Annotated in this window: 44 protein-coding genes (1 of these 44 running past the window's edge); 19 read left to right on the plus strand and 25 right to left on the minus strand. The window is 46.1% G+C overall.

All coding sequences use genetic code 11. The features are described from left to right. Positions 1–121: 121 nt before the first annotated feature. A complete protein-coding gene (locus NDI48_20475) occupies positions 122–1,636 on the minus strand; it encodes a phospholipid carrier-dependent glycosyltransferase (protein ID MEP0833544.1) in 1,515 nt (504 codons plus the stop codon). 108 nt (positions 1,637–1,744) lie between these two features. Between NDI48_20475 and NDI48_20480 the strand changes: the two genes are divergently transcribed. The 3 genes from NDI48_20480 to NDI48_20490 all read left to right on the plus strand — a co-directional run bounded on the left by NDI48_20480 (position 1,745) and on the right by NDI48_20490 (position 5,332). Next, positions 1,745–3,199, plus strand: a complete 1,455-nt coding sequence (locus NDI48_20480; GenBank protein ID MEP0833545.1) for an NCS2 family permease — start codon at positions 1,745–1,747, stop codon at positions 3,197–3,199. Positions 3,200–3,289: 90 nt separating this feature from the next. Continuing rightward, the gene (locus NDI48_20485) at positions 3,290–4,123 is read left to right on the plus strand and encodes an endonuclease/exonuclease/phosphatase family protein (GenBank protein MEP0833546.1); all 834 of its coding nucleotides are present in this window, start codon (positions 3,290–3,292) and stop codon (positions 4,121–4,123) included. 90 nt (positions 4,124–4,213) lie between these two features. Continuing rightward, entirely contained in the window at positions 4,214–5,332 is a 1,119-nt protein-coding gene (locus NDI48_20490) for an AI-2E family transporter (protein MEP0833547.1), read from the plus strand. 399 nt (positions 5,333–5,731) lie between these two features. Here NDI48_20490 and NDI48_20495 read toward each other — a convergent pair whose 3' ends face one another. The 3 genes from NDI48_20495 to NDI48_20505 form a co-directional block, all read right to left on the minus strand. After that, positions 5,732–6,355, minus strand: coding sequence for a hypothetical protein (locus tag NDI48_20495; GenBank protein MEP0833548.1), 624 nt, complete (start codon positions 6,353–6,355; stop codon positions 5,732–5,734). Positions 6,356–6,484: 129 nt separating this feature from the next. After that, positions 6,485–7,213, minus strand: a complete 729-nt coding sequence (locus NDI48_20500) for a cadmium resistance transporter (GenBank protein MEP0833549.1) — start codon at positions 7,211–7,213, stop codon at positions 6,485–6,487. Positions 7,214–7,455: 242 nt separating this feature from the next. Beyond that, entirely contained in the window at positions 7,456–8,049 is a 594-nt protein-coding gene (locus tag NDI48_20505) for a DUF1003 domain-containing protein (GenBank protein ID MEP0833550.1), read from the minus strand. Positions 8,050–8,491: 442 nt separating this feature from the next. On the opposite strand from NDI48_20505, the gene NDI48_20510 reads away from it, so the two are divergent. The 9 genes from NDI48_20510 (at position 8,492) to NDI48_20550 (ending at position 21,191) form a co-directional block, all read left to right on the plus strand. Next, complete coding sequence (locus tag NDI48_20510; GenBank protein MEP0833551.1) at positions 8,492–9,103, plus strand: hypothetical protein; 612 nt, start codon at positions 8,492–8,494, stop codon at positions 9,101–9,103. 258 nt (positions 9,104–9,361) lie between these two features. Further along, positions 9,362–9,634: a hypothetical protein gene (locus NDI48_20515; GenBank protein MEP0833552.1), complete on the plus strand. Its 273-nt coding sequence runs from the start codon at positions 9,362–9,364 to the stop codon at positions 9,632–9,634. Positions 9,635–9,757: 123 nt separating this feature from the next. Further along, positions 9,758–10,192, plus strand: a complete 435-nt coding sequence (locus NDI48_20520) for a DUF202 domain-containing protein (GenBank protein ID MEP0833553.1) — start codon at positions 9,758–9,760, stop codon at positions 10,190–10,192. A gap of 157 nt (positions 10,193–10,349) precedes the next feature. Beyond that, a complete protein-coding gene (locus NDI48_20525) occupies positions 10,350–12,989 on the plus strand; it encodes a U32 family peptidase (protein ID MEP0833554.1) in 2,640 nt (879 codons plus the stop codon). Positions 12,990–13,293: 304 nt separating this feature from the next. Continuing rightward, the gene (locus tag NDI48_20530) at positions 13,294–14,034 is read left to right on the plus strand and encodes a peptidylprolyl isomerase (protein ID MEP0833555.1); all 741 of its coding nucleotides are present in this window, start codon (positions 13,294–13,296) and stop codon (positions 14,032–14,034) included. A 300-nt stretch (positions 14,035–14,334) separates the two neighbouring features. Next, on the plus strand, positions 14,335–17,316 hold the full coding sequence (locus NDI48_20535) for a peptidase domain-containing ABC transporter (GenBank protein MEP0833556.1): 2,982 nt from the start codon (positions 14,335–14,337) through the stop codon (positions 17,314–17,316). A gap of 45 nt (positions 17,317–17,361) precedes the next feature. Further along, positions 17,362–19,011 carry an HlyD family efflux transporter periplasmic adaptor subunit gene (locus NDI48_20540; GenBank protein ID MEP0833557.1) on the plus strand — a complete coding sequence of 550 codons (1,650 nt, stop codon included), beginning with the start codon at positions 17,362–17,364 and terminating at the stop codon, positions 19,009–19,011. Positions 19,012–19,296: 285 nt separating this feature from the next. Then, positions 19,297–20,295, plus strand: a complete 999-nt coding sequence (gene galE / locus NDI48_20545; protein ID MEP0833558.1) for a UDP-glucose 4-epimerase GalE — start codon at positions 19,297–19,299, stop codon at positions 20,293–20,295. A gap of 71 nt (positions 20,296–20,366) precedes the next feature. Next, a complete protein-coding gene (locus NDI48_20550; protein MEP0833559.1) occupies positions 20,367–21,191 on the plus strand; it encodes a WecB/TagA/CpsF family glycosyltransferase in 825 nt (274 codons plus the stop codon). A gap of 25 nt (positions 21,192–21,216) precedes the next feature. Here the strand turns inward: NDI48_20550 and NDI48_20555 are convergent, their stop codons facing one another. From NDI48_20555 to hisC, 12 genes are all read right to left on the minus strand, one after another. Next, positions 21,217–23,538: a carbohydrate-binding protein gene (locus tag NDI48_20555; protein MEP0833560.1), complete on the minus strand. Its 2,322-nt coding sequence runs from the start codon at positions 23,536–23,538 to the stop codon at positions 21,217–21,219. An 81-nt stretch (positions 23,539–23,619) separates the two neighbouring features. Beyond that, entirely contained in the window at positions 23,620–24,501 is an 882-nt protein-coding gene (locus NDI48_20560; protein MEP0833561.1) for a DUF6492 family protein, read from the minus strand. A 168-nt stretch (positions 24,502–24,669) separates the two neighbouring features. After that, positions 24,670–25,749 carry a glycosyltransferase gene (locus tag NDI48_20565; GenBank protein ID MEP0833562.1) on the minus strand — a complete coding sequence of 360 codons (1,080 nt, stop codon included), beginning with the start codon at positions 25,747–25,749 and terminating at the stop codon, positions 24,670–24,672. A gap of 159 nt (positions 25,750–25,908) precedes the next feature. After that, positions 25,909–26,502, minus strand: coding sequence for a serine O-acetyltransferase (locus NDI48_20570; GenBank protein ID MEP0833563.1), 594 nt, complete (start codon positions 26,500–26,502; stop codon positions 25,909–25,911). A 79-nt stretch (positions 26,503–26,581) separates the two neighbouring features. Then, on the minus strand, positions 26,582–27,751 hold the full coding sequence (locus NDI48_20575; protein MEP0833564.1) for an acyltransferase: 1,170 nt from the start codon (positions 27,749–27,751) through the stop codon (positions 26,582–26,584). Between the two features lie 63 nt (positions 27,752–27,814). Next, positions 27,815–28,909, minus strand: coding sequence for a glycosyltransferase (locus tag NDI48_20580; protein MEP0833565.1), 1,095 nt, complete (start codon positions 28,907–28,909; stop codon positions 27,815–27,817). A gap of 73 nt (positions 28,910–28,982) precedes the next feature. Further along, positions 28,983–30,272 carry an O-antigen ligase family protein gene (locus NDI48_20585; GenBank protein MEP0833566.1) on the minus strand — a complete coding sequence of 430 codons (1,290 nt, stop codon included), beginning with the start codon at positions 30,270–30,272 and terminating at the stop codon, positions 28,983–28,985. Further along, complete coding sequence (locus tag NDI48_20590) at positions 30,269–31,177, minus strand: glycosyltransferase (GenBank protein MEP0833567.1); 909 nt, start codon at positions 31,175–31,177, stop codon at positions 30,269–30,271. Before NDI48_20590 ends, NDI48_20585 begins: the two co-directional genes overlap by 4 nt. Before the next feature lie 135 nt (positions 31,178–31,312). Further along, positions 31,313–32,647, minus strand: a complete 1,335-nt coding sequence (locus NDI48_20595; protein ID MEP0833568.1) for a flippase — start codon at positions 32,645–32,647, stop codon at positions 31,313–31,315. 74 nt (positions 32,648–32,721) lie between these two features. Next, positions 32,722–34,932: a polysaccharide biosynthesis tyrosine autokinase gene (locus NDI48_20600; GenBank protein ID MEP0833569.1), complete on the minus strand. Its 2,211-nt coding sequence runs from the start codon at positions 34,930–34,932 to the stop codon at positions 32,722–32,724. 122 nt (positions 34,933–35,054) lie between these two features. Then, positions 35,055–36,146, minus strand: a complete 1,092-nt coding sequence (locus NDI48_20605) for a glycosyltransferase family 4 protein (GenBank protein ID MEP0833570.1) — start codon at positions 36,144–36,146, stop codon at positions 35,055–35,057. Between the two features lie 1,422 nt (positions 36,147–37,568). Beyond that, positions 37,569–38,654, minus strand: a complete 1,086-nt coding sequence (hisC, locus tag NDI48_20610) for a histidinol-phosphate transaminase (GenBank protein ID MEP0833571.1) — start codon at positions 38,652–38,654, stop codon at positions 37,569–37,571. A gap of 161 nt (positions 38,655–38,815) precedes the next feature. Between hisC and NDI48_20615 the strand changes: the two genes are divergently transcribed. Beyond that, positions 38,816–39,601: an SDR family oxidoreductase gene (locus tag NDI48_20615; GenBank protein MEP0833572.1), complete on the plus strand. Its 786-nt coding sequence runs from the start codon at positions 38,816–38,818 to the stop codon at positions 39,599–39,601. Positions 39,602–39,758: 157 nt separating this feature from the next. Here the strand turns inward: NDI48_20615 and NDI48_20620 are convergent, their stop codons facing one another. Next, positions 39,759–40,664 carry a CoB--CoM heterodisulfide reductase iron-sulfur subunit B family protein gene (locus NDI48_20620; GenBank protein ID MEP0833573.1) on the minus strand — a complete coding sequence of 302 codons (906 nt, stop codon included), beginning with the start codon at positions 40,662–40,664 and terminating at the stop codon, positions 39,759–39,761. A 434-nt stretch (positions 40,665–41,098) separates the two neighbouring features. Here NDI48_20620 and NDI48_20625 point away from each other — a divergent pair, with 434 nt between their 5' ends. The 4 genes from NDI48_20625 (at position 41,099) to NDI48_20640 (ending at position 45,210) form a co-directional block, all read left to right on the plus strand. Then, positions 41,099–41,692 (plus strand): protein tyrosine phosphatase family protein, encoded by a 594-nt coding sequence (locus NDI48_20625; GenBank protein ID MEP0833574.1) that lies wholly within the window; start codon positions 41,099–41,101, stop codon positions 41,690–41,692. Positions 41,693–42,013: 321 nt separating this feature from the next. Beyond that, positions 42,014–42,550, plus strand: a complete 537-nt coding sequence (infC, locus tag NDI48_20630) for a translation initiation factor IF-3 (GenBank protein MEP0833575.1) — start codon at positions 42,014–42,016, stop codon at positions 42,548–42,550. 935 nt (positions 42,551–43,485) lie between these two features. Then, positions 43,486–44,169, plus strand: coding sequence for a ribonuclease III (gene rnc, locus NDI48_20635; GenBank protein ID MEP0833576.1), 684 nt, complete (start codon positions 43,486–43,488; stop codon positions 44,167–44,169). Between the two features lie 492 nt (positions 44,170–44,661). Further along, positions 44,662–45,210, plus strand: a complete 549-nt coding sequence (locus NDI48_20640) for a pentapeptide repeat-containing protein (GenBank protein MEP0833577.1) — start codon at positions 44,662–44,664, stop codon at positions 45,208–45,210. Positions 45,211–45,396: 186 nt separating this feature from the next. Here NDI48_20640 and NDI48_20645 read toward each other — a convergent pair whose 3' ends face one another. Then, a complete protein-coding gene (locus NDI48_20645; GenBank protein ID MEP0833578.1) occupies positions 45,397–46,404 on the minus strand; it encodes a tetratricopeptide repeat protein in 1,008 nt (335 codons plus the stop codon). Positions 46,405–46,637: 233 nt separating this feature from the next. On the opposite strand from NDI48_20645, the gene NDI48_20650 reads away from it, so the two are divergent. Continuing rightward, the gene (locus tag NDI48_20650) at positions 46,638–47,852 is read left to right on the plus strand and encodes a DUF790 family protein (protein ID MEP0833579.1); all 1,215 of its coding nucleotides are present in this window, start codon (positions 46,638–46,640) and stop codon (positions 47,850–47,852) included. 118 nt (positions 47,853–47,970) lie between these two features. Here the strand turns inward: NDI48_20650 and NDI48_20655 are convergent, their stop codons facing one another. The 7 genes from NDI48_20655 to NDI48_20685 form a co-directional block, all read right to left on the minus strand. Beyond that, complete coding sequence (locus tag NDI48_20655) at positions 47,971–50,313, minus strand: response regulator (protein ID MEP0833580.1); 2,343 nt, start codon at positions 50,311–50,313, stop codon at positions 47,971–47,973. Next, on the minus strand, positions 50,306–52,468 hold the full coding sequence (locus NDI48_20660) for an ATP-binding protein (protein ID MEP0833581.1): 2,163 nt from the start codon (positions 52,466–52,468) through the stop codon (positions 50,306–50,308). The genes NDI48_20655 and NDI48_20660 overlap by 8 nt, the downstream gene beginning before the upstream one ends. A 95-nt stretch (positions 52,469–52,563) precedes the next feature. Continuing rightward, the gene (locus NDI48_20665) at positions 52,564–53,574 is read right to left on the minus strand and encodes a SpoIIE family protein phosphatase (protein MEP0833582.1); all 1,011 of its coding nucleotides are present in this window, start codon (positions 53,572–53,574) and stop codon (positions 52,564–52,566) included. A gap of 4 nt (positions 53,575–53,578) precedes the next feature. Further along, entirely contained in the window at positions 53,579–53,959 is a 381-nt protein-coding gene (locus NDI48_20670) for an anti-sigma regulatory factor (protein ID MEP0833583.1), read from the minus strand. 4 nt (positions 53,960–53,963) lie between these two features. After that, positions 53,964–54,359, minus strand: coding sequence for an STAS domain-containing protein (locus NDI48_20675; protein MEP0833584.1), 396 nt, complete (start codon positions 54,357–54,359; stop codon positions 53,964–53,966). A gap of 19 nt (positions 54,360–54,378) precedes the next feature. Next, positions 54,379–55,248, minus strand: a complete 870-nt coding sequence (locus NDI48_20680) for an STAS domain-containing protein (GenBank protein MEP0833585.1) — start codon at positions 55,246–55,248, stop codon at positions 54,379–54,381. Between the two features lie 456 nt (positions 55,249–55,704). After that, positions 55,705–55,911, minus strand: a complete 207-nt coding sequence (locus NDI48_20685) for a hypothetical protein (protein MEP0833586.1) — start codon at positions 55,909–55,911, stop codon at positions 55,705–55,707. A 314-nt stretch (positions 55,912–56,225) separates the two neighbouring features. Between NDI48_20685 and NDI48_20690 the strand changes: the two genes are divergently transcribed. Next, a protein-coding gene (locus NDI48_20690) for an acylase (GenBank protein MEP0833587.1) crosses the window boundary here: on the plus strand, positions 56,226–57,671 show its 5' portion. It continues 576 nt past the right edge of the window; only the first 1,446 of its 2,022 coding nucleotides appear in the window; the start codon lies at positions 56,226–56,228; the stop codon falls past the right edge of the window.

Raw genomic sequence — 57,671 nt, forward strand, 5'->3', positions numbered from 1 at the left:
CACCGCTAGAAATTGTGAAACAATATATTAACGGTCAACAAAAACCATCCTGACCGCCATTCATCCCCGCCCTAACTTCGCTTCGCTGCGTTTGAGGAAGGGGAATTCTGACGAAAGAAGGTTAAATCCAGGAGCGGAACCACATCCGGAGTTGATAATTGGGCATCGGTAGAGGAAGACCCAAATAGATAGGTAACCAGAAAACAAACGCCGCAACAACGACACACAGAATCGTTAGGCTTGCACTTTTATACTGAGTTTGGTCACTGCGTAGCCAGCGATCCACCAACCAAGCCAGTGCTAAGCCGGAAAAAACTGAGGCTCCCATGTAATGGTAGAGAAATGTGCAGCGCGTCACTTTCACCCAAGGCAATAAATTGGCCAGCCAACCCAGAACCAGGAAGAGTGCAATCCAGGTGGAGGACGTTAGAGAAAATTTCCACCCGTCTCCTGCGATAAAGCGTTGAGCCAAACGGCACAACAGCCATAAGATGGCCGCCGTTGAGAGCCACCACAAAAAAGGATTGCCAATCGCGTGAACATCATAAACATATTTCCCAGTTCCCGCCGGTAAGGGGGGATAGGCGGGGACTTGCTCGATCGGGTTACGAGCGGTTTGATAAAAGTAGGCCACTGGACGCCACATCAACAGCCAACTGAACCATCGAGAACAGTAAGGATGAACTTTGGGGCCATCCCCAATTTTTTCGTGAAAGGTCAAAATATCATGCTGCGCTTGCCAGAACCCAGGCTCTGGATTCATTTGTAGATGCGGAATCCACAACAGGCTGTAAGTCAAAACGGGAATGATTGCCAAATTCCAGACAAACTGGACAAGCTTTAACTGGGTGAGGTTTTGCAGGGGAGTTCTCACTCCTTCTGAATCCTGTAAAGGCGATACTTCTGTGTCTTCCCGAAAGCCAGCGTGGGGGGGGAGAAACTTTTTAGATCGTTCCCTGGCTCGTTTTAACAGCCACCGCATCCACTGCATCACCCAAGCCGCCGCCCAAATCATATAAACGCCCATCAGGAACCATAATCCGTTCCACTTGATGCAAGCTGATGCCCCAAAAAACACACCCGATAGGGCAAGATTGAGCCAACGTCGCTGTTTTTGTGCCAAGGCTTTGAGAAAAAACAACTGACCCAATAACCCCAGGATGACTAAATAGACGTTGTTCAGGGCGTAGCGAGACTCAACCAGGAACAGGCCGTCGGTGGCTGCAAATAGCGCGGCAATCAAAGCAAAACTCTTACGTCGATTGAGTGCATAAGCCAGTGCCCCCACCACTAAGGGAATAAAGGAACCGGTTAAGGCATTCAGCCAACGGTAACTCCAAGAGGTACGTAGGGAACCCGTCAAACTGTTGAGGTTATCTTGCCCGATGGGAAGGTGAGTGCCAATCCACATGCCAATGGCGATAATGTACTGGCTCAAGGGGGGATGAGCATTAAAGAAATGCGTCCCTGTCAAGTAGTTGTTAGCAAACTTAGCGTAATAAACCTCATCAAACACCAGAGTATTAAATCGACCCAGTCCCCAAAAGCGCAGGGCAACTGAGCAGATAAAGATAGCGCTCATGCCGAGGCCAAACCAAGGGATAGACGAGTTGGATAGCTTTTTAGACCAAGTCATAAAACCCTGCTTTTTAGCTCAAAGCTGTTGAAGGAAATGTGTCGCCTCATTCCAAACGTTTCTTCCTGAGACCTTAATCTTAGGTTTAGAGTGTGTTGGGCTACAGCCATGAGTAATAGTGAAATCAATCAGTTGAGTCATCGCGAAGCCAATTCGAGTCCCGATCCGTCTGGTCAACCACCCCCTACTGGGTGGCAAGGTGCGATCGCCCGGTTCTTCAAATTTCAAGAATACCGGACAACGATCCGCACAGAAGTCTTGGCAGGTATTACCACCTTTATGACGATGGCATATATTTTGGCAGTTAATCCGAGCATTTTGTCGAATGCCATTTTTTTGCAACAGCCACAGGATTTGTTCGGGGAACTGGTCATTGCTACGGCCATATCGGCGGCGATCGCATCCCTACTAATGGGCGTGGTGTCTAATTACCCCTTTGCTATGGCTCCTGGAATGGGACTGAATGCCTTTTTTGCCTTCTCCATCGTCAAGGGACTGGGAATTAGTTGGCGCGTTGCCCTGACGGCGGTGTTACTGGAGGGACTCTTGACCATTGCTCTAACGGTATCCAATGTTCGCACCTACGTTGTCAATGCGGTTCCAGAATGCCTCAAACAAGCAACCGCTGCGGGAATTGGCTTGTTTCTGGCCTACATCGCCTTATCTGGCGATCCCAAGACGGGAGGTGCGGGTCTAATTGTTGCTAATCCAGCGACGAAAACCGCTTTGGGCGACTTGAGTCAACCACCAACTTGGATGGCAATGACAGGGATTCTCATTACCTGTGCATTAGTTGCTCGACGCATCAAAGGAGCGCTGCTATGGGGAATTTTAGCCACTGCCTTACTGGGATGGATTCTCGGCATCGCACCCTCGCCTCAGGCAATTATCGCTTTCCCCCAGTGGCCTGGGGATTTACTGGGACAATCTGTGATCGGACTCGGTCAACTCGGCTCAACGAATCTGTGGGATTTACTAGCCATCGTCTTTGTTTTGGCGTTTGTGGATTTATTCGATACGGTTGGCACCTTGTCGGGAATCGGTATCCAAGGGGGATATATTGACGAAAAGGGTGAACTCCCTCGTGTTGGTAAAACGCTGATTGCCGATGCCTGTGGTACCACAATTGGAGCTGTACTTGGAACTTCGCCCGTCACCACCTATATTGAGTCAGCCGCAGGAGTCGCCGAGGGGGGACGCACGGGATTTACCTCTGTCATTGTCGCGGCCTTATTCATGCTTTCGGTGTTTTTTATCCCCGTGCTAGCTGCCGTTCCTGCCTTTGCTACGGCACCAGCGCTGATTATTGTGGGTGTTTTGATGGCAGGGAATGTTCGGCTGATTCGTTGGGATGACCCGGCAGAGTCGATTCCCTCATTTTTGACCATCCTGATGATGCCATTGACGTACTCGATCGCGGAAGGTTTAGCGATCGGGTTTATTACTTACCCTTTAATTAAGACTTTTCAGGGCAAAACCCATGAAACCTCTGTTGCCGTATGGGTTCTGGCTGGAATTTTTGTCTTGCGATTTGTGATGATGGCGTTGAAATTTGGCGGCTAATTCGATTTTGGATTTTGGATATTGGATTTTGGATTCTAAGCTTGAGAGTGTTGGCAAAGCTTGGAGATTCAGGCCATGGAAATTAGGGTAATGAGCTTCAATTTGCGCTATGACAAGCCTGATCCCGGTGACCATGCCTGGAAGGTGCGGAAACAGGCCGTGGCAGCATTGATTACCCATTATTCACCGGATATTATTGGCACCCAAGAAGGACAAGCCCACCAGTTGCTGGACTTACATCGGTTGCTGCCGGATTACCAGAGTGTTGGGAGCGATCGCACGGGAACCGATACGGGTGAGTATTGTGCTATCTTCTACCGAACTGAGCGGCTCAGGTGCCTAAGGATGCAGGATTTTGTTTTGAGCGATACCCCGGAAATCCCAGGGAGTATTAGCCCAGCTTGGGGCAATCCCATCCCGCGCATGGCTAGCTGGGCTGAATTTGCCGTTGCGGGGGAAGCCAGAACGATAACTCTTTTAAATACTCATCTCGACTACAAAAGTGTTCAGGCACGAGAATTAGGGGTAAAGCTGATCCGCGATCGGCTTTGCCGGTGCGCGGAGCGCAATCGCATCAGGCGTTCAGAGTTGGCTGAGTCTTATCTGTTCCTCACGGGTGACTTTAACGCTGATCCGGGCACGGTTCCCAGGGAGATGTTGAAATCTCCTTTATCCAATGGTGTCACCCTGCACGACGCCTTGACGGGTATTGAATTAGAGCATCAACTCAGCTTTCACGACTTCACGGGTAAAGCAAGCGCTGCTATTGATACGATTTATTATGACAGCCGCATTAGTTTGCAAAATGTATGCATCGACGCTGAGCAATGGCTGGGACTTTGGCCTTCCGATCACTTTCCGGTCGTTGCCAATTTTGTCTCTACAGAACTCAACCCTGACATACAGAGGAATAATAAGGATTAAAAGGATTGGAGCAGATGCCAAAAACGGTTCTCCCACCCTTGCAGTGCATAACCCCTATTTTCAGGTTAGTGAGGTCATCGACGTAGTCCCATGAAGGAATCCATCAGCAAGCTTCCTCGCCAGCTCAGTATTGGGTTAATCTTCCCGCTCCTTTTTCTCAATGGCTGGCTTCTGCTTCTGTTGGTTCAGATGCTACAGCCTTTGCCCAGCATTTTAATTACAGCTACCCTGATTGCATTTTTGCTCGATTACCCCATTCGCTTCCTCCACGAACGTGGAGTCAATCGAGGCATAGCGATGGGAGTAGTAGTCCTATTATTTTTGATGATTTTAGTCACTTTAGGACTGTTCTTGGTGCCAATCATTCTGCAACAGGCCAATGAATTGTTGACTCGCCTACCCGATTGGCTGAAGTCGGGTCAACAGCAACTGCAAAGCCTAGAAACTTGGGCGATCGCTCAACAGTTACCGATTGATTTGAGTGGCACTTATAGTCAGATCATTGAACGAATAACGAGTCTACTGCGCTCTCTAACCAGTCAAGTCTTCAGTTTGATCTTTAATACCATTGGCAGTATCGTCAATGTTTTCTTGACACTGGTGTTTTCTTTCTTCCTGGTTTGGAGAGGGGAACGATTGTGGAATGGCATCCTCAGCTGGTTTCCGGATCAGTGGGATCAGCTCATCCGTCAATCCCTGCCCTACAATTTCGAGCGGTTTATTGCCGGTCAAGTCATTCTGGCGGTAATCATCAGTATTGCTCAGACAACAGCTCAGTTGATTTTGGGTGTGCCTTTAGCTCAACTCTTTGGCTTCGGTATCGGAGCCGCGAGTCTGATTCCCTTTGGTGGCACTACAGCTATTGTGATCGTGAGCTTGCTCCTAGCACTGAATAACTTTTGGTTAGGGGTTAAAGTTTTGGTAATAGCAGTCGTGATTAATCAAATCGTCGAGAATGTTTTGGGCCCGCGTATTGTTGGCGAACTAACCGGATTGAATCCCGTATGGATGCTAATTTCTCTGGATATTGGAGTTAAAACTGGAGGCGTTTTAGGATTGCTGGTAGCCGTGCCAATTGCGAGTTTTATCAAAGTAACCTTTGATACGATTCGCTCTTCCACACTCACGATCCAAATTGTATCGAGTACAGCAGAAATTCCTCCGACTCCTCAAGAGAATGAGCAATCCCCATATTCAGCCCGTAAATAAGAAGTTTGGCGGCGGCATTGGTCGGTTTCAAAACTATCTTCTACTCAGCGGGTCGCCATCCATTGCATCACATTAAACTGTTCGGTAAAAATTGATGAAAGGGAGCGATCGCTTCCCTTTCCTTTCAAACTATGCAAATCACAAAACAGCCATACTACATTGCAGAGGCATAGCTTGCACTAGAAGAGGCGGCTGATACCCTCCGTTTCGATAACCCTCTTATTCCACAAAGAAGGGGGGTTGAATCAGAGGGGAATTCGATTAATTTTGAGGATGTTGGTTGAAGCTGATATCTATCTTGAATATGGGCAATCGATAATGGGAAAAATGTTCCAATTACCGATTACCATCCTTTGTCGTTTTCACGAATTCAGGCGAGACTCAACCCCCCTATGAGAACTAGTCAATAATTTGTGGGCTGGGAGGTTGGGCATTGACATCTGCCTGAGACAAGTTAGGAATTGTCCAATTGGTTTCACCCGCTTTAAACACATGAGCAGGAGCCACATTCAATTCAATTGCACCCGTCGCAGGATTTGTTCTGACAATCGACTGAGTTCCGTCTACAAACTTGACGGCAAGGGGTTCCGTCAACGCTTGTGCTTCCGCAGTGGGGCCGAGCACAACCTGAGTTCCCGCAGGTAGATAATATCCATCGCAATCCCAATCATCATCCGTTTCCTCACCCGCCGCCAGGTAGTAGAGTTGTGTCGGAGATTTCTTTGGCTTGTTGGCATACACAGCCAGTGTCCCGGTGGTTTCGTTATGGCACTGCGCCCGCTTTCGAGCCGTTTCGATCACGTATTTCTGCTGTTGCAACTGGCTGAGCCTTTGCTGATAAGCTTCGGGCGTGTAACCCGCTTGTTCTGGATTGTCCTTAGCTTGCACTAATTGATTGATGGCTTGCGTGACTTCTGCGTAATCCGTTCCTTTCGTGAAGTCCTTACCTGCCCAAGAGGGAGGGGCAATAATCAGGTTGACCAGAAGCACAATCGCGACGAGAGCAATTTTGAGAAATTTCATGGAATACTCCTTGTTTTGAGATTACTGGACATTCCAACTAAAAATGTGAGGCAAAAGTTGGAAATAAGCTTCAAACTTAAGTGAGATATGAGCGAAGGAAACATCGTTAGGGAACCCCATACCGCTTGTCTACTTCAGAACTTTGAAAACTGGTGTTTGGGCTTGTAGCGTTTGACTAATCGTTGTTACTAGCTTCAACAGGTAAAGACCACTGATTACGAGCGTCAGTACTGCCAATCCGGGATTTTCTAAAGTGCGGCTATCAACGAGAATTAACGTGCCCAAACTAATGAGTACAAAGGGCACCAGATAATTGCCGTAACGAGTGAGATTGTCTGCGATCGCAGGAACTTGAGTCAATCTGTAGGCGGCAAAACACCACACACCCACCAGTGAGAAAAACACAGCGAGAATGATTGCTAGATTTTGCCAATTGCAGCTTGCAAACAGCGGCATGTAGATTCCAATGTTATCACCGCCATTAGCAAAGGTTACCGCTGCCACACTATACGCTTGGGGTGAGATGAAGCTGCTAAACCAAGAAGGCTGCGCTGGTGTTTCGTCTGGTTCAGCATCATTTTCTTCAGCGGAATTCACTAAGCGGCTGAGGCCGATTGCAATGGGAACCAATCCTAACAGGCCAATATAGGGACGCGGCAACAACAAACTACCAAAGAAACTGGGAAGGCTGGCTGCAACTAGAGCGGCAAAGCCAAGATACTGTCCGGCAACGATGTGGCGTTTGCGAAAGATGGCATTGACCTGGGAAAAGAACAACATCAGAATCAAAATGTCATCCAGGTTGGTTGCCGTGAAGGCGGTAAAGCCCGTTGAAATTGCCGTCAGAAATCCATTCATTTCAGTTCATGCTCCAAATTCTGTTGTGCCTAAAGTCCGGACTTTTGGGCGACGCTGTAACAATCCTGTGTAGAGTGTGAGAAATGTCTTGAAGGGAATGCTTCTCACAACTTCCTCTTTGATTTACGTATAACTGAAGGATTGCTGATCAGTCACGAGACTACTAAAGGCGTTAAGAGTATTTTTAGTTGTTGACCGTTAATTCGACATCATCCAGATTCTTGCCAGATTCTTGACAAAATTCACGAAGCGTGTTTCTTAGAGTGGGTATTGAGAACAGGCATCGTTGCAATCTTGTGGGAGTGATGCTCAAACTCATTCATGGAGTGAGTGGGTACCAACACAACTTTAACTTCGCTGGTGGCTTGCTGTTGCTTAATTAACACAGTTAGTTCATCTAGTTTTTTGGCATACTGAGCATCCAACTTTTCGTGCAGCAATTCGAGGTTTTGAGCCGCTTGTAAAGTCACTTGGTAATTGTGATTGGCGCTTTCCCGGTCTTCTTCAGACTGGCGATTCTGGCTCATCAAGACAACCGGAGCCGTGTAGGCAGAGGCAAACGAGAACACCAAGTTTAGCAGAATAAAGGGAGACTCATCCCAGTGAGGCACTCCGGGCATCAGATTTAAGCCAACCCATCCAGTCAGAATCGTTGATTGTCCAATCAGAAACGCCCAAGAACCCACTTTAGTTGCCATTTTGTCTGCCACTTTTTGACCAAAGGTTAAGGGCTTCTTCTCAGGGGGTTTAATTTTTCCAGCTTGTGGCTGTTTCAGAACGACAGGGGCTTGTTGCGATTCGTTGATACCGGGTTGAGTAGATGGAGCTGAGTTCATGGGTTACCTCTTGGAATTTCAAATTCGTCTAATGCCTTTATCAGAGTGCGCTCCTGCATCTCTTCTATTGGTGCTGCACTCCTTATAGTTTCACAGTACGTGGCTTAACCAATAAGAGCAAATAGTTTTTATTGTCGAATTAATAACTTGAAGTGATTGATTAGGTCAAGCGTTATGCTCTGGACTTTTCAAAGCCTGCTACCCCTAACAGCATTGCTGGGATTTGCGGCTCCTTTCAATCCCAGTAAAGAACTGTTCCCTGTTCCCCCTTTAATAAACTGAGTTTATCCATTCGACAAAAAAGAGTATTTGCTCTGATAAGCCGTGATTAATAGGATGAACTAATGTTTCTGTAATGAATTCTTGTCAAGCCGGAACGGCACTCTGGAGGAAAGACAGAAGCCCATTCAAAAACCATTTGTGGTTATCACAGGAGAAAGATATGAAGAGTCTGTTCAAAATTGCGCTCGTTTTACTTGTATTTGTGGTGAATCTAGCGATCGCCCAACCCTCTCTAGCCGATCGACCCAAGGTATCCAAAAATCCTGACTATATTCAGGTGACAAAAACGCTGAACGGTTTATCAGCACTCCAGGAAACTCAGGATGTCACTCCAGAAGTGCAACAGCGAATTGACGAGTTGACCTTGCAAAAAGCCGCGATCGAGTCGGGTGTCACCTGGGGACAATGCAGTAATGAAACCGGGAACACTATCGCCATCTTGGGTCCCGCCTCTGAGGAATCGAAGACTGGTGATAACAGTCTCTACTTCCTGGCAGACGGTGAGACAACTCCTGAAGGCTGGGATTGCCAGGGAATTTACCTACCGAGTGGCATCAACGTTGCAGGCATTGAGTCAACACCTGCCACATTTACAATTCTGGATGGTACCCGTTTAATCGCCCGCCTTAATTCTGATACCTCTGCGATTGAGTTTAATGTTCCAGCACTCAAGTCTTCTCAGGAGAATAAGCTGACAATTCCCAACGTATCGCAGGCATTTATTGAATCTCGCATTCCCAGTACGTTCTCAGCCGTGGAAGTTGACGATTAATCGGATGGGTACAGGTGGGTTGACGCGATGATTTAACGAATTGACCTGCAAGCTCTTCGGGTCAACTCACCGTACAAAGAATGGAAAGCTATTGAATCGGACAATAACAATGATTGGAGTGCTGTTTGCTTGGGGATTCTCAAGACGAACAGAGGCTCAAATGTCAGCTCATTCGCCCACATTTTTAGTAGAGCCAGCCACGTTCAATCACTTTGATTAACTCCCTCATCGTTACTCACTCATTAGGCATTTTGGACTATGGATTCTTTAATTGGGTCAGTAGATTCGCAGACTGTGTTAGTAGTTGCGGCGATCGCCGTGTCCCTCTTGCTGGTTACGCTGCTGGTTAGAATCTTAAAAGCTGGTTTAGGGTTGATTTTGACGATTTTGGCGCTGGTGGTGGGATTGCAGTACGTTTTTGGCATCACCCCCGGACAGTTGTGGAGTGAGATCAGAAATTTACCCCAAGATGCACTCCAACTGGTGAACAGCCTCGACTTGAATTCTCTAATGTCTAGCTTCAATGGCTGAGTACAGGATTCAATCACTTCTAGTTATTCATTTAACAAAAAAGACTATTTGATTCTATGAGGTAAGCCTCATAAAGTGAAATTAAGCCAATTCCAGTTCATCTAAGCATCTAAGGCTATTTCAATGCAGCTAACGTTCAATCCTCCTACAAAGAGTGCCTCACCCTCCCAACAAACTGCCACAAAACGTCGTTCTGATCGCGTTCGAGATCATCTTGCGAATGAGCGCACGTATTTAGCCTGGATGCGGAGTGCAATCTCGTTAATGGGATTTGGCATCGTGATTGTGCGGATTCGGATGTTTCAACCGCCTCTGATGCCATCAACTGGAATGAGTTGGAAACTTGGGTTAGCTTTTGCAGTAGTAGGACTGTTGACCGTGTGGCTCTCCACGCAACACTATTTTGGAGTACGGCGTGATATTGACGAAGATACGTATGAACCGTCTGATCGCTGGGTAAAGCTATTCAGTTTGGCCGTCCTGCTCTTAGGCACAGGCATCATCTACTACGTTTTTGCGGCTCCTGGGCAACTGATAGCGGGTGCGATGTTTGAGTAATGTCTTGCTATGGCAATGATTGGCTAAGGGTATAGGTGATGATATCCTCTCCAGTCAACCAATGCCTCATCAGGAATATTACCAGCCATTGAGAGTTGGCGACGATATCATGACGAATGAACCTCTGCTTAGCGCCCTCTAACCCGTCGCAACTTCGATGAACGTCAATCGCACGCCCCTTCCCCAACCCACCTCACCCACCTTTGGGCGACCAGAACTCCTTGCCCCAGCAGGACATTGGGATTGTGCCAAAGCGGCTGTCGAAAATGGTGCAGATGCCATTTACTTCGGTTTGGAGCGGTTTAATGCGCGGATGCGGGCGCAAAATATTACGGAGGCAGAGTTACCGCGATTGATGGAATTCCTGCACCGTCGGGGTGTGAAAGGTTATGTCACCCTGAATACGTTGGTCTTTCCTCAGGAACTCGCAGAAGCAGAGCAATATCTCCATACCATTATTGCGGCGGGTGTGGATGCGGTCATTGTTCAGGATGTGGGAATTTGCCGCCTAATTCGTCATCTCTCACCCGATTTTCCCATTCATGCCTCCACGCAGATGACCATCACCAGTGCGGCTGGGGTGGAATTTGCCCAATCCCTGGGTTGTGAGTTGGTTGTCCTAGCGCGAGAATGCTCTCTGCCAGAAATCAACAAAATCAAGACGCAGATTGCACAACAAAATATCTCACTTCCCCTAGAAGTTTTTGTTCACGGTGCCTTGTGCGTGGCCTATTCCGGTCAATGTTTGACCAGTGAATCCCTAGGGGGACGTTCTGCCAACCGAGGAGAATGTGCCCAAGCTTGCCGGATGCCCTATGAGCTGATTAGTGATGGGAAAGAGGTCGATTTGGGGAATTGCAAATACCTACTGAGTCCCCAAGATTTGGCAGGGTTAGAGGTACTCCCAGATTTGGTCAAGGCGGGGGTAAGTTGTTTGAAAATCGAAGGTCGTCTCAAAACTCCAGAATACGTCGCTAATGTGACCCGTGTGTATCGCCAAGCGCTGGATCGGGTGATGATGGAGTTGGTGAAAGATGATACAACAACTTCGATCCCCCCGACGCCCCCTGCAAAAGGGGGGAACAGGAAAGCCCCCCTTGTTAAGGCAGGTTGGGGGGATCTATCCAACCCGCATCAAGTTACCGACCAAGAACGCTACAACCTAGAAATGGCCTTTTCGCGGGGACTCTATCCAGGCTGGTTTCGTGGGATTAATAATCAGGAATTGGTTCATGCCCGTTTTGGCAAAAAACGCGGGGTTTATCTGGGCGAAGTGACTCGCATCCATAAAGATCAAGTCACAGTGCAATGTAGGGGCATGGCAATGCCATGCCCTATCAAACCTGGGGATGGAGTGGTTTTCGACGGCGGTCACCCGGAAGCCAAGGAGGAAGGCGGTCGAGTCTATGCCGTAGAAAAACGCGGTCAGGAGGTTGTTTTGACCTTTGGACGACGTGACCTAAACCTGCGCCAGGTACATGTGGGGGATAAGCTGTGGAAAACCAGCGACCCAGAACTGGATCGGCAACTGCGCCAGAGTTTTGCTGGAGAGAATCCCCAATTTCAGCGTCCTATTCAGGTTGAAGTTTATGGTGAAGTGGGTCAGCCCCTAATTGCCATTGCTCGTGACGAACTGGGTCATGTTGTCCAAGTAGAGTCCTCTGTGCCCCTCGAAACGGCTCATACCAAACCCCTGACCACAGAACGCTTGCAGGAACAATTGGGTCGTCTCGGCAATACTCCTTTATGTTTGGGTAACTTGACAAATCACCTGAAATGTGAAGCAATGCTGCCCGTGAGTGAGTTGAACCGAATGCGGCGCGACCTGGTGACGCAGTTGGAAGCGTTGAGAGCGCAACCCAAGCGCTGGCAACTCAACTCAAGCGCTTCCCTTCAAGACTTACTTCCCTCCCCCTGTACTCAAAATTCCCTTTCCCCTTCTCTCATCGTGTTGGTGCGGAACCTGAAGCAATTGCAAGCCGCACTCCAAGCAGGCATTGAAACCCTCTACTGCGAATTTGAAGACCCTCGTGCCTACCGAAAAGCCGTACAGTTAGTGCGTGACGGGCAGAGTGTCCCGGATCAAACCATCTGGGTTGCACCCCCTCGCATTACGAAACCTGGAGAGAACTATATTTTGCAACAAGTCCGCTCTTGTGAAGCGGATGGCTATTTAGTGCGAAACTATGACCATCTTCAGTTCTTCGCCGCAGACCGTTGTATTGGGGATTTCTCTCTCAACGTTGCCAATCCCTTAACAGCCGATTATTTTAAGCAACAATTTGGACTGGAACGGCTCACGGCATCTTACGATTTGAACATCAACCAACTCGAAGACTTACTCACCCTTTGCCCTGCTCACTGGTTCGAGGTGACTATCCATCAACATATGCCGATGTTCCACATGGAGCATTGTGTGTTCTGCGCCTTCCTCTCGACGGGGACAGACTACACCAACTGTGGACGCCCTTGCGAGAAGCATGAGGTGAAATTGCGGGATCGGGTGGGTACGGAACATATCCTGCAAGCGGATGCAGGCTGTCGCAATACCGTGTTTAACGGTACCGCCCAAACTGGGGCAGAATATGTGCAACATCTGATAGAACTGGGTGTTCGCGACTTCCGGCTTGAATTCCTGAATGAAACACCACAGCAAGTAACTCAAACGATTCAGCGCTACCGCCAACTGCTGCAAGGGGAGATTACAGGTTCCCAACTCTGGCGACAACTCAAGCTACAAAATCAGCTTGGTGTTACTCGTGGGCCTTTGGGACGACCGACATCTGTGATCCACTGAGCCAGGAGATGGGTAGGAGGAGTAGGGCTCACCCCCACGATTCAAGCTTGGAAATATTTCTGATTTTTCGGAGTCGTGGTTCTTTAAAGCCTTCGCCTTCCCTTCGTCCCATGTTCTTGTCTGGAATTAGCTCCAGGGGTAAGGTGCGATCTGTTTCCTGCGTGCGTTGACATTTGACTCACGCCGCTCCTTATTTGAAAAATTTTTTAACAATCTTACGAAAGATAGTGGCACTTTCCTCATAATATGGGTTGTATTTGCTAGCGTGGATTGGCAATACTTGACATATAACAATATTTATAGTATGGATGCCATTTTGCGAATTGGCGATCGCACGATTACAGCAGAAGAAATTCTTCCCCTGTTGGCAGGATATCAACTGCTCGCCCCATTACTGCGCGAACTGATCATTGATCAGGCGATTAGGGAGATCGACTGCACACCTGAAGAGGCCGCCCAAGCCCGTAAGCAGTTCTTTGAGCAAAATCAAATTACGAGTGAAGAAGCTCATCAAGCATGGATGCAGCAGCGTAAAATGACGCCCGAACAACTCGAAACCTTAGCAATTCGGGGGGTAAAGATTGAAAAGTTCAAACAAACCACTTGGGGGAACAAACTAGAATCCTATTTCCTCAGCCGCAAGGGTCAATTGGATCGGGTGATATATTCTCTGATTCGCTCTCAAGATCAAGGGATTATCCAAGAACTCTTTTTCCGAGTCCAAGAAGGAGAACAGTCTTTTGCTGACTTAGCACGAGAGTATTCCCAAGGGCCTGAGGCAGAAACCGGCGGATTGATAGGCCCTGTTGAGCTCAGTACGCCACATCCTGCGATCGCCCAAATCCTGCGTTTAAGTAAACCCGGTCAACTTGCCCCACCCACACGGCTGGGAGAATGGTTAGTGATTGTACGCTTAGAAAAGTTTATTCCAGCTCAGCTCGATGCTCCCATGCGTCAGCGGTTGCTGAATGAGTGTTTTTCAACATGGCTGACTGAACAACTGAACCAGCAGTTAGCCGTTTTGAATGAGTCCTCAATGGTTTAATCTCCGTGAAAACTGGGGCGATCAATCAAGCTTACAGCCCAAAAATTTTGTCCTGAGATTAAGAAAAATTACGCCAATAAATCTTGATTTTAAATAGTCTAAGTTAACAGATAAGGATTGACTCCTGTTCGGAGCAAAAATCCTCTTGCATAAGTTGTCATACCCAGGGAGATATATAAGATAGCTAGTTAGTTTAAATCGCCCTGGACAAGAGATACCGATCTCCCAACTCAAAGACCCCGGAACATCGATTGCTGCACTCAACCTCCCTGCATCAGGACTAATTTCAAGTGAATTGAAATGACCTATACGACCTCACTACAAGAATTTCTAGCTGGTATCTATCCGTTTGATCAGTTATCCCCCTCAGCACGAGCCAAACTGTCAAGTCAGGGGCAGTTGCTGCGCTATCGCATGGGTCAACCCCTTGTGATCCGGGAGAAAATGCCCCCCCACATTTCCATTCTGTTTCAGGGGCAAGCCCGTCTCCTGGGATACGACCCTCGCGATAGTGCACCCATAACGTTGAAATTATTGCAGCCGGGAGAAGTTATAGGCTGGGTGAGTGTACTCAGGGGCATCCCCTGTGAAACGGCGATCGCCTCCACCGAATCCATTTGTTTCACCCTCAGCATCGCTGATTTTTTGCGCTGGTTGGACTCTGAACCGGTTCTGGCGTCCGCCTTCCGCTCTCGTTGTGCTCTGGTAGAAATTTTCGAGCTTTTAGGAACAGAACTGGCACGACGCGCCGAGACAGAAGCAAATCTCAAAGAACTGGCTCTTCAAACGTTGCCCAATGCCCTCATCCTGAATGTGGCTCAGGGTAAGCAGCTATCCAGCCAACTCGACACCAGTCGGCTATGGATCGTCAGTGGAGGAGCATCAGCAAATGTACCCGTTGGTTCATGCCTCAATTCGCAATCCGTAACAAGCCTCATCGTCAACGGTTCCGGTTCAACTCGCCTAGTGGGAATTCCCTCGGACTTACTCTCCCCTAGTACGCCAACCACACCCGAATTATCAACAAATCTAGGCGAGAGCAGTAGCGTCACGACTCTAGACGACATTCCTTATGCTGATGCTCAAATCGTTACGACCTCAGGCAGCTACCTGTCGGAAGAAAAAGCAGGCAAGCGAAACTATCCCTTTGTTCGCGGCAGAGGTTCCGTTGAGGCAACCTCAGCGTGCTTCCAGATGCTCTCGCAATATTTTGGAATGCCCTTCCGTCGGGATATTATCCGCCGGGTGATTACCACCCAAGAATCGCGTTCTGGCAACCTTTCCCTGATGCACTGTGGTGCGATCGCAGAATTAATGGGACTGAGCGTTCAACTGGTGAACGTCCCAGCAGTAGCGGTGAACCGCCTGCCAACCCCAGCATTGCTTAGTTGGCAAGACAACTTTGCCATCCTCTACGAAAGCAGCGAGCGGGAACTCGTGCTCGCAGTGCCCGAAAGTGGAATTAAGCGCATTAAACCCTCACGTTTCATTGAAGACTGGGGTGATGAAGGGCAAGCGCTCCTACTCAAAGCGACCAAATCAACGCCTCAAGAGCGGTTTGGGCTGAACTGGTTTATCCCGTCGATCATTCGCTATCGCCGAGTTTTGACGGAAGTTCTCATTGCTTCCTTCTTCGTGCAACTGTTTGGTCTGGCTAATCCCTTGATGATCCAGTTGATCATCGACAAGGTGATTGTGCAAAACAGTATCGATACCCTGCACGTCCTAGGGTTCTTGCTGTTTGTGCTGGCGGTTTTTGAAGCCCTGTTAACCAGTCTGCGTACCTACTTATTTGTGGATACAACGAACCGGATTGACATGGCGCTGGGTTCGGAAATTATTGACCACTTGTTGCGCCTGCCTTTGCGCTATTTTGAACGACGACCGGTTGGGGAATTAGCCACCCGGATTGGTGAGCTGGAAAATATTCGTCAGTTTCTGACAGGCACAGCGCTGACTGTGGTGCTAGATGCGGTTTTTTCCGTTGTCTACATCGTCGTTATGTTCATCTACAGTTGGCTGTTGACGTTGGTGACATTGGCGGTGATTCCCTTGTTTGTGGCGCTTACCGTTGTCTTTTCCCCAATTATGCGGCGACAGCTACGCACCAAGGCGGAACGTCAGGCAGAAACTCAATCCTATTTGGTGGAAGTTTTATCCGGAATTTCTACCGTGAAAGCCCAAAATATTGAGTTGCGCGCTCGTTGGAAATGGCAGGAACGCTATGGTCGTTATGTGAGTGATGGATTTAAGAATGTTCTGACTTCAACCGCCGCGAGTTCAGCTAGCAATTTCTTGAACAAACTCTCTGCTTTGCTGGTGCTTTGGGTGGGAGCCTATTTGGTGTTGGATGGGCAATTAAGTTTGGGTCAGTTGATTGCCTTTCGCATTATTTCAGGGTACGTGACTGGTCCCTTGTTGCGGTTAGCCCAAATTTGGCAAAACTTCCAGCAAACCGCACTATCTTTGGAACGCCTCAGTGATATCGTCGATTCTCCCCAAGAAGCGGACGAAACCGATCGCTATAATATAGCCCTCCCGCCAGTACAGGGAACGGTGAAGTATGAGAACCTCTCGTTTCGCTTTGGCACAACTGGCCCTTTGCAGTTGAACAATATCAATATAGAAATTCCTGCGGGTACGTTTGTTGGGATTGTCGGTCAAAGTGGTTCGGGTAAAAGTACTTTAACCAAGCTATTGCCTCGACTGTACGATCCCCTCTCAGGGCGGATTATTGTGGATGGTTACGATATCAATAAGGTAGAACTGTATTCTCTACGGCGTCAAATTGGTATTGTTCCTCAGGAAACCCTGCTGTTTGATGGCACTGTACAAGAAAATATTGCCTTAACCAATCCCGATGCGAGCTCTGAAGAGATTATCGAAGCGGCAAGGGTGGCGGTCGCCCACGACTTTATTATGGAGTTACCGAGTGGCTACAACACACGAGTTGGGGAGCGGGGTTCGGCTTTATCGGGGGGACAACGGCAGCGAATTGCGATCGCCCGGACGATTTTACAAAGCCCCCAACTGCTGATTCTAGATGAAGCAACCAGTGCTTTGGATTACAACACGGAACGGCAGGTGTGTTTGAATTTAGCCCAAGTCTATAAAGGACGCACAGTCTTTTTCATCACCCATCGCCTGACAACGATTCGCAACGCTGACCTGATTTTGATGATGGATCAAGGGGCTGTAGTGGAACAAGGCACTCATGAGCAATTAATGGCTCAAAAAGGTCGCTACTATTGCCTCTACCTCCAACAAGAAGCGCAACTATAACTTCTCCTTACTGAACCAGTGAACTAGCAGGAATTAATAAGAGCAATGAACACACATAACGGGTCTAAACTAGACCAAAACAACAAAATTGCACTCAAGCCTCCTTCCCCTCCCAGCCAATCCATTCCAGTAGCACTCACCCCCGCTAATGGTAATGGTGGAACCTCCAATGGGAATGGGAATGGTAACGGCAAAAGTAACGGCAATCACTCCAAGGGACAGGCCGAATTTGATCAACCTGTCATTCTACGACAACCTCACCATTGGTCACGGGGCATTCTGTGGGCGATTATGGGTGTAACGACCTTTGGAGTGATCTGGGCTAGTTTTGCCAAAATCGAGGAAGCTGTTCCCGCTCAAGGTAAACTGGAGCCACAAGACAAGGTTCAGGATATCCAAGCTCCTGTTGCCGGGGTGGTTAAAGAACTCTATGTGCAGGATGGGCAGTCGGTGAAAAAAGGGGATGTGTTGCTCAGACTTGATCCAACCGCTGATAAAGCTAAACTCGCTTCCCTCAATCAAATCCGTACTAAGTTAGTTCAAGAAAACCAATTTTATCGCTCAGCCCTCCGCAATCCGACTTTTCCGCTTAATCCACCGCCAGAAACCCAAGTGGAACTGTCCTCAGAACTTCCTTCTCTGATTAAAAGTCGAGATGCTTTAGTGGCTGAGAATCAGTTTTATCAAAATCGAATTAATGATAACCCTCAAGGCGCTAACCTCAACTCCGAGCAACGACAACGAATGCGGTTTGCCACAGCAGAACTCAATTCTCGTGTTGCGGCGGCTGAGTCAGAAATTGAACAACTCCAAAAACGGCTCGCTCAGAGCCAATCTCAACTGGCTAATGCTCAAGAGAGGTTGACAACTGAGCAAAAGATTCTTAATGATCTGGAGCCTCTTGTGCGTGTGGGGGGGTTTTCCCGTATTCAGTACACCAAGCAGCAAAGTGAGGTGGGAACAAGAAACGCTGAAGTTCAACAGTTAACGGCTGAAAAATTGCGCCTAGAATTAGATATTGCCCAGGCGAAAGAACAGCTAGAAAATACCAAAGCTCTGACTAAAAAAGAGTTAACCGATCTAATGGCTGGGAATTCCAAGCAAATTAACGACATTGATTCCAGGCTGGACTCCCTTAAACGTCAGTTGAGGGAAACCATTGTCGCTAATGATAAAAAAATTGCGGAAATTGATAGCCAGTTGAAGCAGGCGGAAGTCACTCTCAATTATCAAGAGCTACGTGCGCCTGTTGGCGGGACAGTGTTTGATTTGAAACCTGCTGCTCCCGGTTTTGTCACCAATTCAACAGAACCCATTCTGAAAATTGTTCCTGATGATGTCCTAGTGGCGAAGGTTGATATCACCAATAAAGATATTGGGTTTGTCAAAGTAGGAATGCCTGTTGATGTGAGGATCGACTCGTTTCCTTTTAGTGAGTTTGGGGATGTTAAAGGGGAGTTAGTCGGGATTGGTTCTGATGCTCTACCCCCTGATGAAATTCATCGCTTTTATCGGTTCCCAGCAAAAATCAAGTTAAAGAAACAGTCACTGTTCATTAAGAACCGTAAAGAACCTCTTAAATTGCAAACGGGGATGTCAGTCAGCGTCAATATTCGAGTGCGCGATCGCACAGTGTTGAGCATTTTCACGGATCTATTTTCTTCCAAAGCGGATAGCCTGAAAAACGTTCGTTAGGTTCTTTCCTTTTTGGGAAAAACCTGATAGTATTTTTTGCTACTCTCCTGAGAGTAGCATCTGCGTGTAGCGGGTCAGCAGAAGAAACCTCAGTCTTTCTGCGTAAAGCTTTCGGAAGGGCACTTAACTCCACATCTACGTCCCGTCATACTGTGCCAGTTCCAGGTTCAGGAACTTAAAGGGATCTACCAGGTACACCCAAGGTACCAGAGGAAACTAACCGACAAACAGGGGAAATCGAGTACTGATTACCCCCTTTTTTTGTAAAAACTCAACTTATCGGCAATGGCAAATCCTACAATTTTGGTAACGGGCGGCGCAGGTTACATTGGTTCCCATGCTGTTCTGGCTCTGCGAGAGACGGGCTATGAAGTCGTAATCTTAGACAATTTGGTTTATGGTCATCGCGACATCGTAGAGACGGTACTTAAGGTAGAACTGATCCAAGGTGATATTGCAGACCGGGCACTGCTAGACCAGATCTTTAAAACACGGGAATTTGCGGCTGTGATGCATTTTGCCGCCTATGCCTATGTGGGTGAGTCAGTGGGTCAGCCCGCCAAGTACTATCGCAATAATGTGACAGGTACTCTGACGCTGCTGGAAGCGATGTGTGATGCCGGAATCAAGAACTTTGTGTTTTCATCCACCTGTGCGACTTACGGTGTCCCCGAACAAATTCCGGTTTTGGAAGACCAGCCTCAGCAGCCGATTAATCCCTACGGCATGAGTAAGTTGATGGTGGAGCACATCCTCGATGATTTTGACCGTGCTTATGGTCTACGGTCTGTGCGCTTCCGGTATTTTAACGCGGCGGGTGCTGACCCCCAAGGACGTTTGGGAGAAGATCATAGTCCCGAAACTCACATTCTTCCTCTGGTGCTGTTGACGGCAATGGGCAAGCGGGAGAGTATTTCGATTTATGGCACTGACTACGACACCCCAGATGGGACTTGCCTGCGGGACTACATCCATGTCACTGACCTGGCACAGGCACACATTTTGGGTCTGGAGTACTTACTCAATGGGGGGAGTACGGAGGTGTTTAATTTGGGTAATGGACAAGGATTCTCCATTCGGGAGGTGATTGAAGCAGCCCGTGTTGTTACTAGTCGCCCCATTGCTGTGACTCTGGCTGACCGTCGTCCGGGAGACCCACCCATTCTTGTGGGTAGTGGGGAAAAGGCTAAGCAAGTCTTAGGTTGGAACCCCCAGTATGCCGAGTTAGAAACTATCCTCAAACATGCTTGGCAGTGGCATCAGAAGCGACATGGGGATGCTTAATCTGAGGCTAAGTAAGCTATAACAGATTTGGTTAGGGTTAATTAGATGCTTTGCAAGAGCCAGGTTACACAATGATGGATAGTCAATTAGATACTCTTCAAAAGCCAGGTCCGATCACAACGGACAAAGTCAGGATATTGAATGTAGACATTGATAATGTCACAGAGTTAGAGGTTCTAAAGCAGTTAGACCGGGGCGTGGTGTTCACCCCGAATGTTGATCACCTACTTTTGCTAGAAAACGACTCAGAGTTTTTGAGTATTTACGATACGGCTGACTATAAATTGTGTGATAGCAAAATTCTCTATTATGTCTCTCGATTTTTGGGGACACCCATAAAAGAGAAAATTTCTGGCTCTGATTTTTTCCCTTCTTTTTGTAACTATCACAAAGAGAATGAAACGATTAAAGTCTTCCTTTTAGGAGCCAAAGAAGGAGTGGCGAGCCAGGCTCAAGAAAATTTGAATACTAAATTAGGTAGAGAAATTGTGGTTGGGGCGCATTCCCCCTCTTTCGGATTTGAAAAGAATGAAGAAGAATGCCAAGAAATTATTGAAGAAATTAACAAATCCGGCGCAACAGTTTTAGCTATAGGGGTAGGTGCGCCCAAACAAGAAAAGTGGATAAATAAGTATAAAGAGCAGTTGCCCAATATTAAGATATTTTTGGCGATCGGAGCAACGATTGATTTTGAGGCGGGTAATAAAAAACGTGCTCCCAAGTGGGTAACTGAGATTGGTTTGGAATGGTTACATCGGTTGGTGTCTGAGCCTAAACGGTTATGGAAGAGGTACTTGATTGGGGGACCGATCTTCTGCTGGTTGATTTTCAAGCAGAAGCTCCATCTCAAGAGCGTTAACAGTCGTCGTGTACTACAGTCAATCCCTGATTTGTAACGTGCAAAGTTGGGGAATGGATTACTCAAAAACTAGCGAAAGTGAACCTTGATTTCTGCTGCGCTGCACTGGTCAATTGCCCATAAATAAATCCATTCCCACCTGTTCCGAGAAAAATCCGTCCAAATACATTCATGTCTCCAACTATGACACGGGGTTTTCCAAAATAACCTTTTGGATAGTCAGCAATCTTAACCCACTTCGCACCTAGATCAATCGAGCGGAAGACTCCGAGTTCACCTTTGACCTTACCCTGAATAAAGACAGTTGGATGGCTCACTCCTGATGCTGTTTTGCCAAATCCAAAGGCTTGAGCTTCGTCAACCATTGCCATTTTGACAAAGTCTTTTCCAAAGTTGCTGGAGCGGTATAACCCTTTCTCTTTTAGACTTAGCCAGACCTCGCCCGCCATAGCCGGAGCTGTTTTAAGATTAGCTCCATCCCACACTCCTGCGGGGAGTGCTTTGTTGACGATTTGCCAGGTTTCGCCTCCGTCGTCGGTTCGGAGCAACAGCCCTTTTTCATGGTGGTAAATGTAAAATGTGCCACCTTTAACAGTATCAGCGGCTAAAGCCTGCTGTCGATTCCATAAATCTGGATGTGCTCCCCTACCAATTTCCTTCTGTTCAAAAAAGGTAATTCGTTTCCAGGTGGTTCCACCATCTTTTGTGAAATAGGGTGGCGTACTATTGCTGGGTTGCCAGACGATATTTTGAGTGTTTGTGGCGGAGACTGCAACATTGCCAAATACTAGGTCGTTAGGATGGGTTTTCTTTTCAATGGAAGGAAAGATTTGCCAAGTTCTAGCATTGTCTCTGGAAAATCCCGCTCTCATGACTTTAGGGTCATGATGACTGGCTCCCACTGAAACTACAAAGTTAGGATTTCCACTACTATAGGCGAGACTTGTTGTTGTAACGAAAACTCCATTCCCATGGCTATGGCGAGGGAAGGCATCTAAGGAGTCATGTCTGAACCCGTCAAAATCTGCGATCGCACTAATCAAGCTTGCCCCATTGGGGGTGCTGATGGCATCAAAAGTAACGGTTTCCTCTATACCATTAACAGTTGGTGACCATTTAACCTCATTACCGTAGCCGTCTTCTGTCTTCCAGACACCAATGCCGTTGGTAAGCCAGACTTGCCCTGGATGGAAGGGAGACACGGCAATACCCCCGGTCAAACTCCAAAAACTCCAGTCGGGCCACCACGAAAGCTTGTCTACGATATTGTTTAACTTTATCCAGTTTGCGCCCCCATTATCGGAACGATAGATCCCAGCGGGACTCATGGGATAAGTAACGACAAAGATGGTGTCCGGTTTGTTTGGGTCAACGGCTACGGCGGAGTAATTCTTGCCGTTTTTTGGAGTAATATTATGCCAACCTGCTGAATTGAATTTCCAGACAGCACCTTGAGGGTCTTTTTCTTGTTTGTAGAATGTCGCGAACAGTTCCCCTTTACTTGTCACTACACCCTGTTGGGGAACCAGTTCAGTAGCAGGGCCACCGCTCAACAGTTGCCAGGTAGTACCTGCGTCGGTGGTGCGGTAAATCCCTTTTCCAGATACGCCAGCGTAAATAATTTTTGTGTTGCCATCAATAGTGCCTGATGATGAGTCAAAGACGACGTATGTCACTCCTGCACGCTGGGGGACTTCTGGGTGAGATTCTCCCACGGGAACGATTGATGGCTTAAATTGCGACCACTCTTTTCCGCCGTCAAAGCTTCTCCATAACCCATCCAAGCGAGAGCCAAAATACACGACATTACTATTGTTGGGGTCTACAGCAAGCCGTTCTCCTGCCCAACGCCAAGGTTCATTACCACCCATTGGGAGTTTGAGGTTGAGGGTTTGCCAGGTATTGCCGCGATCTGTGGATTTGAGTAAGGTTCCAGGGGTTACACCTTTTTCATCAATTTTGGTGTAGGCTCCTGTAGCGGTGTAGAGGATGTTGGGGTCACTGGGTGCGATCGCTACACTTTCAATGTTGATTGGCGTCTCATGAGGTACATTATCTGCTCGTAGCAACTGCTTCCACGTTTGGTTAGCTGGGTTCCAGCGAAACAATCCGCCTACGTCAGTGCGAGTATAAACAATGTCCTCAGCTTTAGGATGGATGACGATACCAGTTACAAAGCCACCTGCCCCCATCTTGACATCGCTCCATTCGTATAATTCGCCATTTGATGCAGTGAATCTAGTTTTGTCAGTCGGTAGAGCAGATATTGTTGTTTCAGCCGTTACAGTGAATAGGCTTTTGGCGTAAATAGCAATACAAAAGGTGATAATTGCTATTGCCAGGTAAGCCAAATTAGCTTTAGTTAGATATTGAATACGTCTCATTTTTGTAATAAACTTACGGCTTCGATTAAGATAAAATTCTAAATTTTATGCCTAGTTTCCGTAAGTCTTGGAATGCTCAGGTTAACTGTGCGAAAAAGTATTTTCCATCTCTTCCAAAATAGGCTTGTATCTTTCTAATGGCATATCCGATTTAGCCGATATGCTAACAGCGATATGTTCGGGACGAATTTCGTCCAGAAAGGTTTTTAACTGTTCATCAGAAAGAGGCTGGGGAAACCAGTAGTTATGACAAATATTGTGTTCTTCGTAGTAATGTCCTGAGTGTTCTTGCAAAATGCGATCAATAAAGATACCGTATAAAACGCATTCACCAAGATGCCAGGAATTGCCCAATGTTTCAATCCATGATCGTCCTGAACGCTGCTCGATATGTTGGCATAATTGCAAAACGTGTTCGCGCCTCCAAGTGATAATATGACCGACATAATCAGGAATGGTCATATCTACATCGGGTAGACCGAGTAAACGACTAGCTGATTGATGCCATTTAAAATGCATTTTTCGTTGAATATCGTTTCCCTTCGGATTACGGAACAGTCGAACCTGATCGTTGCGGACGAACTTATGAAGGTCAAAGTCACGTATAAATACTACATCCGAATCAATCAAGACGGAAACGTCTGCATCAATCTGTTGAGCTGCGGCAATTTTGATAATTTGCTGAATAATCCAGCCTCGTAAGGGAGGGGTTTTTAGGCTCAACCAAACCTGAGGGAAGGAATGTATACTTTTAATCCACCAGGGAAGGATTGATTGTTTGGTAATAATTTGCCGATTAGGTGATTCTAGTTGGCGAAATAGGGGTAAATCAATTTGATCTACAATTACGTAATGTTTGACTGGAGGTGAGATAAATTTTTCTATGCTCCGGCACAAGAGTTGACATCGTTCAAAATCTAGAGCATAGCTAGGAGTAATGAGACAAAAATCAGCATTTTTCATTAAAAAAAATTGGTAGTGACCTCGTTTTTTAGAAATGCCTGAAAAGTCAATCAGATAACCCCAGCTACAGGGATTAAATTAATGTATTCCTGCAAGAATGAGATGCACCAATTTGTTGAAATTCATCTTTTTCGGTTGTGCTATCACTCTTATGAAAATGACATTAACCTACTTAGCTTGTTTACCCCAATAACCAATTCCTGCTCCCTGGTGTAATTCAAGATTAGCCTGGAAGGATAGTACAAGGTCTGCTATAAATGAAATTGTGGCTAGTGGAAGTAGTGCAATTGCCTGCTGTGGAGCTTTATGCAGAAGACTTTGGAAACGGCGAATTAATACAAAGTGGGGAATTAACCACCAGCCCTTTTCCTTGACTGCCGCTTGGATGAGTTTATTCAGCCATAAGGGGTCTTGTTCATTTCTTTGCTTAATCAATAAACCAGCATCTTGCTGTTGATTAGCGTTGGCTAGAAGGTCGCTATAGATCAACTCGTTGAGCGTGCTGCCACGGATCAGCCACTTCTCGTGACGCAGTAGGCGACTGATGCTGGTGTAAGCTTCAAAAACGTGTGATGCCGATTTGGCAAGAATTACTCGATTAGGCTCTTTGGGTGACTTTAATCCATCTGTAACAATCATGGTGTACAGAAAAGCGTCTTGAGTGGGTAACTTAGTGGGTAACCAGATTCTGCGTAACACTTCGGCTTTAGCACAGTAAAGCTGACCACAAATCCAACCTGCACCCCCCTCAACTGCCTTACCCCCCGACAATCCGGACACAGAAGCAGAAAGCCGTTCCATAAGGTTCTTATTTTCTTTAATGGTCACGTCTTTGATGGGTTTATCCACAGCGACCCTAGCTTCAGGCATAGTTTCCAATATATGAAGCATGGAGCGAAGAGTTTGGGTATCAAGCAGTTGAATGTCAGAGTCCATCAGAAAAAGGTAGTCAGCTATGGGGTTGGATAACTGATGGACATATACGTTCCAAGCATTAGACTTTCCTTGTTGTTCAATCTCACACACCCGCCATTGGACATTGCTATGAAGAGAAGGTTTGACCAATTCCTTTAGTGTGTTTTCAGCAACAAGTGCCGTGTCATCGGTGCAGCCATTGGGTACCACCACAATCTCAATCACGGTGTTAGAGTCAGGTTCGTGGAATAGACTCTGCTGGAATAGAGAATGTAGCATTTTGCTAATTAAGGCTGATTCATTGTAGGCAACGATGCCAAGGCTGAGCTTCATTTTTTCTCTCGTTACAAGAAATATTAGGTAGGTGCTGGTGGCTAACCTGAAGATAGAAAAATGCATGTAAATTATTGCATTGAAGCTCCATCTTTTAAATCCCTCAAATATTCAATCAGAAGTTTTCCAAAAAATTCTCTTGTAAATACAATAGTTACCTTAGCTAATAAGAGCTTCATGTGAAGGAATTTTCCCCGGATCATCAATAAAATCTTGAGAGCCTTTATAGCTAATGATCTTAGCTGGAACACCTACTGCTACGGCATTATCTGGTAAATCTTTCGTAACAACAGCATTTGCACCAATAGCCACATTATTACCGATGGTAATAGCTCCAAATATGCAAGCTCCTGGACCTACATAAACTCGATTTCCAAGCTGAGGAGTTCCTCTGTTTTCTCCTCGTCCGCCCACCCCGATAGTAACATGTTGGCTTAAGTTACAGTTTTCACCGAGCTTTGCATCAATATGAATAGTAATTCCAACAGCATGAGGCATGAAAAGTCCTTTTCCAATTTCAGCTCTATTGGGAAATTCACAACCCGTGAGAATTTCAATTAGTTTTTGCCAGATAGCACAAAATATTTTTAAAATCTGTCTAATCACAGGAAAATGAACCTGATAGTGAACCCAGCGGCTAAATCTGTATTGAGTCATAATCCATAATCCTTGCTTCGTTAGGAAGGTAATGAACCAGAGATTTGTACCTGAAAATACATATCGCTTTATGTCAGCCCTCAATTCTTCTAACATCTTGTATAACCTCGTGTATAACTTAGTTGTCTTTCTGTCAAATTAAATGAATAAAAGATGATTTTTGAGTAGGGACATTTTATGAAGTTGATTTTTCAACTAATGCCCTTTTCTTATACTGCCCTCTGATAAAGTTCATGGCTGGTTGCTCAACAAAAAACGTCATTGTAGTAGCCAAAAGGATTGATATACAAATAGCAAGAAAAATACTAATATAGGGATTAAAGTTGTACTGGTATAGCATTCTAATAAGCGCGTAGCCAATATTCTGATGAGTAAGATAAAGACTATAAGAAATTGTTCCCATAAAAATCAGAGGTTTGAGATTAATAAAGCGGAGATAACCTTGTAAAGCTAAATAAAAGAGTAAAATACAGCCAGCTACAATCAGGGTTGTCTGCCATGAATTTTCCCAGGAATAAGCAACTCTCTGTTTTAAAACACAAGCCCCAATAAGAAGCCATCTATATGCGGAAAAACCTTGCTGCTTTTCTCTATATAACATCATGCCAGCTATAAAAAGATGGGCGAATTTAAGAACCAAAATAGTTACCAATAAATTCCCAAATATTTTAATCAAGCCTGAATAATGGTTTCCAAACCCTGTTGTCATTAATGGATAATCAACCGATACCTGCGAGATGCTTGCATAATGAACTTCGGGATTCATTCCTGAAAACCATCCCCAGTGAAACGCATAGCTTGTCAGAGAATAGCACAGAGCAATGACAAACCAACCGGTTGCAATCACCTCAATATATTTAAGAAGCTTAGCCCTATAGACAACAAACATAGTAATATAAAAACAAAGTTCAACTGTAAGTGTCCAGTAAACTCCATCTACATGGGGGATTTTAAAGAATCCCTGAAGCATTGTTAAGTTAAATAATGCTTCTCCAAAACTAACAGATGGCTTGATAGGTAATTGAGTAATTTTAACAACTGTAAATGTTAAAATTATAGCCGCCCAATAAGGTGGATAAAGTCGAGAAAAGCGGCCAACCATAAAATCAAGGCTTGTTTTTGTTCTTTCCAGCGTTAATAACATAACAAAACCGCTGATCAGAAAAAAGAGTTCGACTCCCTGGTGTCCTAATGGAAAATAAAAATGAAGTTCCGACGAGTGTTTATAGTTAACGTCATACCAAGTTGTGTAGTGATAGAGAACAACCGCAAAAGCAGCAATTCCTCGAAAAACATCAAGTTCAAAAAATCTATTTGAGGCTTTATGCATCTTCTCTAATCCCATCTTTAATTGGTTTAAATTCTGAATTCAGCCAAGTTGAAGTCAGAATTACTCTAATAGCCTGTATTACTTAATAGGCAATAACTGCTGATATTGTGTAAGAGCTTTGTCTAATGAAAATTCATCTGCTCTTTCTTGTAGCAACTTGGAGTCTGGAGCTTCCTCTAAGGTTTGGGCGATCGCTTTTGCCATCCCCTCGCTATCTCCCACAGCGACTAATTTCCCGTACTGCCCGTTTGCCAAAATTTCAGCCGGTCCACTTTCACAATCAGTAGAAACAACTGGAGTTCCTGCCGCCATAGCTTCCACCAGGACATTGCCAAAACCCTCCCAAGCCGAGGAGAGAACAAGTACAGTAGCTCGCGCCATGTAGGCATAGGGGTTAGCAACAAAGCCGCCGAAAACCACATCCTCCGTCAAACCCAGTTCCTGCACCAGAGATTCCAGATGAGAACGTTCACCTCCTTCACCCAAAATCATCAATCGGGCTTGGTGCTGTTGCCTTACTCTGGCAAAGGCATGGATTAGAGTCGGAAAATCCTTTTGTTTTTCCAGGCGTCCCACTCCTAAAATCACGGGAGGTTGACTCGGTGAAAACCACGGGTGAGCAATAGATTCCTGAAGTTTTTCACTTAACTCTGGGGTGACGATGGGATTGTAGATGGCTTTGATCTTTACTGAGGGCAAACCCATATCTACCAGGTTCTCAGCTACACCCTGCGACACAGCCACAATCGTATCGGCCCAAGGGTAAAACCACTTAACAAATTGGGGTGTGAATCGCCGCTTGAGCGTAGTAGCATTTTTGGCTTCACGGGAAAGATGATTGTGTACAGTCACAACCACTTGAGTAGAGATACCTGCCAATTTCTTTGCCCAAAGAGCCACCATATTTGTGTCTTCTAGAGCAGAAATTAGGACTGGAGGTTGCTCTTGTTTGAGATAGCGTGCTAGAGCAGGAAGGCTGAAAATCAGTCGGGAACTGTCCAACTTTACAACTCGCACGTTTGGGGGAAGCTGGGACAGATAGGGACCTTCTACCTTAACTAAAACTAGGTCTACTTTTAGCCCCTGTCCGCTAAAACCACGAGCTAAATTAATCATAACTCTCTCAGCTCCACCGCCGTCAAGATCCATCAAGAAAATTGCTACATCAGTCATTCGACTTGAGATTATCGATGGGGGATTTGGTATTGATCTTAAGGTTAAATTCATGGGCTAATAATGTAACTTTTTAAATAGGTTCAACGAGTCTTTTATATTCGGGATAGGTGGCACTTTCTTCGGGGTGAATCCGCCTTACACGCTTCATAGACAGAGCCACCGCGACCAATAAAGCCCAAAAGAGGGAGTTATGCTCAACTATTGTGTTCTCACTGTGGTTGTACATAAAAAAGAAGGTGACGTAAAAGATTGGCCATAGTTCTACAGTCGTTTTACCAGTTCTTAACCAAGCGATTGCTCGAAAATAGGTTACAGCAATAGTCAAGAGAAAAAGGAACAGCCCTATCAGACCTAAATCAAGCGTTATATTGACAAAACCGTTATGAGCATGAGGTGGCTTATACCCTTCTGCTTTCCAAATAATCTCAGCCCCTCCTCCTGTTTGCCAGAAGCCCTGATATCCATAACCTAGCGCAGGGCGTTCTGAAATCAATTCAATTGCCAATTCCCAAAGATCGGTACGACCGCTAAGGGTTGGATCTCGTCCCATACCGAGCAGTATGTTTTCCCAGTTACCTGTAACCAAGACCGCAAGACTTCCTGCTACCAAAATCAGGGTAATGATTAGAGGAATTACTTTTGTGTCTCTCCACCGCAAAGCCTTGTAGAGGGGCAGAAGAAGTACTATCAATAAAAAGAGCAGTAAAGCCGTTTTGGAGCCTGTCAAGAGAATAAGAAGAACACAAAGACCGAAGCCACCCAATAACCAGTAACGATGTCTGCGACTGTCTAAAGCAAGCAGTAAGAAAACGATTGCTCCAAGCACCACAATGCGGGCTAGGACATTTTTCTGCACAAATGGTCCCCGCCAAGCTCCTGCATTCGCCCCAGCTTCTACAGCAGCACCGTGAAACGCGAAGGTAAACAGTAGAGAAAATACAGCGATAATGCCCAAAGCCCATCCCAACATCTGTAGCTGCTGCTTCAAGGTGAAACGTGACGCCATGTACAGCCCAAAGTAGACTGTTTGCAATGTAGTGATGCCCTTGGCTAGTGACCAAGAGGAGAAATCAGACCAGAGGAATGACAGCATGGCAGTTCCCGTTAAGAGCCAAACGAGTGGGTCTCTTAAAGCCGTACGAATGGAACCCTGCCATCGAGCAAGAAGTAGGAGTAATGTAACTACATAAATTCCATGCTGGAACAGTGACATCACAGGATCTAAAGGATTAGATGCGCCAGTAGCATCAGCTTTGGGATCTGGGTCACTGAATAAGCTTTGGCAGCGCAAAACTCCTGATAAAAAGAGCAGGGCAAAAATTGTAAATCTCTTTTCCAGAAAATTTAACAGTGGGTTCATGGCTTTAGGCGGTAGTAGGAAGCCCTCCCATAAATCTCAAAGATTTCTAATGGGGTTGCTGATGATAGATAGCTTTTGACAAGCTTCTGGTCTTCGGCGTCAATACCTCCACTGCACCAATAAAGGTTAATTCCTGTTGCAAAGAGATTATTTGTAAATTTAGATAATATTGGAAAATTAACCTTCATCCAGTACGCTGTAAGGACGTGTATTTTAGCTCTGAGTTTTTGCTTATCACTTCTGAAGGTATAGGCATTGTTATCATGTATTCTCTGGAAAGCTAAGTCTTTCAATGCTATAAAACCTGGACTCACCCCGAAAGCAATGTATTTAATGTAATCATCGCTAGTGATTCTAATAACTTCTGGCATGGGAAGAATTTGATTTAATAGCGAACGATTAAAGCACATGCCCGAAGTTGCAAAATTGAATTGAGGAATTTTATTTTTTAATTTTCCTCGCTTCATATAAGTACTTAAATCGTATTTTCCAGATGTTCCTTTATAGGGGATTTGAGATATTTTTTGAGGGCTTGAATTAATAAATTCTATAGAATGAAAACACCATCCAATGTCTGAATGCTCGGCAAAAGCTTTAACAACTTCTGCCACTTTTTCAGGTTTCCAAATATCATCGGAGTCTAAAAAACAGATAATTTCTCCCCGACTAGCTGCAAATCCTGCATTGAAAGCCGAAGCCTGACCACCGTTTTGCTTTAGGATTGGTATAACTCGCTCTCCGTAACTTTTGATAATTTCTTGGGAATTATCAGTGGAGCCGTCATCAACTACAATAACCTCAACATTAGAGTAAGTCTGGTTCAAAGCACTATCAATGGCTTCAGGAAGAAAACGACCGTAGTTGTAATTGTTTATCAGAATGCTAACTAAAGGGTTATTAGGCAAAATTCGCTACCTCAACTTTTTGAGTTTGTCAGTTAACTTCTTGGTAGATGGCTACTCTGTTTTACTGTATTTTCTCAGGTATAAACTTTAGAGTTGCTTGAAAATTGATGAATTGGTAAACTTTACTGAATTACCTTAAGCTTTACCTTTCATCATCATAGTAATTCCATTTAATCCTATAGCTTTAGTCATTACCCAAGCAAACTTACGCGCTGGTGGATAGAGAAAACACATCACGTAATCCGCACATCCATAGGAAATAACTGTTGCGATCGCAGCACCTATTCCCTGATATCTAGGTATTAGCAATATATTAAGTACAATATTCATTGCAGCACCAAGAGTACTAGCAGCTACAGCAAATCCAGTTAACTCCTCTGTCGCTATCCAAATGTTTTTGACATAACCCAAAAAAACAAATAGTGATGACCATATATGGATTGACAATATTCCTCCGGCAGGAGCATACTCTTGACCAAAAATTAAGACTACTAGAGGGGTTGAAAAAAAAGTCATAGGGATAGCTATTGAATAGACTAGCAATTCTAGAAAATTACAAACTTTTTGAATTTTTTCGTAGTAAAGTGTTTCGCTAACCTGCTTTGCGGCAATGATAGAAGGAGCTGCTGAGGATACAATTGCCGTTGCCATAAAAGGCCAAGTTTCGGATAACCGCACCGCTGCTGCATACACACCAACAGCCTTATTATCTGCTAATTGCCCTAACATGATTTGGTCAATGTATAAATAAACCATGATGGCTAAGTTAGAAAATATTAGCGGCCAGCTTACCTTCATCAGGTTTTTGGCACGCAACCACTTGCCACGCCAAGCCTGAATTTTTTGTCCACTCACTTGATAAGCAATCACTAAACCAATAACAGTTAAAGCACTTTCTATCGAATATGCCAAAGCAAAGCCTATCAAGGGAGCTTTGCTTTGGATCAAGATAACCCTAACCAGCGTCATGATGATGAAAGCAGTGTTCCTTGCTGAAACTGCATATTTTGATTGAACCTGGGATTGAAACCAATCATCTATAACGTTAAATTCTTGAAACAGTAGAGTTGCTGCAACAATGACTACTACAATGCGACTCAATTGATCATCAGGGCGTAGGAAAAAAATGATTCCAGTTACTAATAAGAAAGCTGCTATTCCACTCATCAACCGCAATAAAAAAGCAGTCCCTAGGATTTCATCCTTCCTAGAGGGTTCACTCACAGAGTCACGCACCACAAAATGGTTTAAACCCAAATGAGCAATAGTGGCAAAAATTATGACAAAAGAAATCGCGTAGTTTAAAAGCCCAAACTCATCCACTCCCAAATAACGAGCCATCCAGGCAAGGATAAAAAAACCTACAGCCATACGTAAGACTCGCTCAGCGATTAACCAACTAGCGTTGCTGAGAATTTTACGTAAATTAGGGCTGAAATTTTGAATGGTTAGACTGATTTTTTTTTGCATACAATTAAATTTAAATCTCTTGCTCAATTGCCATTTTTTTTCTAAAATCCAGCCATCATTTTTTTTCTAAAGAATTAAGATTTAAATAGAGAGCTTAACTGCTGCTTAGTATCTCCATCAGAATATGCCTTTGCATGATGGAAATAACTATCAGGTTCATTCTCAACGATGACACCGTTAATCACTAAACCTAGAACATTTTGACTAGATTGATCCAAGGCTTCTTTAGCCGCTTTGGCACTGGCACTGTCAGTAACTCCTGGTCGAGCCACTAACAAAATCCCATCACTCATTTTGGATAAAGTTAGAGCATCGGCTACAAGCAACAGAGGAGACGTATCGACAATCACCAAATCATAAGTCTTGGAAAAATCCTCAATTAATGAGTTCATTCGCTTAGATCCAAGCAGAGCCAAAGAGTTAGGTGGAATGACTCCAGAAGGAAGGACATCCAGGTTAGGAATTACTTCTTTCACTGCTTTCTTTAAGTCAGCCTGACCAACAATGACTTCACTCAGTCCTACTTCATTAGTCAGCTCCCAAATATGATGTTGTTGTGGATGATGTAAATCAGCATCAATTAATAAAACTCGACTTCCCAGTTGAGCGAGTGCAACAGCCACATTGGTCGAGACTGTAGACTTACCTTCTTTCGGAACAGAACTTGTTACGACAATAACTTTCAATTGTCGGTCTGGGCTCAAAAATTTTAGATTTGCCTGAAGCATTCTGTAAGCTTCACTAATGATTGAAGTAGGTAGATTTCTAACCTGGCGTTCCGGTACAGCCTGTACGGTTTTTTGCCCACCAAGCTTAACTTTTTTCTTGGAAGCAGGAATCATACCTAGTAATGTATACCTAAATATATTTCGCAACTCTTTAGTCGTTTTGATAGATGGGTCAGTCAGTTCCACAATAAATGTAGTAACTACATAAAGTAGGCTACCCACTACAATACCTGCTATTAAAATTACCTTTTTACTGCTAGAAGCCGCAGATTTTGGAGCTACAGCAGGGCTAACGATTTGAGCATTACCCACATTTTGATTTTCAGCCAGTTGTACTTGTCCGCGATTTTTCAGAAGAAGCTCGTAGTTCGATTGAGCAATATCTAATTTTCGTTGCAGCTCCCGCTGAGTTTGTTCAAGTTGAGGCAATAAATTTAGGCGTTCTTTGTAAGCGTATCTGCTACGAATGAGAGAGGATAACTGATTGATTAAAGCTTTGCGTTCTGCTTCCGAACTGACTAAGGATTCAGTTAATGTTTCCTGAAGCTTTCCTCCTTGCTGCTTATCGCCTTTCTGAAGACTCTGATATGAAATTTGTGTCTGGTCACCAATAACTTGCTTTGTCCGTTCTTCTAAAATACTCTTAAGAGCCGCTTGCTTACTTTTCAAGCTAATAATAGTAGGATGTTCTTCCCAAAAGCGGGTGCGCTCAATAGCTAACTGATCTTCTACCTGTTTTAGCTTCTCAAATACCTGTTGGACTGCAACAGATTGATTTAGGGAATTCCTGGCTAAGGCTTCCTCAGAAGTCATTCCCATTTTTTTCTGTAGCTCTGTAGCTCGCCCTGTGAATTTTTCAATCTCAGCTTGATTGGTTGCAATTTGCTTATCTAAAGTATCAATAGCTGCTACAGCCGCTTTAGTTTCCTCCTCAAGGTTGGCGATATTATTTCGTTGCTTAAAGATACGTAATTCTGCGTCAGCTTGATGAACAGTTGCTTCAACTTTTGGTAACTGGTCATTGATAAATCTGCCAGCAGCAGCAGCCTCAGATCGGTTAGACAGAATGTTGGTTTTTATGTAGATCTCTATGAGCTTATTCACGACATTGACCGCCTCTTCGCGATCAGTGCTTTCGTAGGTAATGCCCAATACATCTGTGCCTCGCACCGTTCCTACCTTAAGCTTTTTGAGAAAACTGTCATAAGTTAGTGGTTCTCCTTTGGCATTTTTTAGCTTCAAATCTGCGATAGTTTGATTTACAATTGGTGAAGATTTAAGTACCTCAGCCTCCGTGTCGAGAGGAGTATCTTTGCTATTTAAAGCATCGAGCTGGCCAATTTTTTCTCCGGTTTGTGTGACTAAAGCAGAAGTGGTATTTTGTTTTTTAAACCGAAGCTTGCCCGCTGCTTCATAAGTAGGTTTTTGTGACAAGGCTATAGAGGTAGCTACCGCGACAATCGTGCCCCATACAACCGCACCTTGTAGCCAATGCCGTTTAAGAATCAGCCAGTATTTTTGTAAGTCAATGTCTTCTGGATACTCTTTGTATTCCATGAAACCTCAAAAGGAGTAGCGGTTTAGTACTGTAAGTCAGCCAAAAGTTCGGTCATCAGTAGTTGGTTTAGGTAGACGCGGAGACGACTTCTCCAGAACCCCCGCGCCTTTATGCCTCTATCCTATTGGCACCGACTGTTTGTAACTACACCCGTCAACGTCGGTTCAAAATTCCTATTTTGATTAGTTCTTAATGATGAGCAATATAGCTCAGACAGAGAGCGACTGTAGATTCTTATATCAAGGGGAGCTACTCGCTGCTTAGCAGCACTTCCTAGCTCTAATCTTAAAGATTTATTTTCAATCAAAGATTGCAACGCTTTTGCTAACTGCTGCACATCTCCTGGGTTTACTAACAAGCCCGTTTCATTGTGAGTAATTACCTCAGGAATCCCTCCCACTGGCGTAGTAATCACGGGTAATCCCCAACTCATTGCCTCAAGTAAGGCCATGGGTAGACCTTCATTATAGGAAGGCAGCAGGAATACATCAGCTTTGGCTAACAGCTCACTACGCTTGGCCGGCTCTACCCAACCAGCAAAAGTAACATGCTCCTTTAAAGATAGCTTTTCAGCTAAGTGATTGGCTTGCTCCACTTGCCCAATTCCTGCCAGAATTAATTCTGATTGTTCTCTCTGTTCGGGTGTAATCTTGGCAAAAGCTTCAAGTAAATCAAAGACTCCCTTCCGTTTGCCAATCCGTCCAAGAAAGACAATATTAATCTTCTGCTGAGAGTTAGTACGATCAGGAACATTTTCAGGAATTTCCACGGGATTAGGAAGCACCACGACCTGTTCTTCTGTCAAATCACAATTATTTATGTAGAACTCTTTCCAACTCTCTGACAAAGCGATCAGATAAGTACATTTTTGCAACATCCAATTCAGGATTTGCTTAATAGCTTGAGGTTGGCTGGCGTGAAATGTATGAAACTCACAGCCATGAGCGTGCATAATGACTGGCTTACGAAATGCCATACCTATGAGGGTTAAGATAGACAATCGCAACGTGCTCCCCCGTTCAGAGAAATGGATATGAAGGATATCAACTTGGCCTTTTAACAATTTTCCCAAAAAGATTATCAGCGCCCATGTAAACACTTTTAACCGATGTTTACTTGATTGTCTGCTTGGTTCCCCATCCCAAGTAGTAAGGTGTTGAATCTGAAGCTCAGCTGGAGAACTATCGAGAATAAGGCTTTCTACTGATCCCATTCCACCCTTCTCTTCTAAGCTAGGACCGAGCATCAGAACGTTTAGTTTTTTCATGGTCAATAATGGCTAGTGCAATGAAATAGATGGCCAATGCAGCGAAAAGGACAGCAAGGGCAACATTGAAGGTGTTTATAGTCTCCAGAACCTTGCTTGACCGACAACTTTGAGAAGCGACAGTGATTAAATTTTTAGCACTCCTGCCGGAGGAACAATTTCAGCAGCAAAATCGACATAATCTTAGAAGGCTCTCTAGACAATAGTTTTACGAAATTTTTAGGTCTTTAAGAGTTAGTGGCTGTAGGAAGACTTGCTGGTCAGTTCTGACTTGTTCCATCATCGTGCCAAGCAAAATTAGACGAACAGTAGATTACAGGAGCCTGCTTAAACTGCCACTTGCAAACTTGATGAGTAGGGGGAACTAGAGTCTTATCTCTTCTGGGATATCCCAATTTTGTAAATATATCCTCTGAGGTAAGCGCGGAATGAAGTTTATAGGTTTGCTTAACTGTATCCTTGGAACTTTGAAATGCACCGATCTCTTTTGTTACTCTAGCCAGCTCAACAGAGCATTTCGGAAAGAGCTTCGATGAAGCACAGCCTTTGCACAGCTTACTTTCTCAACCTTTTCCAGGTTTTTGGCTACGAATGCTTCACCTTGAAAAATAATCTCTAAGACATTCAGCCGTCAGTAGATTTTTTAGCCCCAGATGAAAAGTTTGGAGTACTCGCTAGCAGAACCGAAGTCTTCAGTTAGTAGATCGCAAATCCCTGGTACTGCACTTTCCTGAAATTCTAAGAGGACAGGCCAAAGGGAATACATTCTAGTATCTTTTTTTAGGTTTTGGCTTGTCTCTTGAGTATAAGCGTACTCAATGCTGGAAATCACACAGGACTCGATACACCCTTGAGTAACCTGTGGAGGTAAAAAAATACTGCTATCTATTCTAGAGCAACTCTGAGTGGGTTTGACGATTTGAATGAGATAACAGTTAATTTGGGCTAGTGTTTTATCTTTGTCTTTAGTAGATTTGCACATCCCACCATAAAAAATATCTTACGTAGGTAGGAGATTGCAATAAAGTTTACATGAAGATTTTGAGTTATTTTAGAGACTTCTTATAAGCTATCCTTAAAAAGCTTTATCAATAGCCATTAAAACAATTCTACCAGTGCAAAATTTAACTTAATCACTCCTCAGTAATGTTATGCACAGAGAATACCCTAATTGAGTACGCAACGCAGGCTAATGTATTCGCTTTTCTTTCAAGAGCTACCTATATAGCTGTCTAATAACCTGACTCTTTCAACTTAACTTGACAGTTTTTGCTTAAGTTGAAAGTTTATCAACTTAAGCTTAGGCTCTCGCATCTTTATACAACTCCCATTGCTGAGTTTGTTCTCTGAGTGGTAAAGGCCCGAAAGTCAGGACAGGCTAGGACTGACTGGTTTGGACATCTCCGATGTCAGCACTTCACCCAGCACCTTGATAAGAGCTTCATTCTGCTGGGGTGTCCCAACCGTAATCCGTAACTTATCCGTTAGCTGGGGCTGATTGAAGTATCGAACTAATATCCCCTGTTCCTTAAGACTTTTGTAAAGGCACTCTGCATTACCCCCAGGGGACTGCGCTAGCAGAAAATTCGCTTGTGATGGCAAGACATGAAACCCCAATTTCTGGAGTTCATCTGCCATCTGGGCACGCGAAACCTTAATCATATTTGCATTGGTATTTTTGTGGTCTTGATCTGCGATCGCCGCTGCACCCACTGCACCAGCCACCGCATCCACGTTATAACTATCTTTGACTTTAATCAATCCCTCCAGCAGTGCCGGGTTAGCCACACCAAATCCCAATCTCAATCCAGCTAATGAATACCCCTTCGAGAGTGTTCTCAAGATAATCACGTTGTCGTACTTCTTCACGACTTCTAGGGCGTCTGTTTCCGCAAAATCTACATACGCCTCATCAATCACCAGCACACCCGATAAATGTGTCGCCAGTTTCTCCAACTCCTCCACGGATGCCACCGTACCCGATGGGCTATTGGGAGAGGCAACAAAGGTTACGGCACCTTGAGTTTCAATTAACGGTTCAACGGGTAGAGTGTAGTTCTCCTGATAGGGAACTTCCACAAATTCGGCTCCCTGGATCTGCGTCAGAGTGCGGTATAGGACATAAGTCGGCATGGGATAGACAACGCGTTGCCCTGGCTCCGAACAGGCACGGATAATCATGGTTAAGAGATCATCGCTACCATTGCCCACCAAAATCCAGTCAGCAGGTACTCCCAACACCTGACTCGCCGCTGCACGGAAAGCACCCGCCATCGGATCGGGATAGCGGCGCAACAGTTCTCCATCAAGTTCCTGTAGCACCTTCAACGCCGCAGGTGATGGGGGATAGGGATTTTCATTCGTGTTTAACTTAATCACTTGGGTGCCTGGTAGCGGCTGCTCACCAGGCACATAACCAGACATGGCGTTGATATTGGGTCTAAAGAAAGTCATGGAACGACAAATTCACTGAGCGGTGGTTACAAATTGGTAGCGGATATTACATTTTTATTTAGATGTATGTCAACTCCATAATGGACTATTTTTGATCAAGTCACCACCCTTGCCGCCGTTTTGTTAAGATTAGTGAAGTCAAAGGAACAACACTTGCATTAATGGCTACTGCTCTGATTACTGGTGCTTCCTCAGGTATTGGTGCCGCCTTCGCCAAGGCACTAGCGGCAAGCCAAACGAATTTGATTTTAGTGGCTCGTTCCCAAGACAAACTTAACTCGCTCGCTAAACAATTGCAGCAGCAGTACCCGATTCAGGTAGAAGTCTGCGTGCAAGACTTGGCTATACCGGGGGCTGCCACGAGTGTATTTGAAGCCATCACTCAAAAGAACTTAGCCATCGACTTACTCATCAACAATGCGGGCTTTGGTGACTATGGCATGTTTAGCGAAAGCTCACTCGCTACGCAACTAGAGATGATACAAGTCAACATCTCAGCTTTAGTAGAGCTGACTTATCAATTTTTACCGCAGATACAGCAGCGACGTGGCACTATCATCAATATCTCTTCGATCGCGGGTTTCCAACCCCTGCCTTACATGTCTGTCTACGCCGCCACAAAAGCGTTTGTATTAAGTTTCAGCGAAGCCCTCTGGGCTGAGAATCGGGAAAAAGGCGTAAAAATTCTCGCTGTTTGCCCAGGCCCCACTAAGACTGACTTTTTTGAGCGGGCTGGATTCGCTCAACTCTCCACTGGCACTTCAGAAAATCAACGTTCCGCTTCCGCTGAAGACGTGGTGCAAGAAACGCTCAAAGCTTTGCAAATAGACACGTCCAACGTCGTTACGGGTGGATTAAGAAAGAAAATCATCGTTAATCTGCCGCGATTCTTTCCCAGAGATATGCTCTTGAAGCTTGTAGAACAGCAGTTTCGTCCCAGTCGGTAACATGCCCAGCCCAAAAATATTAGGATAAGTCCTTGGGAAGACGCTACATAAACCCAACGCAGCCACAGGCAATTACAGCAGTGCTATGACAAATTTTTGAGTCCTGAGTCGCTAAGAAAGAATTCCTCACAACTCAGGACTCTTTAGGTGGATTGACTTAAAACCCTAATTTTTCCAAAAGAGGTCGTGTCGAAACAATATGTTTGCTTAAACCCAACTGTTTTGGACTAATACCCAGCGCTAAAGCCACCAACTGAGGTAAGTGCAGCACTGGCAGACCCAGTTTTTGCCCGATCGCACTTTCGACTTCTGGTTGACGGGAATCCAGGTTAAGGTGACACAAGGGACAGGGGGTCACCATGCAATCGGCACCCGCCTCCATCGCTTCCTGAATATGCGTCCCTGCCATCTTAAAGGCTTGCTTGGTGGCATAGCTAGAAATCGGCCAACCACAACACTGAGTCCGACCTCGATAATAAACGGGTGTCGCCCCCACCGCCCGAAATAAATTCTCCATCGACTCTGGGTTAAAGGGGTCGTCAAAGGGAATCGTCGTTTGTCCCCTCAACAAATAACAGCCATAAAATGCGGCACACTTTAGCCCGCTCAGTTTACGGGTAACCCGTTCTTGAAGGGCTTCGAGTCCGTAATCCCCAACTAACGCCCACAGCAAATGCTTGACTTCGGTACTTCCTTTGTAAGGAGAACAGCCCTCTTTCTTGAGAAATCCATTAACCTCGTCAATATAGCCTGGGTCTTTTTGCTGAAATTCCTTTAATCGCTCATCCACATGACCAATCACGCCCTGACAGGTGCTGCAATGGGTGAGAAGCGGCAGATTCAGTTCCTCGGCTAGGGCAATGTTACGAGCATTAACAGTGTCTTCGAGTAACTGCGAATCTTCTTTAAAGGTGCCGGAACCACAACAGGACGCTTTTTTCAGTTCAATCAGTTCAATGCCAAGTGCCTGGGTGAGTACGGATGTAGAGAGATAAAGCTCCCGACAGGCTCCTTGAGCCACACATCCGGGAAAGTAAGCGTATTTGAGCGTGCTAGATGCCATAGCAATTGATGTATTAGGCTCTGTTAATCTGAGGTAATTCTTCGATCTTCAAGGATATTGGCTGATCACTGCCCGATAACTCCTATTTTTTTAAACTCTGGACATTCATGACCCGTTAAAAGGTATTGTCCTGGATGTCTACCTCAATCTCTGATAACTCAAATCAATTTAGAGCATGTTACTGTATCAGGTCTTATTATAACAAAGCTCTATAAATCTCCGGTTTGAGTAACTAATCTGTGCACTCGCATATTGAACAAATCGCTGCTTTTTTTAATGAACAATATGCTGTTCTGAAAGCTCAGTTAAACTCCTAGATAACCTATGCAGATAATGAGAGTTCTCCCAAAATTGTAGTTGTAAGATAATCTGAGTTTTGTTGGCTTTCCTCGAATTACAAACATGGACGCCTCTCAACACTGACGAAAGTGCCCGTGCCACTCGCTAACTCGCCCAAGATACAAGTGAATACAAATCAAATTGAACAGATTTACAACTATCTGAAACTATCAGACTCTGTAGCAACAGGGGGACAACCGACTGAAGCGCAATTCTCGCTCATTAAAGAAGCTGGTTACCAAGTGGTTGTTAATCTTGCACGTCCAGATTCCCCTAAGGCTATACCTAACGAGCAAGCCCTTGTCGAATCTCTGGGAATGGGATACGCTTCTATCCCTGTGGATTGGGAAAATCCCACTCTTGAGGACGTTGCTCGTTTTTTTAGCGTCATGGAAGCGATCTGCGCTTCTCCCAAGGGGAGACGCCAAAGGCGAACGCAGCAGCGCTTCGCTATCGCAACTCAACCTGTGTTCGTCCATTGTGCGGCTAATATGAGAGTCTCGGCGTTCATGTATCTTTATCGCCTGATTTACGAAGGCATAAGTGACGAGCAAGCCAAAAGCGATTTACAGAAAATTTGGACTCCCAATGATACCTGGCAGGCTTTTATCCAGCAGGTGATCGAGCATTACCAGCTCCTCTCCCAACATCAAGAGGTGGACGCTGCCCATCCTACCTCTGGTGATTAAGGGTTGGGTAGCACGGTTGTCTGGTTATGTGATCGCCCTTTTAGACTCTGATGGTATAAAAAGCCGTTGACTCAGGCGTTCCCAGGATTGCCCGGTCAGGTGCGGCCTCACAATTTTAAAAAATGTATGATGTGGACACAGGAGACTGGAAGAATATAATAAAATTAGTCATAAGCTGCTAACCCTTTAATTTGGCTACTTAAAGTCAGTACAGCTCAACTAGCAAAGCGTTTCGGATTCTCAAGTAGGCCAGTTAAATGCCAAGCCGCTTAGAACTTGCTCAATTCCTCAGTTCCTATACTTAAGTTCTTGCAGTCATTCATGCCTGTCGAACAAAAAACAGCCAATCGCAACCTACCCCTGATCAACGAACAAATCCGCTTTCCTCAAATTCGAGTGATCGATACTGACGGGACTCAACTGGGGATTATGTCCTCTAGGGATGCCTTGCAGATCGCACAAGATAAAGAAATGGATCTCGTGCTGGTGGGTGACAACAATGAGTTACCTGTTTGCCGAGTGATGGACTATGACAAGTGGAAGTATCAGCAGTCCAAAAAAATTGGCAAAGCGCGACCCACGGTTCTCAAAGAAGTGAAGATGAGTTATAACATCGCAGAACACGACTACCAAGTGCGTGTCGCTCAATCTGAACGTTTTCTCAAAGGCGGAGATAAAGTCAAGACCACCATTCTACTTAAAGGACGAGAAATTCAACACATTGACTTAGCTGAGGCGCGGCTCAAGCAGATGTCTGTAGATTTGCAGGAAGTCGCCGATCTTGAGCAACAACCTAAACGAGAAGGGAACAGAATGACGATGCTTCTTTCCCCGAAAACATCCAAGAAAAAACGATAGATTTTGTCAGGCTCTCAATCCCCTTAAGGGAGTCGGGTGTTTTTGGCAAATTACCCTAACTTATGGGTGCGTTACGCTACGGCTAGCGCACCCTACTCGTATTTAGAGATTTGCTCTCAGTCAATCTAGTTAAATTTACTTGACGCTGAATCAGTTTAGTGCTAGGTTATTTACGTATAGCTGAGGCATCAGTATCAAGCGCAAAACGTGGGCTGCTGTCTCATGTACAGTATATGTATATTCACTTATAGGTGGGTATCACGTATGTATACTTTGTTAGGCAACTAATCGATAGCCTAACTATTTGTTTAGCTAACTATATAGCTAGAGAGGTGTATGCAAACACATACTGTACGTGAGACATCAGCTCACACCTAATAACACATAAAAAGTGTTTGTAGAGTGTGAGTTGTTCTCATTGTATGGACTTCCAGGGAAAAGATTATCTCAAGCTAATGATCGAGTTGGGAGTAGCATTAATCGCTACTTCTGACTCATTTTCGTTTGGGAATCTTGACCTATTGGAACTCCCTTGAGCGACATTACGTGTGCGCTGGATGCTTGATGTTCCCGTGTTTTTGTAAATACTGAACAGAAAGGAACGAAAGCAGCATGAATCCAAGGCAGAAGCAAAGTAAGAAACGGAAACTCATTGAATTATATGGGCATTACTGTTGGTGGTGTGGTCAATGTCTACCACCAGAAAAACTAACCATTGAGCATCTGCTTCCTCGGAGTCATCGCGGGACTAACTCTTTTGAAAATCTACGAATCTCTTGTTTCCCATGCAACAATTCTCGTGGAAACAGTCTCTACCCTCCCGGTTGGAAAAAGGGTAACTGTTTCTAAGTAAAATCTCAAGTCAGAACCCGGTTGCTTAAATAAACCGGGTTCCTTCAATACAATTAATTTCCGTAACAAGTAAAAAGATAAAAATGCCTAAACTTCCAACTATTAAAGATGAAAAACTTCGGCTGCAAGCCCTCACCCACCGTTCCTATGTAAACGAACACCCTGACGCAGGTGAACATAACGAGCGTTTAGAATTCTTGGGTGATGCCGTGCTGGGGTTTCTGATTGGCGAACTTCTCTACAAACGCTATCCAGAAATGAGCGAAGCCCAATTGACACGTCTACGCTCTAACTTGGTGGATGAGAAGCAATTAGCCAAGTTTGCGACTCAGCTAGGTATAGGTGATTTGATTCAATTAGGGAAAGGTGCAATTAAAGAAGGAGGCCGTGAAAATCCATCGTTGCTCAGTGATACCTTTGAAGCTTATATTGCCGCCTATTTTATAGAGTCGGGGATTGAAGCTGTCCAGCAATTTGTTCAACCCCTATTTACTAAAGTTGCTGACAGCATCGTTTTTCCTCAATCCGACACTAACCCTAAAAACCTTGTAGACTCCAAGGGTCAGTTTCAGCAATGGGCGCTGGCGAAGTTTGTCCAAAATCCTGAATATTTCATTATCGATGAGTCTGGCCCAGACCATGCGAAGGAGTTTACGGCGGAAGTTCGTGTTAATGGCAAGGTTTATGGTGTTGGCATAGGTCGGCGCAAACAAGATGCTGAGAAATGTGCTGCTGAAGTCGCACTCAAAAAAGTTGGACTAGTTTAGACTAATCCAATTCTGTGAAAAGAATCTCAACGGTCAACAATACAATTTCCCTAAATGCGATCGCCTGACCATCCTCACATAACTTCACAAAAAGTCTCCCCTGTGATTACTGACATAAATTTCTGTTAAACCCTAGAACTAAAAACTCAGGGTTACTGTAAGCTTTGGTTAAGTTGAATACAACCAAGAGTCGCTATTACTGGTTAGCTCTACAGCATTCAAAGCTCTCTGCTCTGAGTATCAATTCCATGAATGCATTAATACTCTTAATCCTAATTCAGTAGCTATCTAGTCAAAGCGAACTCGACCGTCCAATCATTGCAAGTTGCTCGGGAAGTTTGACTCGGTGTTCGGTGTGAGGTGAGGCTTTTCCATTAATCAATAACGCGGCTGAGGGGATATTTATCTGACACAAAGCCATTAGATTCTGATACCAACAAAAATTTCCCCAATCAACGCCGCCTACAAGAAAAAAACAGGGGACTCAAAATTATGAAAGCACAAGACCTTTTAAATCAATATGCAGCTAGAGAATGGAATTTTCAAGAAGCGAACCTAGCTAGTATTGCTCTGAGTGGAGTCAATCTAAGCCGGGCTGATTTAAGTAAAGCTGATTTAAGTAGAGCTGATTTAAGTCGGGCTGAACTGAGTGGAACGTCTTTCCACTGCGCCAACTTAACAAATGCTGACTTGAGCGGAGCGGACTTAACAGGTGCGAACTTAACGCAAGTTAATTTTATTGGCACTGACTTGACTGGGGCAAACCTGAGTGGTGCAGACCTTAGTAGCGCTGATATGCGCTGTGCCAATCTTCATGGAGCCAATCTAACAGGTGCTAATCTAAGTGATGCAGACCTCAGTGGTGCCGATTTAAGTGGGGCTTGCTTGAAGAATGCTACTCTAGCTGGAGCTTGCCTAGTAGGTACTGATTTGATTGGTGTTGATGTAAGTGGAACCGATTTACAAGAAGAACAAATTAACGGAGAAATCACGCCCACTGGCATCTCTCACAAATGGGTTAGTTGGAACGGTAGTTGCTAAGCTTTCGCTCATTGAACATGCAATTTCATAGGTAGGCGTTTTCTGGTGGGATGGGCATCCTGCCCGTCCAGACTATGCTTACTTAGATGTACAGCAGCTTAAAAACGGATAGGCAAGTTGCATCAACCATAGATAAGGGCACGACATATCGTGCCCTTATCGGTTCTGTTTCACTCAATTAGTCTTCTAGGACTCACGTCCATTTCGCTGACCAAGGAATGGGTCAAAAACCAAGGCATTAAACTGTTCATTTCCCCGCAAGCTATTAAAATCTGAGTCAGTTTTAGCGAGTTCTTGATATTCTTCGGCATTCAGATCAATGGCTTCCCGCAAGCTAGCGATCGCTGGTTTCCCATTACCCAACAACGCATAACAACACGCTTGGTTGTACCAGGCATATTCATCATCTGGCGCATTGTCCAGCGCCCTGTCGTAGCTGGTAATCGCCTCCTGATATTGACCCAGTTGCCGCAGGATTTCCCCTCGCTGATACCAACCCCAGTAATCTTCTGGCTTAGCCTCCACCGCTTTGCCATAGCTGGTAAGCGCTTCTTCGAGTTTTCCCCAGTGGCGCAGGGCATCTCCCCGACGATACCATGCCCAATAGTCCCGTGGTCGTTGGTCAAGGGCTTGGTCGTAGCAGGCGATCGCTGCCTCATAATCTTCCAACTGACGCAGAGCATCCCCTTTACGGTACCAACTCCAGTACTCATCAGGGCGTTCCGCCAGCGCTTTGTCGAAACAGGCGATCGCCTCTTCGTACCAGTCCAAATCTTCCAAAGCGACACGCCCCTTGTTATACCAAGCCCAGTAGTCCCAAGGACGGGCTTCTAAGGCTTTGTCATAACTAGCGATCGCTTCCTCATAACGCTCCAGTTGTCGTAGCACTAGACCCCGCTTGCACCACGCCCAGTAGTCTTTCGGTTGAGTTTTTAACGCTTTGTCATAGCTAGCCAGCGCGTCTTCATAGCATCCCAAAGCATCTAGAACATCACCTCGTCCGTACCAAGCCCAATAATCTTCTGGCTTGTACTCTAAAGCTCTTTCATAGCTGGCGAGGGCTTCTTCGTAGCGCTCCTGGTCGAACAACGCATTCCCCTGCTGGTACCAATCCTCAAAGCTATCAGGTCGGCACTCCAGGGTTCTGTAGATAGCATGGGTTGAACCCCGTCGCCGATGCATCACTCTACTCATCGTCCATCACCCTCCTTCAATGACCTCTGTGTAAGCTTCCCCGCAAATTACAGCGACAGGGCTTTCAGTAGCCCTAATTTCCCAAAGTTGATAGAGCAACTCAAGGTTTCTAAACCTCGTTTGCGAAGCATGCGCGAAGCGCGTAGCAGGCTTACAACTGCTCCAATAGCCACGATATTCATCGACTTGCACTACTACTATGACTATTATTGGCTCAAAGAATAAAGTAATTCATGCTACCAACTGAGTTGTTAATTAATCGACAAAATGGGGAAACAATTATTCCCAAACGGTTGCCGATCAACTCCGAAATCTGTGCGATCGCCACAGAGTTAATCGCCTGCTTCCAAAACGCCGTAGGTAGCACCCAAGGTGACCTGGATCGACAGTTGTTGGAGTTTGAAGGCGATAGTCCTGATTATCGGATCAAACGGGGTCTTGCTCATATCCTCAAAAGCAGCTTCTGCACCTTTGAAGTCGTCAGTCCCCTCGAACCGAAAGAACTGCGGCAGCGCGTCTTCACCCTTGCCGCCCAAGCTGTGCCCAGTTATCAGGCGTCCGAGGCAACTCTGGAAACCCTCAGCATTGCCCTCAGCAAAGAGTTAAACCACGAAGTCTTGCCCCAGCAAATTCGTGTTGGTCTTTATGCAGATTTACAGGAAAATCGGATTCTGACCGAGTTTGATGACCCCGCACCGGAGGCGCTCATACATCGCTACAACTTATCTCAAGTGCAGGGAATCTTTTACCGAGCAAGTCAGATGGCGCTCAATGCTCATCGGAATGTCCCTGGTGAGTACAAGCTGTTATTCCGCTATTTGAAGCTATTTCAGTTGATGACTTACGTTGAAGGGGATGCCGATCATGGCTTCACCATTACGATTGATGGCCCGACCAGTTTATTTAAACCCAGTACCCGTTATGGTTTAGCGATCGCCAAACTTTTGCCCGCTTTACTCCACGTTACCAAATGGAGTCTCACGGCAACCTTACAAAGCCGCGACCCTTATAGCGGCACTCCGAAAACCGGGCGTTTCAGCCTAAATGATCATTGTGGTTTAGTGACCCACTATCCCCCCGGTAAGACCTATGACAGTATGTTAGAAGCCGCCTTTGCTAACCGTTGGGAAGCCCTAAAAACGGAATGGATACTAGAGCGAGAAGTGGATCTAATTCCTATTCCTGGAAGTGTGATGATTCCTGATTTCCGCCTTGTCCATCCCGATGGGCGTATCTTCTTACTAGAAATTATCGGCTTCTGGCGTCCAGAATACTTACAAAAGAAATTTGCCCAGGTGCGTCGCGCTGAATGCGATAACTTAATTATTGCTATTTCTGAGCGGCTGAATTTGGAGAAAGCAGGGGTCAAAGTGGCGAATGTACCGGCTAAAGTGATTTGGTTTAAGGATAAGCTTTCGCCTAAAGCAGTGCTGGAAGTTTTAGAATGATATCGAATCTGTTTGCATTGGAATCATATTTTTTAACGCTCCAGAGCGCAGACGGTGACGCTGAGGTTTTTGAGTAATTCCGATGCAAATGGAAATGATATGAATCCACCCGCAGGATTTATTGATGCCTCGCTAGATTCGCCACCACTGTCGCCAGTTCCGTCGGTTCCACAGGTTTGGCAATGTGGATCTGAAAACCAGAGGCGAGCGCTCTGGTTCGGTCTTCAGCTCTAGCATAGGCGGTTAGGGCGATCGCTGGAATCTGTCCCCCCTGTTCTGACGAAAGTTGCCGGACTTTACGAATTAAACTGTAGCCGTCCTCTAAAGGCATCCCAATATCGCTCACCAAGACATCTGGCTTCAACTGGGATACAGCTGCCAATGCCTCGCTCGCAGAGGCAAACGCAAAGACTTTAGCCTCACACTGTTCCAGTGCAGCAACCAGAAGATCCCGCGAATCCGGTTCATCATCAACAATTACAACCCGTACCCCCTTGAGTGCTGGCGGGTTGTCGAATGGCATTGATAGACCAATGGTGCAAGGGGAGTGTTCACCTGGGGGAGCCGCGACGACGATGGGGAGGAGTGGCAGCTTAACGGTAAAGGTCGCTCCCTTGTCTTCACCTTCACTCTGAGCACGTACTGTACCGCCGTGCAGTTCAACTAAGTGTCGGACAATTGCCAGTCCCAATCCTAAACCACTATAGACCCTGGTGCTAGAACTATCGGCTTGGCGAAAGCGCTCAAACACATAGGGCACAAACTCCGGGTCAATTCCTTTACCGGTATCCGTTACAGTAATCTCAACATTAGAGTCTACCCTTTCTAATCGCACCTGAACGCATCCACCTTTGGGCGTAAACTTGATGGCATTCGATACCAAATTCCAGATGACTTGCTGCAAGCGGTCAGAGTCACCCGCCACGGGGCCTGCTGCTGGGTTAAGCACACATTGGAGGTCAATCTCCTTGGCTTCAGTGGCGGGACGCACTGTCTCAATTGCCGCCTCTATGACTGAAACCAATTCAACCGGACGGGTATTTAAGCGCAGCTTACCCTGAATAATCCGCGAGACATCCAGCAAATCCTCCACGAGTTGCGCCTGGGACTTGGCACTGCGCTCAATCGTCTGTAGCGCCCGCGTCGTCGTCGCTTCGTCAAACTTCCGACTATTGAGTAAGCGTGTCCATCCCAGCATCGCATTCAGGGGCGATCGCAGTTCGTGGGAGAGGGTTGCCAAAAACTCATCCTTCAAGCGGTTAGCGGCTTCGGCGGCAGCGCGTGCCTCTTGTTCACGGGCGAGTAGCTGGTTGCGTTCATCTTCGGCTCGCTTACGTTCAGTAAAGTCACGCATGATTTTAGCAAAGCCTCGTAGCTGCCCCGCCTCATTTCTTAAGGGCGTGACGATGCTACTCGCCCAGAACCACCTACCATCTTTACGGATGTGCCAGCGTTCATCCTCAGCTCGACCTTCCGTCACTGCTGTTTCCAGTTCTTGCTTGTCTGCACCGTGTTCAAGGTCTTCAGGTGTAAAGATGATTGAACTTGGCTTTCCCAAGATTTCTGGTTCTTGATAGCCCAAAATGCTTTCTGCTCCCAGGCTCCAACGGATAACACACGCTTGGGTGTCGAGGAAGAAAATTGCATAGTCCGTCACATTCTCTAATAACAGGCGAAACCGCTCTTCACTAATCCGAAGTGCTTCCTCCGCCTGTTTACGGTGTGTAATGTCAGCCAGAGTATAAACGGCACCGATGAACGTTCCCCCCTCCTTGAAGATCGGGTCTACCGTGACAGAAAACCAGCGGCTACCGCACTGAAGCTCTTGGCTCTCACGTTGGCGAGTTTCCTGGACACGAGTGAAGGGACTTGCCTCAACAGAACCCAAGGTCGATGGCATTAGCTCTTGATGCAGGCAACTAATGAGTTCGCTAAAGGGTTTGTGTAAAAGCTCCGTCATCGCACTATTACAGCGCATAATTCTTCCTTCCTGGTTGAGAAGGCAAACCCCATCGTTCATGGCATCAAAGGTACTTTGCCACTCTTGCGCCAAGGTTAGGGCGGACTCCTCTGCCTGCCGAATGCGAAGCAAAGCTCTAACCGTGGCAATTAATTCAATCGGTTCTACAGGCTGCGCCAGGTAGCCATCTGCACCGCTGTCTAACCCCTGTGCCTTGTCCCGACTTTCCACAAAACTGGCAGATAGATGGAGTACGGGAATAAAGGCCGTAGCTGGGTTGGCTTTGAGGCGGCGGCAGACTTCAAATCCATTGATACCAGGGAGCCTCACGTCCAGAATAATTAAGTCGGGTCTCGCTTGAGCGACTATTTGCAGCGCGGCTTCACCCGTAGCCGCTTCAATTACATCAAACCCTGCACGTCTTAACATGCGGTTGGTAGTGTAACGATTGGTTTCGTTATCGTCTACATGCAAGATTGTGATTAACTGCTGCTCAAACATACCCTCTCTCGCCAACCTTCAGTGCTATCCCCGCCCTGACCAGTGCTTCCCTAACTCGCGCGATCGCTATTTCTTGGGAGGCTGCTTCTTTAGAAAGAATCGCCACCGTATTTTGTGCAAGGGTCTTTTGCTCTTCTGTTTCAAGTGACTCTGAGGTATTAATAATGACCGGGATATCGTTAGTTTTACTGTCACTTTTGAGCAACGATAACACCTTTTCTCCGCTCATTTCTGGCAGAGAAAGATCGAGAATGATACAGTCAGGCTTTTCGGCTTGAGCCAGCTCAATACCCTCGCGCCCATCGACGGCCTCACTAATATTAAGGTCAGTGTCACTTAAAAGTTGCTTCAACACATATTGGGATGCCGGGTCATCGTCAATGAGCAAGAGCTTTTGTGGTGTATTCCGCTTTATTAGCGTATTGATTTGGTTCAAAAGTGACCATCTATCCACAGGCTTAATTAAGAAGGCATTAGCGCCTAACGCCTTGGCTTGCTTTTCGTTATCAATCACCGTGACAACGAGAATCGGAATCTCTTGCGTGGCTGGATTCTCTTTCAATTCAGCAATAAATCCCCAGGTGTTTCGCTCCTCCAGCAAAATATCTAACATAATCGCCGTGGGAGTAAACAACGTCAGTGCCTGTTCGGCCTCGTAAAGTGTCCGTGCTAAGAAGGGCTGATAAATGGAACCCTGGAAATACTTCTCGTAAGTGAAAAGGGTTTCAGCATTGTCCTCAACCACCAGTATGGGTAAGCGTTGGGGGTCTAGCTCCCAGGAGACGGGCGACAACGCTGACTCTTGATGAGAACCCGGATAGACAAGCGGGATGGAGGCAAAAAAGGTAGAGCCAACTCCCACAGTACTGGTCACCCAGACACTTCCGCCTAATAAGCCCGCGAGTTTACGCGACAGTGGTAGCCCCAACCCTGTACCTTTGACCTGCCGTTGCAGGGGAGAATCCACCTGAACAAATTCTTCAAAGATGCGCTCCCTATCTTCCGGTGCAATGCCAATGCCGGTGTCGGCGACGGAGAAGGTGATCGTATTGCCAACCCGTACAGCGGATACTCGCACCTCATCGGTGGGTGTGAATTTGAGCGCATTAGAAATAAAGTTTCTCAGAATCTGGGCAACTTTTCCCTCGTCGGTGTAAAGCATTGGAATATCACGGGGTTCTTCAAACACCAGAGCAATGGAGGAGTTGTGAGCCAGTAGAGGGCGCAGCATTCCCCGCAGGGTTCCGAACAGTTCGCTCACGTCAAAGTTGTCCGGCTGCACGACAATTTTTCCCGCCTCCACTTTGGCTAGGTCTAACAGGTCATTCACTAACTCTGAAAGCCCTTCAGCGGCTTTACTGATAAACTTCACCTGCTTTTCCTGCTCTGGTGTTAATTCACCATCCATCCGGTCTAACAACATCCGAGATAGAGAAATCACGGAGTTAAGCGGCGTGCGAAACTCATGGCTCATGTTTGAGAGGAAGCGAGTTTTGAGTTCGTTGGCTCGTTTTAAGGAATCGGCTTTTTCGTCCAACTCGGCATACAATGCCACAACACCCCGATTGGTATCTTCTAGTTCACGGTTGAGGTGAATTAAGGCTTCCTCTCGCTTTTGCAGTTCTGCTAAAGCACGCAGGAGTTCTTGGTTTTGCTGCTGGATTTCTTCCAACGGATTACTGGGCGATCGCTGAACCAACTCATCCGCTATCTGTGCCAATCGATGCCCATTCACCACAGGTGCACGCTTCGGCAAGGGTTTTCCCATCTGCACCATGGTTCCGTGACCGGGCGAAGATTCAATCTCGAACCGATCCATGAGTCGCTTGGAACCAATAATCCCTAACCCCAGTCCAGTTGCCGATGTGTACCGTCCCTCTAGAATAGAGTTCAGATTGGCAATGCCCGCTCCCTTGTCACGAATGCAGATTAGAAGGTTTTGAGGCGATTCACCTTCCACTCGAAACTCAACTCTTCCTCCCTGGGCATATTGAAAGGCATTACGGGCGATTTCCGAAACAGCCGTAGCAATGCGCGTCTGATCCTGAGCGTCAAAACCCAATAGTTCAGCAATCTGGCGTGCTCGCTGACGGGTCATCACGACATCTTGTTCAAAGCGTATTTCTATGGTAATAATCGTTGCACTTATTGCCATTTTAGGTTTTAGATTTTAGATTAAGAATCCTCCCTATCCCCCTATCTCCCCATCCCCCCATCTCCCCATCCCCCATCCCCCACTCCCCCACTCCCCTATTCCCCCTCGCGAACAACCAAAACGGCTACATCATCACGACCTCGGTTGAAATCTCGGTACAAAACTCCCGCGATCAGGCTGGGATGTTTGGCTACTAAGCCAGGATAGCGGTCTAAGCGCCACTGGGTACCCAATCCATCAGAGTGCATGACCAAAAGTCCGCCTTTGGGCCAGGGATAGACAAACTCATGAATCTTGCGAACTTCATGCCCAACGGTTCCGTTGTAGGAAACCAGGTTGTTGGTTTTTTCCTGAGCCAGAATCGTACCAGAAATGTTTCCGACTCCAGCAAAACGCACGGTAAGCTGTTCAAAATTAACTTCTGCGATCGCTAAAGCCGCGCCGCGTGTACTCCGCAATGCCGCGTGTGCCGCCTCAACAATCTCTTTGGGACTTTTGCCCAAATTCGCTCGAAATATTCTCACCGCTTCACGGGATGCCTGGGCGGCTTGTGGGCCGTGACCCAAACCATCGGCGACTAGCAGCAAGGTGCGACCGGAATTTTGGTCGGTTGCCCAAGCATCTCCCGAAATCTCCTCACCGATTTTGGGCAAGCACACCACGCCCCTGTCTAAATCACTCTCTACCGGCTTTACGGGTGGGGAGTTTGCCCAGAGTTGAGCTAAACAGGCACTTCCCAGCTTGGGCACCGAATAAATATCAAAAAAAGCCGAGAGACGACTCATGGCTCCCAAACCCGTTCCTGAAGTTCCTGCGGTAGAAAAGCCATCTCGTAGGCACTCGTTGATATTGCTGATTCCTGGCCCTTTGTCTAAGGCTAAGATTTCAATTCCCTCAATCTCGTTCCGGGTCAAAGGTTGTAGCACTAATTCGCCGTCTTTTGCGTGCCGAACCAGGTTATTAGCCGCTTCGGTCACCACAATCCCGACTTTTCCTCGTTCCGTCTCGTTGAATCCCAAACGACTCGCCAGAGCTAGCGCCATCCGTCGCGCTTCACCTGCCTGACTAGACTCTACCATCGGTAAGGCAACAGCTTCTATCATCATTAAGTCACTTCCATTTTGTAATTGTGACGCAGGTGCCTTGTCCAACGTGAGAAACGATCTGGAATTCGTTTACCAGCCGTTTTGTACCACTTAGCCCTAGACCCAGTCCGCTGCCAGTCGTGAATCCGTCTTTGAGCGCCAGATCAATATCTGGAATCCCTGGCCCCTTGTCTTCAAAGGTCAGTCGCAAGCCTCGACGGATTCCTTCTTGTAGGGCTTCCAGCTTGACTGTACCGCCACCGCCATAATCCAGAGTGTTGCGTGCCAACTCACTGGCTGCCGTGACAATCTTGGTCTGGTCTACCAGACTAAAACGTAGTTCCACAGCCCACTGACGCACGGATTGTCGGACTAAGACAACGTCGGCGGAGGACTGGATGCTCATCGTTTCAGACCTCACTATGTCCATCCGCGTTCTCTCTAGCAGAAGCTGCCAACGAGGCACGCAGGCGAGCCATTCCTTTCTCAACATTTAAGGCGGTGCGAATACCGGTCAGGGAAAGTCCCAACTCAACTAGAGTGATGGCAACCGCAGGCTGCATTCCCACCACAACGGTTTCGGCATCTAGTACCTGCGACATCTTGGCAATGTTCCCTAGTATTCGCCCAATGAAGGAATCCACGATTTCCAAGGCTGAGATATCAATCAGCACACCACGAGCACTGATTTGGACAATCCGGTTGGTTAGGTCGTCCTGCAAGGTCATGGCTAGGCGGTCATGCATATCGACTTGGATCGTCACTAACAGGAATTCACCCATTTGCAGGATGGGGATACGTTCCATATAAATAAATCTCCTGACCCTATACCATACCGCGAGTGGTACGACTAATCGACGCCCCAGTTCGCTTGAGAGCTAGCGCAAAGGCATCCGCCAGCGACGCTTTCGTCACCATATCCGCCAGATCGACGCCCAGATATACAATGGTTTGGGCAATCTGAGGACGAATCCCACTTAGGATGCAATCAGCACCCATCAGACGAGCGGCTGTAACTGTTTTGAGTAAGTGCTGAGCCGTCAGAGTATCGACGGTTGGCACACCTGTAATGTCGATAATGGCGACTTCCGAACCCGTCTCAACAATTTTCTGCAACAGAGACTCCATCACCACTTGGGTTCGGGCACTATCCAGGGTGCCAATAATGGGTAGAGCTAAAATGCCGTCCCATAGTTTTACCACTGGCGTTGACAGCTCCATCAGCTCCTCTTGCTGGCGCATAATCACTTCTTCGCGAGTTTTTTGATAGATCTCAGTCGTCCAGAGTCCCAGCTCGTCGAGCAGGTTACTGGCTAGCACAATTTCCTCAATCAGGGTGGCACCATCCTGCGCGAGTTCGGAGCGCAGACGGGTGAAGAGGGGTTGCTTAAACGAGAAAACAAAGGTTGCCGTTTCCGAGGGCGTAAAGCCTTTTTGGGAACGAGTCCGGGAAACACTCGCCAACATTTCTCGCACCCCCTTCCACTCTGGTGTGTGAGTATCACTCAAGTCACTCTGCTGTACGGCATTTTTGAACAGCTCCAGGAACTCTCTGCACTCCTCTCGCAACTCCGTCTCTTTGTGCAAACCTTGGCGGGTACCATCGGTTATTTGCTGTTGCAGCCAATCCTCCAACAGTTGGACTTGATAATTTTTGAGAATCTCTGGAATTTTACTTTTGCCGCTCAAGCTCATCTAACGGCTCCTTCGCTTAGCCGGAATTTTAAAGAGTCATTGTACAGGTCAATCATTAACTAGGCTTTTTGGTTCACTAGCTCGGATGGTGGCGCTGAACACTGAAGTGTCTGGAAATTTCCTGAGTGCACTTAAAGTTTCTCAAGAGGATAATGTTGCCGATGACTGGAGGTAGTCCCTTAAAGGCTGATTGACTTACTCATTATAGGGACAAAGTGAGACAAAATTTACCAACTTCGCTATGATAAAAATTTTGTCCTAATTTTTGAGATTTTTAAACCCTACATTTAGGATATATTTAGAAGATAAACAAACTTTTTAAACGCTTGAATAAATACTCATGCTAGTTTAATTTAGCACTGCATTTAGCGGTAAATTGGTGTCAAATAATTTTCATTTTTTAACGGCAGATGCAGGGACGCCGTTACTAATCAGCTCTATCTTCAGTTACAGGGATTACAAGGAATTGACAATCAGAGTATCTTGAGGAGTTACGGTAGGCTTAATCGTTATCCACTGACCCGTTTGGGGGTCTCGATAAAGTGGTGCTTCAACCAGGGCTTCCTCAACGGATTCAGATGACGGAATCGTTATCCATCGACCCGTTTGGGGGTCTCGATAGGTGGTGAAGGGTTGTTGTCGAGGTTGCTTCCAAAGTGCCATACAATTATCTCCATCGATCAGAATGGCTTGTCCTGATAAAAATATCCTAGTCTGCCCCAAAATAGAGTTTCGTGATTGGTAGCTCTATAATCCGGTGAAGAAGGTCACTGGAAACAGCGATCGCTGACCCTAAAAAGTAGGATGTAAATTACAATTCAAGAGTGATAATTTAGCTTATTATTTGTGATGGCGATCGCAGGACAATTGGAAATCTGTCACACCGATAAATTGTAGTCTGAAGTTGTTAAATAGTGATTAGACAACGCTTATTATGGATTTTTTCCTTACTGTTTTGCCTAGTTCTAGTTTTAGTTGTGAGTATTCGTAATCCAGCAGCCGGTTCAGACCGCACAGAAATTCTTTGGGATACTTGGGGTGTCCCCCATATCTATGGCAAAAGTGATGGAGAACTCTTCCACGCATTCGGCTGGGCGCAGATGCACAGCCATGGTGACTTGATTGTGCGCTTGTACGCTCAAGCACGAGGACGAGCGGCTGAGTATTTGGGTGAAAGTTACCTGGATTCGGATAAATATGTCAGAACCATGGGCATTCCGGAACGAGCCAGGGAATGGTATCAGGCACAAAATCCAACCATGCGCGGCTACCTGGATGCGTTTGCGGCGGGAATGAATGCTTATGCCCAAGAACATCCCGACCAAATTAACAATGAGCTCAAGTCGGTGTTACCGGTGGATGGGGTGGATGTGCTGGCTCACGTTCAGCGGGTGATTCATTTTAACTTTATGATTAACCCGCAGAGTGTGGCGGCGCTGAGTTCTCGTCCCAGTTCGGCGGGTTCCAATGCTTGGGCGATCGCACCCTCTAAATCAGCCAGTGGGAACGCCATGCTACTGGCTAACCCTCATTTACCTTGGTCAGATTTTTATCTGTGGTATGAGGCGCAGCTTAGCGCACCTGGAATGGATGCTTACGGGGTGACTTTGGTGGGAATGCCAATCCTGGCGATCGCATTTAATGAGTCTCTGGGTTGGACAGTGACAGTGAACACCCATGATGGCTGGGATGCTTACGAACTGACACTAGCCGATCAGGGCTATCGTTGGGATGGAAAAGTTCGTCCATTTGAAACCGAAACCCAAACCCTGAAAGTCAAACAGGCAAACGGTACACTACGGGAAGAACCGTTTGTTGTGACGCGATCGCTTCATGGCCCCATTGTCGCCCAACAGGATGGGAAAGCCGTTGCCGTGCGCGTGGTGGGATTAGACCAGCCGAATATGATGGAACAATTGTGGGGCATGGCACGGGCAAGCCAGTTGAGCGAGTTTGAGGCGGCATTAGAGCGCTTGCAGTTGCCGATGTTCAACATCCTCTACGCCGACCATCAGGGTCATATCTTATATGTATTCAACGGTCAGGTGCCCATACACCCAAAAGGAAATTGGAACGACTGGCAGGGTATTGTACCCGCAGATACATCAGCGACGCTGTGGACGAAAACCCACCCCTATCAAGACTTACCTCGTGTCCTCGACCCTCCATCCGGCTGGTTACAGAATGCCAACGATCCACCCTGGACAGTCACATTTCCCCTAGCACTCAATGCTAATGAGTATCCCTCAGATATGGCACCCCGTTTCATGCATTGGCGGGCGCAGCGTTCAGCCAAGCTGCTGATGGAGAAAGAAAAAATCAGCTTTGAGCAGATGATTGCGGATAAGTTCTCGTCCCGCATGGAATTAGCAGATCGAGTTCTGGATGACTTAATTGGGGCGGCGCGTCAGTCAGGTAGCGAG

This window comes from Microcoleus sp. AS-A8, assembly GCA_039962225.1.
In the GTDB taxonomy this organism is placed as follows: Bacteria; Cyanobacteriota; Cyanobacteriia; order Cyanobacteriales; family Coleofasciculaceae; genus Allocoleopsis.

Bases quoted from the DNA above. Each gene is read 5' to 3' on its own strand.
- NDI48_20475 (MEP0833544.1), bottom strand. From the start codon at position 1,636: ATGACTTGGTCTAAAAAGCTATCCAACTCGTCTATCCCTTGGTTTGGC.
- NDI48_20480 (MEP0833545.1), top strand. From the start codon at position 1,745: ATGAGTAATAGTGAAATCAATCAGTTGAGTCATCGCGAAGCCAATTCG.
- NDI48_20485 (MEP0833546.1), top strand. From the start codon at position 3,290: ATGAGCTTCAATTTGCGCTATGACAAGCCTGATCCCGGTGACCATGCC.
- NDI48_20490 (MEP0833547.1), top strand. From the start codon at position 4,214: ATGAAGGAATCCATCAGCAAGCTTCCTCGCCAGCTCAGTATTGGGTTA.
- NDI48_20495 (MEP0833548.1), bottom strand. From the start codon at position 6,355: ATGAAATTTCTCAAAATTGCTCTCGTCGCGATTGTGCTTCTGGTCAAC.
- NDI48_20500 (MEP0833549.1), bottom strand. From the start codon at position 7,213: ATGAATGGATTTCTGACGGCAATTTCAACGGGCTTTACCGCCTTCACG.
- NDI48_20505 (MEP0833550.1), bottom strand. From the start codon at position 8,049: ATGAACTCAGCTCCATCTACTCAACCCGGTATCAACGAATCGCAACAA.
- NDI48_20510 (MEP0833551.1), top strand. From the start codon at position 8,492: ATGAAGAGTCTGTTCAAAATTGCGCTCGTTTTACTTGTATTTGTGGTG.
- NDI48_20515 (MEP0833552.1), top strand. From the start codon at position 9,362: ATGGATTCTTTAATTGGGTCAGTAGATTCGCAGACTGTGTTAGTAGTT.
- NDI48_20520 (MEP0833553.1), top strand. From the start codon at position 9,758: ATGCAGCTAACGTTCAATCCTCCTACAAAGAGTGCCTCACCCTCCCAA.
- NDI48_20525 (MEP0833554.1), top strand. From the start codon at position 10,350: ATGAACGTCAATCGCACGCCCCTTCCCCAACCCACCTCACCCACCTTT.
- NDI48_20530 (MEP0833555.1), top strand. From the start codon at position 13,294: ATGGATGCCATTTTGCGAATTGGCGATCGCACGATTACAGCAGAAGAA.
- NDI48_20535 (MEP0833556.1), top strand. From the start codon at position 14,335: ATGACCTATACGACCTCACTACAAGAATTTCTAGCTGGTATCTATCCG.
- NDI48_20540 (MEP0833557.1), top strand. From the start codon at position 17,362: ATGAACACACATAACGGGTCTAAACTAGACCAAAACAACAAAATTGCA.
- galE (MEP0833558.1), top strand. From the start codon at position 19,297: ATGGCAAATCCTACAATTTTGGTAACGGGCGGCGCAGGTTACATTGGT.
- NDI48_20550 (MEP0833559.1), top strand. From the start codon at position 20,367: ATGATGGATAGTCAATTAGATACTCTTCAAAAGCCAGGTCCGATCACA.
- NDI48_20555 (MEP0833560.1), bottom strand. From the start codon at position 23,538: ATGAGACGTATTCAATATCTAACTAAAGCTAATTTGGCTTACCTGGCA.
- NDI48_20560 (MEP0833561.1), bottom strand. From the start codon at position 24,501: ATGAAAAATGCTGATTTTTGTCTCATTACTCCTAGCTATGCTCTAGAT.
- NDI48_20565 (MEP0833562.1), bottom strand. From the start codon at position 25,749: ATGAAGCTCAGCCTTGGCATCGTTGCCTACAATGAATCAGCCTTAATT.
- NDI48_20570 (MEP0833563.1), bottom strand. From the start codon at position 26,502: ATGTTAGAAGAATTGAGGGCTGACATAAAGCGATATGTATTTTCAGGT.
- NDI48_20575 (MEP0833564.1), bottom strand. From the start codon at position 27,751: ATGGGATTAGAGAAGATGCATAAAGCCTCAAATAGATTTTTTGAACTT.
- NDI48_20580 (MEP0833565.1), bottom strand. From the start codon at position 28,909: ATGACTGATGTAGCAATTTTCTTGATGGATCTTGACGGCGGTGGAGCT.
- NDI48_20585 (MEP0833566.1), bottom strand. From the start codon at position 30,272: ATGAACCCACTGTTAAATTTTCTGGAAAAGAGATTTACAATTTTTGCC.
- NDI48_20595 (MEP0833568.1), bottom strand. From the start codon at position 32,647: ATGCAAAAAAAAATCAGTCTAACCATTCAAAATTTCAGCCCTAATTTA.
- NDI48_20600 (MEP0833569.1), bottom strand. From the start codon at position 34,932: ATGGAATACAAAGAGTATCCAGAAGACATTGACTTACAAAAATACTGG.
- NDI48_20605 (MEP0833570.1), bottom strand. From the start codon at position 36,146: ATGGGATCAGTAGAAAGCCTTATTCTCGATAGTTCTCCAGCTGAGCTT.
- hisC (MEP0833571.1), bottom strand. From the start codon at position 38,654: ATGACTTTCTTTAGACCCAATATCAACGCCATGTCTGGTTATGTGCCT.
- NDI48_20615 (MEP0833572.1), top strand. From the start codon at position 38,816: ATGGCTACTGCTCTGATTACTGGTGCTTCCTCAGGTATTGGTGCCGCC.
- NDI48_20620 (MEP0833573.1), bottom strand. From the start codon at position 40,664: ATGGCATCTAGCACGCTCAAATACGCTTACTTTCCCGGATGTGTGGCT.
- infC (MEP0833575.1), top strand. From the start codon at position 42,014: ATGCCTGTCGAACAAAAAACAGCCAATCGCAACCTACCCCTGATCAAC.
- rnc (MEP0833576.1), top strand. From the start codon at position 43,486: ATGCCTAAACTTCCAACTATTAAAGATGAAAAACTTCGGCTGCAAGCC.
- NDI48_20640 (MEP0833577.1), top strand. From the start codon at position 44,662: ATGAAAGCACAAGACCTTTTAAATCAATATGCAGCTAGAGAATGGAAT.
- NDI48_20645 (MEP0833578.1), bottom strand. From the start codon at position 46,404: ATGAGTAGAGTGATGCATCGGCGACGGGGTTCAACCCATGCTATCTAC.
- NDI48_20650 (MEP0833579.1), top strand. From the start codon at position 46,638: ATGCTACCAACTGAGTTGTTAATTAATCGACAAAATGGGGAAACAATT.
- NDI48_20655 (MEP0833580.1), bottom strand. From the start codon at position 50,313: ATGTTTGAGCAGCAGTTAATCACAATCTTGCATGTAGACGATAACGAA.
- NDI48_20660 (MEP0833581.1), bottom strand. From the start codon at position 52,468: ATGGCAATAAGTGCAACGATTATTACCATAGAAATACGCTTTGAACAA.
- NDI48_20665 (MEP0833582.1), bottom strand. From the start codon at position 53,574: ATGATGATAGAAGCTGTTGCCTTACCGATGGTAGAGTCTAGTCAGGCA.
- NDI48_20670 (MEP0833583.1), bottom strand. From the start codon at position 53,959: ATGAGCATCCAGTCCTCCGCCGACGTTGTCTTAGTCCGACAATCCGTG.
- NDI48_20675 (MEP0833584.1), bottom strand. From the start codon at position 54,359: ATGGAACGTATCCCCATCCTGCAAATGGGTGAATTCCTGTTAGTGACG.
- NDI48_20680 (MEP0833585.1), bottom strand. From the start codon at position 55,248: ATGAGCTTGAGCGGCAAAAGTAAAATTCCAGAGATTCTCAAAAATTAT.
- NDI48_20685 (MEP0833586.1), bottom strand. From the start codon at position 55,911: ATGGCACTTTGGAAGCAACCTCGACAACAACCCTTCACCACCTATCGA.